This is a genomic window from Rhizobium sp. NRK18, from assembly GCF_024385575.1.
Taxonomy (GTDB): Bacteria; Pseudomonadota; Alphaproteobacteria; order Rhizobiales; family Rhizobiaceae; genus JANFMV01.
This window is the reverse complement of record NZ_JANFMV010000004.1, coordinates 56,004-113,674: the sequence shown is the minus strand read 5'-3', so window position 1 is coordinate 113,674 and position 57,671 is coordinate 56,004. Positions and strand designations below refer to the sequence as shown.

Here is a 57,671-nt window from a genome sequence, read left to right as displayed (position 1 = left end):
GCAGATCAAGCGCACGGCCATGCCCTATGGGCAGGCCATGGCGATGCTCTGTCTGGCGGAGCTTTTGCGCGGTTACGTCTGAGGGCGAACCGGCGGCTGATCGCGGGCGAGGAGGCCCGCGGTCGGTGTCAGAGCGAAAACGGTCCGTCGGCGTGCGGAACACGCCGGGAACTTATTTGAGGAGGAGACAGGAATGGAACTTACACGACGCTCCCTTTTGGGAACCATGGGCGCACTGGCCGCCACCACCGCCCTGCCGGCCGTGCCGGCAATGGCCGCCGACCGGACGATCCGGCACTTCTGGTGGGGCAATCCCAACCGCGACAAACGGACGTTTGCGGTCATCGACGTCTTCCAGAAGCATCATCCGGATATCAAGGTTTCGGGCGAAACCATCGGCTGGGGTGACTACTGGACGAAGATGGCGACCCAGACGGCCGGCGGCAACATGGCCGACCTCGTGCAGATGGATTACCGCTATCTCTTCGAATATGTGCGCCGCGGCGCCCTGAAGCCGCTCGACGAATATGTCGGCAAGACGCTCAATATCGCCGATTTTGATCCCGGTCCTCTCTCGGGCGGTCAGGTCGACGGCAAGCTCTACGCGCTCAACATCGGCTCCAACAGCCAGGTCCTGGTCTACAACAAGAAGGCATTCGAGGATGCCGGTGTCGACGTCGACGTCATCAACTGGACGCGCGACGACCTGCCGAAAGTCTGTGAGAAGATCACGTCTGCTTCCGGCGGCAAGATGAAGGGCTCGGACGACCTTTCGACCGCTGTCGACGTCATGGAAATCTGGGTCCGCCAGAACGGCCGCGAGTTCTACGATGCCGACGGCAATATCGCGGCGACCGAAGAGGACGTCGCGACCTTCTGGCAGTACTGGGCGGAACTGCGCAAGGCCGGCGTTGTCGCCGACAAGGATCGCACCGTCATCCTCAGCCCGCCGCTCGGCGAATCCGGTATCGTCAGCGGCGCGACGGCCATGTCGCAATACTGGTCGAACCAGCTCGTCGGCATTCAGGCGCTGATGAAGGACCCGATCGGCGCCGCCATGATCCCGCACAAGAAGGACGCACCGTACGGCCAGTTCATCAAGCCGTCTATGTTCATGTCGCTGACCCGCGACGCCAAGGATATCGACGCGGCCATCATGTACATGAACGACTGGGTCAATGATCCGGAAACCATCGATATTCTCGGCCTCGAGCGCGGCATTCCCTGCTCGCCGAAGGTGCGCGAGGCGTTGATGCCGAAGCTGACCGAAACGGAAAAGGCGTCCATCGACTACTTCAACGCCATCCAGGACCATGTCGGCAAGCTGCCGCCGCCGCAGCCGAAGGGCGCCGGCGAGGTCTACGATACCTTCATGCGGACCGCCTCCGACGTCGTGCTCGGCAATATCGAGCCGGCCGAAGCCGCCGGGCAGTTCATCCAGGACGCGCAGGACATCGTCGACCGCGCCCGCTGATCCGCATTCAGGGCGGAACCCGAGCCTTCACGGTCCGGGTTCCGCCGGTTGATGAAAAGGCCTCCTCATGAGACGCTTTCTTGCCCGGAACGCTCCCGGCTACATGTTTCTGCTTCCCTGGCTGCTCGGCTTCTTCCTGCTGGCCCTGGGGCCGATCCTTGCTTCGCTCTATCTGTCGTTCACGCGCTACGACATGGTGAGTGCGCCGCGCTGGACCGGGTTCGGCAACTACGTCTACATGTTCACCCGCGACCGCCGCTTCTGGAAAGCGATCGACGTGACCTTCAGCTATGTCGCGATGGCCGTTCCGGCGCGCCTCATCATGGCGCTCGGCGTGGCGATGCTGCTCGACAAGGGTCTGCGCACCATCAGTCTTTACCGGGCGATCTTCTATCTGCCATCGCTGCTCGGCTCGTCGATTGCCATCGCCATCCTCTGGCGCCAGCTGTTTTCGGGCGACGGTGCCGTCAACCAGCTGCTGGCGATGGTCGGCATTCAGGGGCCGTCCTGGATCACCGATCCGAACACCTCGCTCTACACGCTGGTGGTGCTCGCCATGTGGCAGTTCGGCTCGCCGATGCTGATCTTCCTCGCCGGCTTGCGGGCCATTCCGCGCGATCTTTACGAGGCCGCCGAGATCGACGGGACGCCGCGCTGGCGGCAGTTCCTCCGCATCACGCTGCCGCTGCTCGCTCCGGTCATCTTCTTCAATCTCGTGCTGCAGACGATCGACGCCTTCAAGACGTTCTCCAGCGTCTTCATTATCTCGCACGGCAACGGCGCGCCGGCAGACAGCCTGCTCTTCTACACCGTCTATCTGTTCAACGAGGCCTTCAAGTTCTTCCGCATGGGCTATGCCTCGGCACTCGCCTGGGTGCTCCTGATCATCATCGCCGCCTTCACGGCGCTGGCCTTCCTGTCATCGAAATATTGGGTGCATTATGAAAACGACCGCGACTGAACAGGACTTCGCCGGTCAGTTGGAGGAGGCCGCACAGGTCGCCCACGGCCTGAGGCTCAAGCGCGAGAAACAGGACCGGCGCGCGCGCATCCTGAAGCACGTGTTCCTGATCGGCGTCTCCTGCGTCATGCTCTATCCGCTGCTGTGGCTGGTGAGCTCCTCGGTGAAGCCGGAGAACGAGATCTTCACCAGCCTGTCCGTCTGGCCGCAGAAGTTCCAGTTCGACAACTACGTCAAGGGCTGGAACGGACTGCCGATGCCCTTTACCGTGTTCTACAAGAACTCGCTGATCGTCACCGTGCTGTCGGTGATCGGCAACCTGATTTCCTGTTCCTTCGCGGCCTATGCCTTTGCGCGGCTGAGGTTTACGGGCCGCAGCTTTTTCTTCGCGCTGATGATGACGACCCTGATGATCCCGTATCACGTGGTCCTCATCCCGCAGTATGTGGAATTTCTGAAGCTCGGCTGGGTCAACACCTATCTGCCACTGGTAGTACCGAAATTCCTGGCGACTGACGGTTTCTTCGTCTTCCTAATGGTGCAGTTCTTCCGCCAGCTGCCGCGCGAACTCGACGAGGCGGCGATGATCGACGGCTGCTCGCCCTTCAAGATCTACTGGAAGATCATCCTGCCCCTGTCGCTGCCGGCGATGGGCACGGCGGCGATCTTCTCCTTCATCTGGGTTTGGGAGGATTTCCTCGGGCCGCTCATCTACCTCAACGACATCAAGACCTACACCGTGCCGCTGGCTCTGCGCCTCTTCCTCGACGCGGAGGGTGAATCTGTCTTCGGCCAGATGTTTGCCATGTCCGTCCTGTCGCTGGTGCCGGTGGTCATCTTCTTCATCCTTTTCCAGAAACTGATTGTGCGCGGCATCGCCACATCCGGAATGAAATAGGGAATTTCGAGAATGGTAGGATTGACGCTTCGAAACGTCGGCAAGCGCTATGGCGCGCTGAACATTATCCAGAACATGCATCTCGATGTTCACGACGGCGAGTTCCTGGTTCTTGTCGGCCCGTCCGGCTGCGGAAAGTCGACGCTGTTGCGGATGATCGCCGGCCTGGAGGATATCAGCGACGGCACGATCGCCATGGACGGGACGGTGGTCAACGACCTGCCGGCGTCGAAGCGCGAACTGTCGATGGTGTTCCAGAGCTACGCCCTTTACCCGCACATGAACGTGGCGAAGAACCTCGCCTTCGGGCTGCAGAACTTCAAGGTGTCACGCACCGAAGTGGATCGCCGCGTCGCCGATGCGGCCCGCGTCCTGCAGATCGAAAAGCTTCTCGACCGCAAGCCGCGGCAGCTCTCGGGTGGCCAGAAGCAGCGCGTCGCGATCGGCCGTGCGATCGTCCGCGAGCCGAAGCTCTTCCTCTTTGACGAGCCGCTGTCGAACCTCGACGCCGAACTGCGCGTGCAGATGCGCGCCGAGCTTGCCGCCCTTTACGCAAGGCTCGGCACGACGATGATCTACGTTACCCACGACCAGGTGGAGGCGATGACGCTGGCGAGCCGCATCGTCGTCTTGCGCGGCGGCAAGATCGAGCAGGTCGGCACGCCGCACGAGCTTTATACGAGGCCGCAGAACCTGTTCGTCGCCGGCTTCATCGGTTCGCCGAAGATCAACATGATCGAGGCGCGGCTGGAGCGGCGGGACGGGCAGCTGATGGCGATCGCGGACGGATTGGAGCCGTTTGCCATTCCGGATCTCGGCACGACGGACGGCACCATCACGGTCTGCGTGCGTCCGGGCTCCGTGCATGTCGGGCCGGGAACGGTCGAGGCGAAGGGAACGATCCGGCTGGTCGAATATCTCGGCAACGAAACGCTGCTGCATGTCGACCTGTCATCCGGCCAGACGCTTCTCGTCAGCAGCCGCGGACACGCCGAACAGAAGGCGGGCGACGCCATCACCATCGGCTTCGACCTTGCCGACCTTCATTACTTCGACAAGTCGGGTCAACGCATAGAACCCTCCCAAGCATGAAAGCCAGTACCCATGAAAATCGCCATTGTAGGGTGCGGTTCGCGGCACAAGATGTTCCGCGATTCCGTCACCGAGGACTATCCCGACAAGCATGAGATCGTGGCGCTTTGCGACAGCAATGCGCATCGTCTGGGCGAGGCGGCCAAGGCTGTCACCAAGCCGGGCACCAACGGCGTCGCCACCTATCTCGCCGATGATTTCGACCGGCTGATCGCGGAGCAGAAGCCGGACACCATCGTCGTCACGACGCCGGATTTCCTGCATTCCGACTATATCGTCCGGGCCTTCGAGGCCGGCTGCGACGTCATCTGCGAAAAGCCGCTGACCATCGATCTCAATCGCCTGAAGAAGATCATGGACGCGCAGAAGAAAACCGGACGCAAGGTCAAGGTGACATTCAACTACCGCTATTCGCCGGCGCGCACGCAAATCAAGGAGGTTCTGGCCTCCGGTGCGATCGGCACGATCACCGCGGTCGATTTCCGCTGGCATCTCGATCGGGTGCACGGCGCCGACTATTTCCGCCGCTGGCATCGCCAGAAGGAGAATTCCGGCGGTCTTCTGGTGCACAAGTCGACCCACCATTTCGATCTTCTGAACTGGTGGCTCGCCTCCGCCCCGACAGAGGTGCTGGCATCCGGGAGGCGCGTCTTCTATCGGCCGGAGACGGCCGTCGAACTGGGGCTTGCGGGCCACGGCCCGCGCTGTCACGGCTGTCCCGTCGCCGAGAAGTGCGACTTTCGGCTGGATCTCGCCGGCGACGGAAACCTGCGCAGCCTCTATCTCGAGGCCGAAGAGGTAGACGGCTACTTCCGCGACCGCTGCGTCTTCGATGAGGACATCGGCATCGAGGACACGATGCAGGCGCATATCCGCTACGCCTCCGGCGTGACGGCGAACTACACGCTGACAGCCTATTCCCCATGGGAAGGGCTGGAGATCAAGTTCCAGGGCACCAAGGGTGATCTCACCCACCGCCATGTCGAGGTGCACGGCGTTTTCGGCGGCGTGCGCGAGCATGCCGGCAAGGAAGCGATCACCACCGAACTGCATCTCGCCGGCAAGCCGCCGCAGATGCTCGATGTGCCGGCCGGCAAGGGCGACCATGGCGGCGCCGATCCGCTGATGCTCGGCTACATCTTCGATCCGGACGGGATGGAGCCGGACCGCTACAACCGCGCCTCCGACCACGTCGCCGGCGCCTGGTCGATCCTCACGGGGATTGCCGCCAATGCCTCGATAGAGACCGGCTCGCTGGTCAACATTTCCTCCATGCTGCAGGCCCGCGGCATCAAACTCTGACGGTATGACAATGACAAGCAATCTGAAGATCGGAGTGATCGGCATCGATCACAACCACATTTACGGCATGGTGAGCGGCATGCTGGAGGCCGGCGCGACGCTCGTCGCTTGGTCGACCGGATCCGCGACGCCGGAGAAGGTCTGCGGCGCCTTCCGCTCCGCCCATCCGGATGTTCCGCAGGTCGAGGCAGATGCCATTCTGGCAGACGAGAGCATCGGCCTGGTCCTGTGCTCCGGCATCAACAGCGAACGGGCCGGTGCGGCGCTCGCCGCCATGCGCCACGGCAAGGACGTGATGGTCGACAAGCCCGGCTGCACGAGCCTTGAGCAGCTTGCCGAGATCCGCCGCACGGTTGCGGAAACGGGACGTATCTGGAGCGTCTGCTTTTCCGAGCGCTTCCGGGTGGAAAGCTGCACGCTCGTCGACCGGCTGATCGCCGAAGGGCGGATCGGCAAGGTCGTCCAGACGGTGGGCCTCGGTCCGCATCAGCACAATCCGCCGGCGCGGCCGGACTGGTTCTGGGACCGGCAGAAAACGGGTGGCATCCTGACCGACATCTGCGCCCATCAGTTCGACCAGTTCCTGCATTTCACCGGTTCGACAGAGGCACGTGTCGTCGCCGCCCATGTCGGCAACGTGGCCAATCCGGATCGGGCCGGCTTCCAGGACTTCGGCGAAGCGCTCATCGAAGGCAATGGCGGCCGCGGCTATGCCCGCATCGACTGGCTAACGCCGGACGGGCTTCCGGTCTGGGGCGACGGTCGCATCACCATTCTCGGTACCGACGGCTATATCGAGATGCGGAAATATATCGACATCGGCGGCAGCCCAGGCGGCGATCATGTCTTCCTCGTCGACAAGAAGGGCATCGAGCGCTTCGACGCCACCGGCGCCGGCCTTCCCTATTTCGCCCGGCTGGCGGCGGATATCGCAGCGCGGACCGAGACCGCAATGACCCAGGCCCATGCCTTCCTCGCCACCGAACTGGCGCTGACGGCGCAACAGATTGCTGAGAACGGAGCCTCCCAATGACACAGCGTATTCGCGTCGCCGTCGCAGGCGGCGGCATCGGCAAGGCGCACATGGTCGCCTATGCCAAGCTGACCGACCTGTTCGACGTGCGCTATATCTGCGACCTCAACGACCAGAAGGCGCGGGAAGCGGCCGAACTGATACCTGGATGCAGCACGACGCCCGACATCAACGAGGTCCTGGCCGATCCCGAAGTCGATCTCTTCGACAATTGCCTGCCGCCGCATCTGCATGCGCCGATGTCGATTGCCGCGCTTGAGGCCGGCAAGCACGTCATCTGCGAGAAGCCGATCGCCGGGTCCCTGCTTGATGTCGATCGGATGGCCGATGCCGCGGCCCGCTCCGGCCGGCAGGTCTTTCCGGTCTTCCAGTACCGCTACGGGCCTGGGTATCGCGCCGCCCATGAACTGAAAACGCGCGGGCTCCTGGGGAAACCCTATGTCATTTCGCTTGAAACGCATTGGCAGCGCGGGCCGGACTATTACGCCGAGCCCTGGCGCGGAACCTGGAAGGGCGAACTCGGCGGCGCGATCGTCAGCCACGCCTGCCATATCCACAATCTCACCACGCATCTTGCCGGCGATATCACCGAAGTCGCAGCCTTCCTCGACACGCGGGTCAATCCGATCGAGAGCGAGGATTGCGCCGCGATCACCATGCGCACGGCCGACGGCGCGCTGGTGACCTCGTCGCTGACGCTGGGCGCCGCCGGAAACACGTCGCGCTTCCGTGCCTGCTTCGAGCATGTGACGATGACCTCCAGCACGGAGGCATACCGGATCGGCGGCGGCGACTGGCGTTTCGAGGCGACCGATCCGGCGCGTCAGGCCGAGATCGACGCGATTGTCGCCGGCTTTTCGGACGGGCTCGAGCGCTTCTCGGGGATGTTCACCGAAATCCACGCGCGCCTGAACGGAAAGCTGGATATCTTCCTGCCGTCGATGGAGGAGGGGCGCCATTCGATCGAGCTGATGGCGGCGCTCTACGATTCGGCGCGCAACGGCAGGGTCGTTCGCCTGCCGCTTGCCGCGGATCATCCTCTGCATCAGGGCTGGCTGGCAGCCTGAATTCACGCTTGCCGAATATGCTGGAAATTGATGGCCTGTCGTGCGTCCCGCATGGCAGGCCAGCGCTTTTTCGGCGCATGCAGGCGCGGCATCCGGCTTTCCCCATATGTAAGTGAAAAAATTTGAATGAAATTCTGATCGATAAGACGCTCATCCCTTCCTGTCATGTCTTGTTTATACTGGATATATAGATAATATCCGCAACCAAATGAGGAGTTTGGTGCGAGTGTCTTCAATATGAATGAAAATATATTCATTAGGCGTGATGGGGAGGTGACCACAGCGCTTCAGCTCGCCATGGATGTCGCCGCCGCCGCTGGAGATCGCCTTGTGCTGCAGGCGGGCGTGCATCTTTGCGGTGCCCTGCGTCTCCCCTCCGGGCTCGATCTGGTGCTGGGCGAAGGTGCGGTCCTGCGTTTCGTTGCCGATTATGCGGCCTATGCCTCCAACCGGGTGGACGTAATCGCGGAGGATTCCGACACGGCGATGATGGTCGCGCAGGGCGCGTCGTCGATCCGTATCTCCGGACCCGGCGTCATAGAGGCGCCCGGCACCGATTACATCGTCGGTCGGCTGGAGGACATGGGCACCCATGTGCCGGCGGCAAAGCGTCCGCGCGTGCTGGTCATGCAGGGGTGCGAGAATGTCGACCTCGGCGGATTGTCGGTACGCTCGTCGCCGATGTGGACCATTCATCTGATTGACTGCCGCACGGTGCGGATCGAAGGGCTTTCGGTCGACAACGACCGTGAAATGCCGAACACGGACGGCATCGTCATCGACAGCTGTCAGGATGTCGTCATCCGCGATTGCGACATCGCCACCGCCGACGACGGCGTCGTCCTGAAGACGAGCATCGGACCGGACGGCAGGGCGGTCGGCGCATGCCGCAATATTCTGGTCGAGCATTGCCGCATCGAAAGCCGCAGCTGCGCCCTGAAGATCGGCACGGAGAGCCATGGCGATTTCGAGGCGATCACCTTCCGGGACTGCGATATCGTCCGCTCGAACCGGGCGATCGGCATCTTTTCGCGTGACGGCGGCCATGTGCGCGGCATTGTCGGCCAGCGGCTGCGGGTCGAGGCGCACGAGACGCCGGAAGGCTTCTGGGGCTCCGGCGAGGCGATCACCATCAACGTCATCGACCGACGGCCGGGCAAGCCAGCGGGCCGGGTCGAGAACGTCGTCTTCGAGGATATTTCCGGCGCCATGGAAGGGGCCGTCAATCTGGTTGCCGACAGCCGCTCCGGCATAGCCGATGTCCGGCTCGCCCGCATCAATCTGCGGCAGGTACCCGGCCGCTACCGCGGCGAACGCTACGATGTGCGTCCCACCCATTTCGATCTCGCGCCATCCCCGGATGCCGCCGGTCGCGCAAATGCCTGGGTCAAGGACGAGAATGGACAGGTCATCGGTCTGGTCGCCTATCCCGGCGGCATGCCTGGCCTGCTGTCGCAGAACGTCGAAGGGCTGACGCTGGAGGATGTCGAATTCGACAGGCCATCGCCTCTCCCTGAAGGCTGGAACCCGGAGGCCGTCGTCCTGCTGACCGGCCAGCCGGCAGTCTGGTCCTGACCCTATCCTGATTGCGGCTCTGGAGGAGGGGCCATCCCATGAAGCGTATCCGCAAGCTCGATCACCTGCTGTCCCGTCTGCAGGAAAGAATTTTCCTTCCGCTCGGCGTCGACGTTCCGCTTCGCTACCGGCCCGCCGAAGCACGGGAACGGGACAAGGTGGCAGCGTCGGACCGCAGTGACTGGGTTGTCGTCGATCGTGACCTCGTCTGGGGCGAGCCCGACGGCTATTACTGGTTCGGCGGCCATGTGACGCTCCCGGAAGCGGCCGCAGGCAAGCGCATCGTGGTGCGCGTCGAAGCGGCGTTCGGCAGCGTCATGGGGCGCAGCGACCCGCAATGCCTGGTGCGCGTCGATGGTGCAATCCGCCAGGGCGTCGACGGCAATCACCGCGAATTCCTGCTCACGGACAAGGGTGTTGCGGGCGCCAGTTTCGATATCCTCATCGAGGCCGGCACGATCGAAGACCGGCGTCAGCTCGGTTTCGGCTGCGCGCTTCATGTCCACGATGTCGAGGTCGACGATCTCTATTACGATCTGCGCGTGCCGCTCGAGGTGGCTCGTCTGCTCGCCGTCGATGATCCGCGCCGCCATTTCATCCTCAACCATCTCAACGCGGCGATCGATTGTCTCGATCTGCGGCCGGGCAATGAGACGCGCTTCCGGGCGTCGGTTGCAAAAGCGCGCGACGCCGTTCAGGCCATCTATGAAGTGGAGGATTTCGAGGAAAAGCCGACCATCGTTGCAACCGGCCACACCCATATCGATGTCGCCTGGCTCTGGCGCGTGCGCGAAACCCGGCAGAAGATGGCGCGTTCCATGGCGACCGCACTGTCGCTGATGGAGGACTTTCCCGACTACCGCTTCATGTACAACCAGTGCGTCCTCCTGGATTATCTGGCGCAGGACTATCCCGAACTGTTCGGCCGCATCCAGGCGCAGGTGGAGACCGGGCGTTTCGAGATCGAGGGCGCGCTCTGGCTCGAGCCGGACGTGAACATCGCCGGCGGCGAGGCGCTCGTCCGTCATATTCTCTACGGCGTCGATTACCACCGGAAGACCTTCGGTGTGCGTCCGCGGATGATCTGGCTGCCGGATACCTTCGGCTACTCCGCCAGCCTGCCGCAGCTGATGGACAAGTCGGGTCTCGATACCTTCGTCACCCACAAGCTGTCGTGGAACGATACCAACCGCATGCCGAACGAGACGATGTTCTGGCAGGGGATCGACGGCACCCAGGTCGCCGCCTATTTCCTGACGACGCAGCCCTATGATTCCACCAGTCTCGGCACGACCTACTGCCCCAATCTGAAGCCGACCCATGTCATGGGCACCTGGCGCCGGCACGGCCAACAGTCGCTCAACAAGGAGCTGTTCCTGGTCTATGGCCATGGCGATGGCGGCGGCGGTCCGACCCGCGAGATGCTGCAGAACATCCGTCGGATGGAGCGTGGCATTCCGGGCTGCCCGAAGGTCAGCCACGAGACGATGCGGCCGTTCTTCCACCGGCTGCTTGCCCGCATGCAGGCCGAGCCGGAGCGTTTCCCGGTCTGGGTCGGCGAACTCTATGCGGAATTCCACCGCGGCACGCTGACCTCGGTCGCCAAGAACAAGCGCAGCAACCGGCTCGCCGAAATCGCCCTGCGCGAGATCGAGGCGCTCGCCGTCATGGCGCAGACCCATCTAGGCATCGCCTATCCGGCTGCCGAAATCCGCCGGCTCTGGGACATCGTGATGCTCAACCAGTTCCACGATATCCTGCCCGGCTCGTCGATCGGCGCCGTCTATGAGGACAGCGATCGCGACTACGCGGCCTTCTTCGAGGCATCGGAAAAGCTGCGCTCGGACCTTGCCGGGCAACTCGCACCGGCGGGCAAGGCGGCTGTGTTCAACGTCACCGGCCGCGTGCGGGCAGGGCTTGGAACGAGTGCCACGAGCGTTCTGCCGGGACAGGAGCAGACGATCCTGCGGGCCGACGGCACCAGCGCCTATGCGGTGCCGGTCGCCGATCTCCGCCCTCTGGCCTTCACGACGCTGGATGACGCCGTTTGCCCGGTCGATGACATGGGGTTGTCCGTTTCGGAGCGGCATCTGGAAAACGATCGTTTGCGGGTGCGCTTCGATGCGTGCGGCCGCATCGTCTCGCTGTTCGACAAGATGCAGGACCGCGAGATCCTGCGGGACGGCACGCTTGCAAATCGGCTGCAGGCGTTCCGCGACATGCCGGCCCAGTACGATGCCTGGGACATCGATTCCGACTTCGAGGATCAGCTGTTCGAGATCGACGATCTGGTGAGCGTCGCTGTCGTCGAAACGGGGCCGCTGCGGGCCGCAATCCGCTTCGAGTGGCGGTATGAGCATTCGTCCGTCGTTCAGGTCGTGTCGCTTTCTGCCGGCGCGCGCCAGATCGAGGTCGATTGCTTCATCGACTGGCACGAGCACAATACTCTGGTGAAGACCGCGTTTCCTTTGGCGATCAATGCGGAGGCAACGGACGCCGAAATCCAGTTCGGCCATGTGCGGAGGGCAAGCCATCGCAATACCTCCTGGGACAGCGCCCGCTTCGAATGCTCGATGCAGCGCTGGGTCGATGTTGCCGAGCCCGGCTTCGGCGTGGCCTTCCTCAACGATTGCAAATACGGCTACGACGCCAAGGGAACCGACGTGCGGCTGACGCTTCTCCGGTCGCCGACATATCCGTGGCCCGAAGCCGATCAGGGCGAGCACCGGCTGCGCTATGCCGTGTTCGTTCATGACGGCGACAAGCTTGCGGTCCACCGCGCCGCCGAGGACTTCAACCTGCCGCTCCATGTCGATTTTGGGGCAGGGGTGGACGATCGCAGCCTGCGCTCGATGGTCAGTGTCGAAACGCCCGGCGTCACGGTCGAAGCCGTTAAGGCCGCCGAAAGCGGGGAGGGCGTCGTCGTTCGTCTATGGGAAACCGAAGGCGCGCGCCGGACGGCCCAAATCTCCTTCGACCCCGTCATCGCGGGTGTCGAACGGGTGGACCTCTTGGAAGAAGGAGCCGAGGCGATCGCTCTCGGAGCGGGCGGCGTGTCGATCGACTTCAAGCCGTTCGAAATCGTGACGCTGAGATTGCGCGGAGGCGGGGCGTGAGCCCCGGCCCGACGCAAGGTCGCTCCACCCGGGGTGACTTCGCGCCGCTGCACGAGCGCACCCAGCGCAAGATCGGCATCAAGGACGTGTCGCGCGAGGCGGGCGTCTCGCTCAGCACGGTGTCACATGCCTTGAACGGGACCGCGCCGATTTCGAAGGAGGTCCGCAGCCGCGTGCTGGAGGCGGCCAGGCGGCTGGGCTATCTCGCCAAGCGCCGACAGAAGGGGGCGATCGCCTCGCTGACGACGGTCTATCTGGCGGTGCCGTCCAGCAACCTGCCGCACAATGACATCAACCTCGTTTCCTGGACCTTGCTGACGGCCCTGTCGCGCGAATGCGAGCGGCGCGGCATACGCGTCGTCGCCCATAACGGTGCCGCCAGTTTCGACGCTGCCGACATCATTGCCAATGCGCGGGAGGCGAACGCGGAGGGGATCGTTCTCGTCTATGACGACAATCCCCGGCTGCTGGAGGGCTTTGCGGACTGCGACATGGCGGTGGTTCTCCTGAACGGCGAGGACCCCAGCATGCGCATCGACACGGTTACGCCGGGCAATCGCTATGGTGCGCGCCTTGTCACCGAATGGCTGATCGGCAGGGGGCATCGCCGTATCCTGCATCTGACCTGGCGCGGACGCAGTACGATCACCCGCCGCATGGACGGTTTCATCGACGCCTATCTCGAGCGCGGTCTGCCGCCGGATCTCGGAGAGGTTCTCCACGCGGAGGGCTACGAGCCGCATCATGCGCGTGCGGCGCTCGGTCGTTTTCTCTCTGAGCGTGGCGGACTCAGCGGCTTTACCGCGATCTTCTGTGCGGCCGACAATCTGGCGATCGGCGCGTTGAGCGCGTTGCAGGAGCAAGGTTTCAGCGTTCCCGACGACATCGCCGTCGTCGGATTCGACGGCGTTGCGCCTTTCGATCTGACCGTCCCGGCGCTGACGACCGTCCGGGTTCCGCTGGAAGAGCTCGCCGCGCGAACCGTTCAGGTGCTGGAGAATCGGCTATCGGATGCCTCGGCGCACCTGCCCGCCTGCCGCATCGAGCTGGGCTGCGAATTGATCGAGCGGGAAAGCGCCGGACATTGTCCTTTTGTGGATAAATGAAAATATTTTTTAACTTGATTTTGAGTTGTCAATAAAACATCCTCCGGCTCAGCGCCATTTACTGGGGATTGCGGAGGCAAAACCAGCGCATATTGATCAATCTGGGAGGGTTGAATGAAAATTCGTGAAAATATTTGCACAATGTTGGCCAGTGTTTCTCTGGCGGCATGCCTCGCCGGTTCGGCTTTTGCCTTTCAGGAATCGCCGATGCTGACCGAAGAGGTCAAGGCAGGCAAGCTGCCGCCGGTCGACGAGCGTCTGCCCGAGCATCCGACAGTCGTTCAGGCGGTCGAGGTGGGCAAGTATGGCGGCACCTGGCATCGCGGTTTCAAGGGTCCCGGCGACCGCTGGGGTCCGACGAAGCTGATGGAAGAGCGCGTGGTCAAGTGGAACCAGGGCGCCGATGGCAAGCTCAAGCTGGTACCCGGCTATATCTCCTCCTATTCGGTCAGCGACGATTCCCGCGAATTCACCTTCTCCCTGCTGAAGGGCCTGAAGTGGTCTGACGGCGTGCCGGTGACGACGGATGACGTCGAGTTCTGGTACAAGGACGTCTTCCTCAATAAGAACCTGTTGTCGTCGATCGACCAGACACTGGCTCCCGGCGGCAAGCCGATGAAGCTGGAAATCATCGACAAGCAGACGTTCAAGGTCAGCTTCGATCAGCCCTATGTCTACTTCCTCGACATTCTTGCCAAGGATTCGACCGGCGATCCGAGCCTCGACCGTCCGAGCTTCCTGTTTCCCAAGCACTACCTGAAGCAGTTCAACGACCACTATGCGACGCCGGAAGAGCTTGCTGCGGCGACCAAGAAATTCGGCGTCGAGAAATGGCAGGATCTCTGGGGTTCCAAGGGCGCTGCGACGGCATGGTGGCAGAACCCGGACCTGCCGGTCATCACCGCCTGGAAGATCGAAAAGCCGGCCCCGGCCGATGTCGTCACCATGGTGCGCAACCCCTATTATTACGCGGTCGACCAGGCCGGTAATCAGCTTCCCTATATCGACCGGATCTCGCACCGCCTGTTCAGCGAGCAGGAGGCCTTCAACCTCATGATCGTCCAGGGCCAGATCGACATGCAGATGCGCTATGTCGAGCCCCAGGACTTCACCTTCTACAAGGAGAACGAGGCGAAGGGCGACTACAAGGTTCACCGCTGGACGCAGGCGCAGACCTGGTCCCTCGTTCCCAACCTGACGGTCAAGGACGAGGAACTGCGCAAGCTGTTCGAAAACGCCGACTTCCGTGAAGCGCTGAGCATTGGTATCGACCGCGATACGGTCAACGAGTTGGTGTTCTCCGGCCTTGCCGAAGCGCGTCAGGCGGCTCCGGTCACCGGCTCGCCGAACTTCGATCCGGATCTGGAAACCCACTGGGCCGAATATGATCCGGACAAGGCGAACGAGCTTCTGGACAAGATCGGGCTGACCAAGCGCGACAGCGACGGTTATCGTCTGCGTCCGGACGGCAAGCGCCTGTCGATCGTCGTCGAGATGCAGCATGCCAACGGTCCGAAGACCATGGAAATCGTCGCCGACAACTACAAGGATATCGGCATCGAACTGCTGCCGCGCATGATCGACCGTACCCAGTGGGATGCGGATCGCGACAACAACGAGTTCCAGATGCAGTGGTATCCCTTCGACCGCCTGTCGGTGGTCGCCGCCGATCCACGCATCATGATGGGCAGCGACGGCTATGCCCAGCAGTACTATGTCTGGTACTCGACCAAGGGTGCTTCGGGCATGGAGCCGCCGGCCGATCATCCGATCCGCAAGATCTTCGCCGATTGGGATGCGGCTTCGAGCGCGAGCAAGCGCGCAGACGCGGACGCCTCGCTCAACGATCTCATCAAGACCTTCGTCACCGAGGGCTATGTGATCGGCGTGGTCGGGGAATCTCCGGCGATTTCGGTTGTCAAGAACGACTTCCACAATTTCCGCGATGACCTGATCGAGGACGATATCACGCGCGGCATCGGCCTCGGCCAGACACAGCAGATGTGGATGGGCAAGTAAGCCTGCGACTGATCAGCAAAGCCGATCCGCGATCCCCTGGGGGCCGCGGATCGGCATCTTCCGCATTTGGCGGACGGGTTGTCTGAAAGCTCTGGCTATCCCGAAAAGCGAGGCGGCAAATCGCCGTCCATTGGAATTAATGCCGCCCGAAAAGCGGAGGAGAAGTGATGCTGGGTTACATTTTGCGGCGCCTGTTATGGGCCATTCCCACGCTGGCATTCGTTTCGTTCATCTCTTTCGTCATCATCCAGCTGCCGCCGGGCGATTTCGTCACCGCCTATGTGGCCCAGCTGCGCAACGGCGGCGAATATGTCACCGAAGTGCAGGAGGCGATCATGCGCCAGCAATACGGGCTCAACGACCCGTTGCTGGTGCAATATTGGCGCTGGATCTCCAACATCATCTTCCACGGCGACTTCGGCCGTTCGCTGGAATGGAACGCACCGGTGAGCGCCCTGATCTGGGACCGGCTCAGCCTGACGCTGATCCTCTCAAGCCTCAGCCTCGTCTTCACCTGGATCATCGCCATTCCGGTCGGCGTCTATTCCGCCACACGGCAATATTCGGCCTTCGATTATATCTTCACCGTGTTCGGCTTCCTCGGAAAGGGCATACCCGACTTCCTGCTGGCGCTGATCCTGATGTGGGTCGCCTTCGTCTGGATGCATATCGACGTCGGCGGTCTCATCTCGCCGCAGTTCGAAAACCAGCCCTGGGATATCGCCAAGTTCGTCAACATGCTCTCGCACATCTGGATCCCGCTCGTCGTTCTGGCGACCGGGGGCGCGGCCGGGCTGATCCGCGTCATGCGCGCCAACATGCTCGACGAACTACGCAAGCCCTATGTCGAAACCGCCTATGCTCAGGGCTTCGGCGAGCGCACGGTCGTCTGGCGCTATCCTGTGCGGGTCGCCCTCAACCCGTTCATCTCCACCGTCGGCTGGGCCCTGCCGGCACTCTTTTCCGGCGACGTGATCACCGCCGTGGTTCTGAACCTGCCGACCACCGGCCCGATCCTCCTGCAGGCGCTGAAGATGCAGGACATGTATCTGGCCGGCAGCTTCATCCTGATCCTCAGCGTCTTCACCGTCATCGGCACGGTGCTGTCCGACATTCTCCTTGCGCTTTCCGATCCGCGCATCCGGTTCTCGTGAGGCCATCATGACCGACGTTCAATCGCTCGCCGACCACGGCACGCTTCCCGCCGCTCCGCCGCTCGCCCCGAAGGCGGCCGCGAAGGAGGAAAATCTCTATACCGCCAAACCGCGCCAGCTGATCTGGTGGCGCTTCCGCAAGCACAAGCTGGCGGTCGTTTCCCTGTGGTTCATGATCATCCTGAGCGCGCTGGCGGTGTTTGCCGATTTCGTTGCGCCCTATCAGCCGTTTTCGCTGAGCAAGCTCAACACCTTCGCGCCGCCGAGCGTCGTGCGCCTCTTCCATGAGGGCGAGCTGCAGCGGCCGTTCATCTATGCCTTGAAGCGCACGCGTGACCTGGAGACCGCACGGGTGATCTACAAGGAGGACCAGTCGAAGGTCCTTCCCATCGAGTTCTTCGTGAAGGGTGAGGAGTACAGCTTCCTCGGCCTGTTCGATGCCGACATCCATCTCTTCGGCGTCAATGACCGCAAGCAGAAGATCAATCTGCTGGGAACGGATTCGCTTGGCCGCGACCTGTTCACGCGGCTGATCTACGGCGCCCGCGTCACGCTTTCGGCCGGCCTGATCGGTGTCGCCTTCTCCTTCGTGCTCGGCCTGACGCTCGGTGCCATATCCGGCTATTACGGCGGCTGGCTCGATGCGATGATCCAGCGCCTGATGGAGTTCATACGCTCGATCCCGACGATCCCGTTGTGGATGGGCCTTGCCGCAGCGCTGCCGATCGCCTGGGATCCGCTGTTCGTCTACGTCCTGATCACGATCATCCTGTCGCTGATCGGCTGGACTCATCTCGCCCGCGTCGTGCGTGGCCGGTTCTTCTCACTGAAGACGGAAGACTATGTGCTGGCCGCGCGTCTCTCGGGCGCATCAGAATTCCGCATCGTCACGCGGCACATGCTGCCGGCCATGACGAGCTACATCATCGCCGCGCTGACGCTCGCGGTGCCGGAAATGATCCTCGGCGAAACCGCGCTGAGCTTCCTCGGCCTCGGCCTCCGTCCGCCGGTCGTCAGCTGGGGCGTGCTGCTGCAGGACGCGCAGAACCTGCGCAGCATCTCGCTCGCACCCTGGCTGTTGTCGCCCGGCATTGCCGTGGTCCTCGTCGTTCTCGCATTCAACTTCATCGGTGACGGATTGCGCGATGCCGCCGATCCGTACGGCCAGTGAAGGGAGCAATAGCCATGTCCAATCCGAAACTCCCGCTCGCCCCGATGCCGCCGGAACGGTTGATCGAACTCGACAATGTCGGCGTGCATTTTCCCACCCGCGAAGGCCTCGTGAAGGCCGTCAACGGCGTGACTTATCACGTCAATCGCGGCGAGGTGCTGGGCATCGTCGGCGAAAGCGGTTCCGGCAAGTCGGTGACCGCCCGCTCCATCATGCGGCTGCAGCCGAAGAATGCGATCGATGCCAGCGGCACGATCCGCTTCCGCCGGTCGAACGGCGATGAAATCCTGATTTCGGCGGAAGGCCGGCAGTCGCGGACGATGCGGGAATTGCGCGGTGGCGAGATCGGCATGGTCTTCCAGGAGCCGATGACGGCGCTCTCTCCGGTCCACACGATCGGCACGCAGATCGCCCGCACAGTCATGCTCCACCGCAAGGTGTCGAAGGCGCAGGCGCGGGAACGCGCCATCGAGCTACTGACCCGCGTGCAGATGCCGCGTCCGCAGGACATCGTCGATCGGTACCCGCATCACCTGTCGGGGGGCATGCGGCAGCGCGCCATGATCGCACTGGCGCTCGCCTGCGACCCCGTTCTGTTGATCGCCGACGAGCCGACAACCGCGCTCGACGTCACCACCGAGGCGCAGATCCTCGAACTGTTGAAGTCGCTCCAGCAGGAGCTCAACATGGCGATCGTCTTCATCACCCACAATTTCGGGGTGGTGGCCGATATCGCTGACCGGGTGGCTGTCATGTATCTCGGCCGCGTGGTCGAGACCGGAACGGTCGACGAGATCTTCTACGAGCCCAAGCACCCCTATACCCAGGCACTGCTGCAATCGATCCCGCGGCTCGGCAAAAGCCAGGGGCGGCGCTTGCGCACCATCTCCGGCATGGTGCCGGACCCCTACAATGTTCCGCCCGGCTGTTCCTTCCACCCGCGCTGTCTGCATGCGGTCGACGGCATCTGCAATGTCGAGACGCCGCCGGACATCGCCTTTCCGGACGGCCAGCGCGCGCGGTGCCATTTCGCCGGCAAGATCGCAGTCGAGGAGGCCGCCCAATGAACGCCCCCACCACCACGCCGACCATGGACGACAGCACGCTGATTTCCGTCCGCGCGGCGAAGAAGTATTTCCCCGTCACGCAAGGCTGGTTCAACCGCGAGGTCGGCACCGTCAAGGCCGTCGACGACATCAGCTTCGATATCCGCAAGGGCGAGACCTTCGGCCTCGTCGGCGAAAGCGGCTCCGGCAAATCGTCGATCGCCCGGCTGATTTTGAGAGCCTATGACCTGACGGGTGGCGAGATCCTGTTTCGCCGCAACAGCGGCGAGGTGGTCGACATCACCCGGCTCGGCGATCGCGAGATGCGCGAGATCCGCCGCGAAATGCAGATGATCTTTCAGGATCCCTATTCCTCGCTCAATCCGCGCATGACGCTGCTCGACCTCGTCGGCGAACCGCTGGTCATCCACGGCGCCGGCACCGCGGCAGAGATCAAGGACCGCGTGCAGGAGCTCTTGGGGCTCGTCGGCCTGCGCCCCGAATATGTGATGCGCTATCCGCACGCCTTTTCCGGTGGCCAGCGCCAGCGCATCGGCATTGCCCGCGCGCTCGCGCTCAATCCGAGCTTCATCGCCGCCGACGAGGCCGTTTCGGCCCTCGACGTGTCGGTTGCCGCGCAGAACATCAACCTGATGCAGGACCTGCAGGAGAAGTTGGGGCTCACCTACCTCTTCATCACTCACGATCTCGGCATGGTCGAGCATATCTCCGACCGCGTCGGCGTCATGTATCTCGGCCGGCTGATGGAAGTCGGTTCGACCGAGGATATGTTCGCCAAGCCGATGCATCCTTATACCGAGGCCTTGCTTGCCGCCGTGCCGCAGCCCGATCCGCGCGGCAACCGGACGCGCAAGCGGGTGCCGCTGAAAGGCGAGATCTCCGACGCGATGAACATTCCGACCGGCTGCCCCTTCCATCCGCGCTGCGCCTATGCGGACGACAAGTGCCGCGGCGAAGTGCCGGAACTGCGCGCCATGCCGAACGGCCGTCAGGTCCGCTGTCACCACGCCGAGAGCCTCGATCTCGTCGGGGTTGCCGAGGTATGACAACTACGGATTTTGTCGGAGCGCCGCTCGCCGATCTCACCGGTCTGGCAAGCGATGCCGATTACGCGCTGGCTCGCCAGTATGCGCCAATTCTGCTGCTGGATGAGAATGAGCCCTATGCGGCGCTGGCGGCAGGCTACACGGTCTATCGCGGCGAGGCGCAGTCGGTCTCCTCTAAGTTCCGCATGGTGCCAGACGGCGCCTGCGTGATCGAATATGCCGTCTGGTATGACTGGGACATCCAGCATCTCTACGATCTCGAACACGTCTGGGTTCATGTCGGCCATGACGGCGCTGTGACCAGGGTCGAGGCGTCGCGTCATGGGTCGCGGCGCAGCATGGTCCGGCCGGACGGCTCGCTGCCCGTGAGGGGAGGGCGTCCCGAGCTTTATAGCGAACCCGGCAAACATGCCCACTGGGCCGACGGCGCCGAGATGCGCGCGAAATCGGGCGTGCTGATTGAGGCCATGTGCGGTGCGATGGCCGGCGAATACGGCATTCATCTCTCCAACCGTTTTTCCGATCGCGGTCTCTTGTCGGCGACCGCCCTGGAGCGGCGTCTGGCCCGGCTGAAGATGAAGCGCGATGCCTTCCGCCCGACATGGATCTTCAGCCGCAGCAGCGATGACGGCGACGGCATGGTGCTGGTGCCCTGGCCGGTTCTCGAAGGCTGGATCCCGAAGCGGGTGACCGCGATCGCTGCGTCGCTCAAAGGGACGATCCCGCATCTCGCCGCAGTGTTTCTCGATTGCGGCGATACGCTTGCCGACGAAGCGACGGAAGAAAAGATCGGCGGCAGCGAGGTAGTGGTGAAGGCGGACCTCATTCCCGGCGCCGGCGAGGTCGTCCATCAGCTTGCCGACAGCGGCTATCGCCTGGCGCTGGTTGCCGACGGTCCCCGGGCAACTTTCGAAAACATCCTGAAGACCCACGGCCTGTGGGACCTCTTCGAAGCGCATGTCATCTCCGGCGACATTGGCGAGTTGAAGCCGTCGGCGAAGATGTTCGCCGCCGCCTGCGACGTCCTGCGTCTCGACGAGGCCGACAGGGCGCGCACCGTCATGGTCGGCAACAATCTCGAACGCGACATACTGGGCGCCAACCGCTTCGGCCTGATCAGCATCTTCCTTGCCTGGTCGAAACGCCGCAGCCACCGCCATCGACTGCGTCGCGAGCGGCCACTCCTGACGATCTCGCATATCTGGAAACTGCCGGATCTCCTGGAGCGGATCGAGCTCAGCCTGCCAATGGGTGACCGATAGGTCAGGAAACGGGCCGCGTCGGTATCGGCACATAGGCCCATGCCGCTCCGTCTTTCGCATCGTCACTTGTACGGGGTGATGATGTTGTCTTCGAGGATGCGGATGGCGTCCTCGCCCTTCATGCTGCGCCGCCAGAGGCTTTCGGTCATCGACGCGTGAAGGGAGACCGCTTCGGGCGCCGAGGAGACCGAGGCGACGCCGATGCGGACGTTCGGGAAGGCGCCGAGCCTGAACGGGCTGACGGCCAGCGTGCGATGCGTGCCGGAGCGGAACAGCTGGAAACTCGAGCCGGGGATCGAATCGACGACGAGGCCGATCTGAGTGCCGATCGGTTGGTCGCGCAGCATGCGGACGATGTTTTCCACCTCATTGAGCGCAACGCGCCGGCGCTTGGCGATGTCGATGTTGGAGAGGCCGTAGGCGCCGACGAAGCCGACGCGGACGAACTGCTCCAGCTCGGCGGCGGAGATCAGGCTCAGGACGGCGGGCTTGCGGTGGCGATAGGTCTCCTTGCGCTGCTGCAGGATGCCGATCAGCGTCTTGATTTCGCCGAGCGACTTTTCGCGGAAGGGCGCGTCGAGGGGAACGCTTTCTTCCAGCACTTCCTTCAGGAACTCGTCGTAGAGATCGGTGGTAAGGAGATAGGAGACCGGGCCGAACAGGACCTGAATCTGGTCGACCTGTTCTTCGAGCTGCCGCATCCGTTCGAAGAAGCCGACCGCATTCGGAATGTATTCCGTTCCGATGCCGAGAAGATTGGGCAGGGTGACGCCGAGCTTGTCCGCGATCATGACGAGCGTGTCGACCTTCGGCGTGGCGCCGGCCTCGTAGCGATAGATCGCCGCCCGGGATATGCCGATCTGGTTGGCCAGGTCTTCCGGCGTCAGCCCCGCGCCGATCCTGAAAGCCTTCAGGCGTTGCCCGATTTCGCGGATCGAGTTTTCGGCATCGCTCATTAATTTCCCCCATGCCAGACCTGGCGCTTGCAACCAGGCAAATTTTGGTAAAAATACACGAAGCGGCGATGAAAGAAAGACAATTCTCATTTTTGAGAAAAGTATTGACTTTGAGATTTCCCCGTCCTTAGATGGCTTTTTTCCGACATAAAAAGTTCAGCAAAGGGGACTGTCGCATGTTCAAGATTTCATCCTTTACCTCCATGCTCGCCGCCTCGGCGGTGGCCGCGGCATTGCTCGCGCCCGCAGCTCACGCCGCCCAGTTCGTGGCCAAGATCGGCCACCTGGAATCGGCCGCCCAGAGCCGTAACGTCGCCCTGGAAAAGGTGGCGGAACTGGTAAAGGAGCGCACCGGCGGAGAGGTTGAGTTCCAGATCTATCCGGCAGGCCAGCTCGGCACCCAGCGCGAAATGACCGAAGGCGTGCAGCTCGGCACGCTCGAAGCCACCATTTCTCCGGCGGCATTCCTCGGCGGCTTCAATCCGGCCATCTCCATTCTCGACATTCCCTATCTGCTGCCCGATGACGACACCAAGTCCGTGGACCTGACCAATGGTCCGTTCGGCAAGGCCCTTTGCGACAGCTTCTCGAGCAAGGGCGTGACCTGCATCGGCCTGTGGCCGAACGGCAAGAAGAACTTCACCTCCAACAAGCCGATCGGCACGCCGGAAGACTTCGCCGGCCAGAAGTTCCGCGTGATGGATTCGAAGATCCTCGTCGACCAGTTCAAGTCGCTTGGCGCACAGGCCAACCCGATCCCGTTCGGTGAACTCTACACCTCGCTGCAGACCGGCGTCGTCGACGGTGAGGAAAATCCGTTGGATACGATCAAGAACATGAAGTTCTACGAGGTCCAGAAGTATCTGCTGGTCTCGAACCACGGCGCGATGGAAGACGTCATCCTCTTCAACCCGACGTTCTGGTCGAGCCTGCCGGAGAAGGACCAGAAGATCATCACCGACGCCTTCCAGGAAGTCATTCCCGAACTGGTCGCCCACAAGAAGGCTGCCGTCACGGCCGCGCTTGAGACCATCAAGGAAGCCGGCGTGGATGTGAAGGTCGCCTCCGACGAGGAAAAGGCCAAGCTGCGCGAGATCATGTATCCGGCCGCCAAGGACGCCTATGTCGCCCAGACCGGCGAAGAAGGCCAGAAGCTGATCGACCTCTATGAGGCCGAGTACAAGAAGGTTGCCGGCCAGTAAGCCTGCCGCCTGACCGGGCGCTCAACCGGGCGCCCGGCAGCACACGTCAGATCCGACGTGACCTCTGCCACCAGATCCCGCTAAGATCCTCCACCGCATGTGACGGTTGAGATGGAGATTTCCCATGAGCATTGCCGATGTGCTTCGCCGAATCGAACGCACGGTCATCGTGACCATTTTCATCGTGATGGTCTGTCTCTATTTCGGAAGCGTTCTCCTGCGGGAGTTCGGCGGGACGGCCGCTTCCGACTTCGGCTGGCTGGAAGAGCTGGTGTCGCTTCTCAACCTCTATCTCGTCTTCCTGACGGCCGGTCTGGCGCTTGAGCGCGGACGCCAGGTCAGCGTCAACTCCTGGCGCGACGCGATCGCGGCGAAGACCGGGCTGCCGTTGCGCAAGATCATCGACTTCACCGGCTTCGTGATGTCCATCTACCTGGTCTGGCTGGGCTGGAAGATGTGCACTTTCGTGCTCGCCATGGGACAGCGCAATCCCACCCTCGAAATCTCCACCGCATGGCTTTACGGCGCACCCACTGTGGGGTTCGGCCTGCTTGCCCTGCGGTTTCTCTTGAGCGGCCTCGGCCGGTTCGACCGCTTCAGCGCCACTGCCGGGGAACACTGATCCATGCTGACCCTTCTGCTTATCGCCTTGCTTGCCGTGGTGCTTCTCGTCTGCGGCTTTGAGATGTTCCTGGTGCTGGCGATCCCGGCCATGCTGGTCAAGTTCGCCTTCTATCCGACGTTGCCGGATCCGGTCGTCGTCCAGCGTCTGGTCGGCGGCATCGACCACGAGACGCTGCTTGCCATCCCGTTCTTCATCTTCGCCGCCGAGCTGATGGGCGACGGCCAGATCGCCAGCCGGCTGACCGGCCTGATCGGCGCCTTTCTCGGCCATCTGCGCGGCGGCTTCGGCTACACGACCATCGGCGGTTCCATGGCTTTCGGCTCGGTCTCGGGCTCGGCGCCGGCAACCGTTGCCGCCATGGCGAACATGGTCTACCCGGAAATGCGCAAGGCGGGCTTCAGCGAGCGCTTCACGCTGGGCCTCATCGTATCGAGTGCTGAAACCGCACTGCTCATTCCGCCATCCATCACCTTCATCGTTTACGGCTGGATGACCGGCACGTCGATCGCCAAGCTGTTCATCGGCGGCCTGTCGGTCGGCGTCGTGCTGGCGCTTGCCTTCACCGTTCTGGTGGCGATCGAAAGCCGCCGTTCCGGCATCGCGCCCGGCCCGAAACTGTCGTGGAAGGAGCGACTGATCGCCGTCCGCCGCGCTGGCTGGGCGCTCGGCATGCCGATCATCATTCTCGGGGGCATCTATAGCGGTGTCTTCACGCCGACCGAAGCGGCCGCCGCCAGCGTCGTCTACGCGGTGCTGATCGAGGGGCTGGTGTTCCGTACGCTGACCTTCACCAAGCTCTTCCGCCTGACGGAACGCGCGGCGATCTCCACCTCGATCATCTTCATCCTGCTCGCGGTCGGCAGCATCCTGTCCTACTTCATCACGTTGGCGCAGATTCCTGCGGCGATCACCACTTTCCTCGCCGAAAGCCATGCCGGGCCGATCACGTTCCTCATCGCCGTCAACGTGCTGTTCCTGATTGCCGGCATGTTCATCGATCCGAATTCGGCGCTGCTGATCCTCATCCCGCCGTTGTTCCCGGCGGCGACCGCGCTCGGCATCGATCCGGTGCATCTCGGCATGATCGTCACGCTGAACATCAGTCTCGGCATGATCACGCCACCCTTCGGGCTCGATATTTTCGTGGCCGCCTCGACCTTGTCGAAACCGGTCACGACGATCGTCTCGGGGGTCTGGCCGTTCATCATCGCCAACCTCGTGGCGCTTCTGATCGTTACCTATGTTCCGCAGATTTCGCTCTTCCTGCCGACGCTGTTGATGCGCTGACCTTCGGGTCGGCGCATCGCAATACGGATACAGTTGTCACATTATTCTCAATAATGAGAATCTTATTGACGAGTGAGAATTACGTCGTTATCCTCTGTTTTTAACTCCTAAAGCAGGGAGCCGACGATGACAGATCCGACAGAGACAGCGCCTTTGAAGCGACGACGCTAGGCGCGGCCAAGCTCACCATTTCCATCAAATCTCAGTTCACGAGACCGCCCCGACCGGGGTGGCGGATAGGCTTTCTGTTTCCATCATGTTGAAAACCAATCACGAATTGTCGTCCCGTCCCGCATTCCCGCTGCATCAGCGGACCTGCGAAGTGAAGGTCAATGATCCGGTCAACAGCCAGTATCGGTACCTGGTCGTCTCCGCGCCCGACGAGCTGCTGGATTGCGAGCCTGGCCAGTTCTTTCATCTCCTCTGCGAGCCGGAGGGCGACGACCAGCCGTTCTTCCGCCGTCCGATGAGCATTTACGGTTTCGACCGGGATCGCGGCGAACTCTCCTTTCTCTACAAGGTCACCGGCGCCGGAACACGGTCGCTCGCAAGCCTTCGGGCCGGAGATGGCCTCGACGTTGTCGGTCCGCTCGGCGTCGGCTTCACGCTGCCCGAGGACATGACGCATCCACTGCTCGTCGCCCGCGGCGTCGGGCTGGCCACACTCGCCCCTCTTGCCCGTGCGTTCCGGCAGCGCGGGGTCAAGACGACGGCAATCTGCAGCGCCCGCTCGGCCGACCTGCTGATGTCGGTCGAACTCTTCGAGGCGCTGGGCGTCCGGGTCATCCCCGTCACGGATGCGGATGGAAACTCCGGCACGGGGGCCATCGAGGCTTTGATCGAACGCCTCGTCGCGGAAGAGAAAGTCGACGGCCTCTACACCTGCGGCTCGAAACGCCTGACGACACTGCTTAAGCGCGTGAGTAGCTCGCACGGCATCTTCGGCGAGGTGGCGCTGGAGCAGCACATGGCCTGCGGCGTCGGCGTCTGCCAGGCCTGCGTCCTGCCGTTCTCGCGCGACGGCAGGACGCAGGATCTGCGTGTCTGTCGCGACGGACCGGTATTCAATCTTACGGAGGTATTGTGATGGCTGACCTGAGGACACGCATCGGCTCGCTGGAACTGCAGAACCCGATCATGCCGGCGTCCGGCACGTTCGGCATCGAAATGGCCGACATCTTCGACTTCGACCTTCTCGGCGCGCTGGTATTGAAAACGGTCACGCCGCATATGCGCGCCGGCAATCCGGTCCCGCGGGTCTGCGAGCTGCCGAACGGCATGCTGAATTCCATCGGTATCCCGTCGAAGGGCGGCGACTATCTCGTCGATCGGATCATCCCGCAGTTCTCGGCGTTCAAGCCGCCGCTGGTCGTCAGCATTTCGGCCAATTCCGCCGAGGACTTTGCAAAGTTTGCCAGCCGCATCAGCGTCGCCGGCGTCGATGCGATCGAAGCCAATATTTCCTGCCCCAACATTGAAGACGACGGCCATGCCTTTGCCATGAGCACGACGGCCACCCACAAGGTGATCGCGGCCATGCGCAAGGCGACCGACCTGCCGATCTGGGCGAAGCTGTCGCCCAATGTCGGCGCACCGGCGGACATCGCCCGGGCCGCGGAAGACGCGGGGGCCGATGCACTTGTCGCGACCAACACCATGCTCGGCATGGCGATCGACGTGAAGAGCGGTAAGTTCAAGCTCGGCAATGTCATGGGCGGACTGTCCGGGCCGGCGCTCAAGCCGATTTCGCTGCGCGTCACCTATCAATGCGTGCGGGCCGTCTCGATCCCGGTGATCGGCTGCGGCGGCATTTCGACGGTCGACGACGTGCTCGAATACCTGATGGCCGGGGCGGCCGCCGTTCAGGTCGGAACCGCCAGCTTCATCCATCCCATGGCCATGCCGGACCTCATTCGCGGCCTCGACGAGCGGCTCGATGCGGAAGGTTGGGAGACTGTCTCACGCGTCAACGGCATGCTGGCGCAGCGCCGGGAAGCCGCCAATGTTCTGGAGTATGCATGATGGGCATTTTGAAGGAGATCGATACCGCGGCAGTCCTTGACGAGGACAAGGCCTTCGCCGAAATGCTGCTCGACACCGTCGCCACCATGAGCGCGGATGTGGAGGGTGTCAGCCGTCCGGCCTTCTCCGACAAGGAGACGGAGACGCTCGAATATCTGCGCGAGACCGCGCTTGAGGCCGGTCTGGTCGCACACTACGACATCGGCCGCAATCTCATGGTCTCGCTGCCGGAAGATGAGGGCGCCGAACAGTTCGCGCTGATCGGCTCGCATGTCGACAGCGTGCCGCGGGGCGGCAATTTCGATGGTCTCGCCGGCGTCGTCGCCGGGCTTGTCTGCCTTACCCGCGCCCGCCGCGAAGGCCAGCGGTTTGCGCGTCCGGTGAAGGTGATCGCCATGCGCGGCGAAGAGAGCGCCTGGTTCGGGCCTTGCTATATCGGCTCGAAGGCCCTGCTCGGACGACTCTCGGCTTCCGAGCTTGCGGCGAAACACCGGAAGGACGGCCGAAGCCTGGAGGCGCACATGCAGGCGACCGGCCTCGACATGGGCAAGGTCCGGGACGGCACGCCGTTGATCGATACCGCGTCGATCCTCGAATATCTGGAACTGCACATCGAACAGGGTCCGGTTCTCGTCAAGCAGGACAAGCCCGTGGCGATCGTCACCGGCATTCGCGGCAACTTCCGCTACAAGCGTATTCGCTGCACCGGCGAAAGCGGCCATTCCGGCGCCGTGCCGCGCGCCTATCGCCACGATCCGGTTCTCGCCATGGCGGAGCTGATGAGCCATATCGACGAAAGCTGGAAGAAGATCTGCGACGAGGGCGGCGACCTGGTCGTCACCAGCGGGGTCGTCTCCACCAACGAGGCGACGCATGCGCTGTCTCGTATCCCGGAGACGGTGGAGTTCAGCCTCGATGTCCGCAGCCAGAGCAAGACGGTGCTGGAACGCTTTCACAAGCTGATGCTGGCGGAAATCGGACAGATCGAGAAGGCGCGGGAGGTGCGTTTCGATCTCGGTGACGCCATGTGGACGGAGCCGGCCGATTGCTCGCCGCGCGTCACGGCGGCCATGGCAGGGGTTGCGGACAGCGCCGGCATCCCCTACGTGCTGATGCCTTCAGGGGGAGGTCATGACGCGGCCGTATTCGCACAGAGCGGCGTGCCGGCCGGCATGATCTTCATCCGCAACCGCAACGGTTCGCACAACCCGCAAGAGGCCATGGAAGTGGACGACCTTCTGCTTGCGACGGATGTGGCCTATCGATATCTTTGCCAGCCTGCAGCAAGCCAGACGTCCCAAACTGGCGGAAGGAAAGAAGTCTCGATGTTTCAGCAGCTCATTCAAGTCATCCCGGAACGGGGCCATTCCGTCGACGGTTTCCGCATCGTTGCGAACAAGGCCTTCCAGATGGCAGCCGAAGATTCCGCCAATGCCGTCGGCTATTTCCTGCTGGCCGTCGAAGCGGATCGCTGGGCCACCGAGCATTACGAGCAGGCCATTCTCGGCTCCGAAGGCGAAAAGGAATTCGAGCGGCTGTCGGCTTTCGCAGCTGCCCTCGACAAGGCCTATGCCTCAGGCGATGCGAACGCCAAGCTCGAAGCGGTTTCCGACCTCGCCCGTCAACTGGCCGCCGGCTGACGCCGCACTTCGCAGCATGCTGGCTCGGCGCCGGATCTCGTGCCGTGTCGACCCTTCCTGATGATTTCGATCGCATATGCGCCGATCCGCCATTGCAAGGACCGCGGTCCTGCCTGCAAAGTGCGGACGGCGTTTTGCGTTTCGGGCCGCGGGAGAGCGTGGCGGTCCGGGCGCATGAGGACACGGCGAGGAGACATGCATGACCCCTTTCATATTCAACACGACGTCGCAGATCGTCTTCAGGCCCGGTGCATCGGCGGAGATTGGCGATCTCGTGCGCAAGACGTTTGGCGAGCGCGTTCTCTTCGTCACCGATCCGGGCCTGAGGGCGCTTGGCCTGTGTGATCCGGCGCTGGGGTCGCTTGCCGCTTCCGGAATGGTCGTTTCCACATTCGATGCCGTGGAGGCCGACCCGTCGCTCGCCACCGTCGAGGCGGCCGTCGACATGGCAAGGGGAGCAGGGGTCACGGGCGTGATCGGTTTCGGCGGCGGTTCGTCGCTCGACGTCGCCAAGCTGGTTGCGCTGCTGTGCGGGTCTGGTGAGGATATCGACGGCGCCTGGGGCGTCGGCAATGCTAAGGGGCCGCGCCTGCCGCTGGTTCTGGTGCCGACGACGGCGGGAACGGGGTCCGAGGTCACCCCGGTCTCGATCATCACCGTCGGCGGTGACGAGAAGCGTGGCGTCTCCTCGCCGGTCATCCTGCCCGACATCGCCATCCTCGATGCCGACCTGACGCTCGGCCTGCCGGCACACATCACCGCCGCGACAGGCGTCGACGCCATGGTGCATGCGATCGAGGCCTATGCGTCACGGAACGCCAACAACAATCCACTGTCGAAAATGCTGGCCCGCGAGGCGCTCAGGCTGCTGGGCGCGAATATCGAGAAGGCGGTCTTCGACGGCGGGAACCGCGAGGCGAGGGGGGCGATGCTGCTGGGCTCGATGCTGGCGGGCCAGGCGTTTGCCAATTCCCCCGTGGCCGCCGTGCACGCATTGGCTTATCCGATCGGCGGCATTTTTCATGTTCCCCACGGTCTTTCCAACGCGCTGGTATTGCCGCATGTGCTGCGCTTCAATGCGCCGGAAGCCGCGTCTCTCTATGCGGAAATTGCCGCGGACGTCTTTCCCGATCTCGTCCTGGAACAGGGAAGCCAGGGAAGGTGCGCGGCCTTCATCGACCGGCTTGCGGCCCTGTCCGCCAAACTCGGCCTGCCGTCGCACCTGCGCGAGGTCGGCATCGGTGAGGATCAATTGCCGATCATGGCGCGTGACGCGATGAAGCAGACACGCCTGCTCGTCAACAATCCGCGCGACGTCGGCGAAAGCGACGCTCTGGCGATCTACAGGTCCGCCTGGTAGGATCCGTCCCGCATTTCTGCTGCGCTGATAGGCCAACGGGCCGGCTGGTGACAGCCGGCCCGTCAAGGTCGCACAGCGGCGACCTTCCCCTATTCGGCCTGGACGCGCGGCACCAGGGCGCGCATGATCGCCCGCATTTCCAGCGTGCCAACCGGTTCGCCGTTGCGCATGACGCGGTAGCGCTTGTCGAGCGCGCCCTCGGCTTCGCCGATCACGCTTTCCAGATTGCTGTCGTGGTCGATGTCGCCGGAGAACTCGCCGTCGATCGCGCCCTTGCTCATGACCGAACGGACCCGCAGCACGCGGGCGCGGTTGATGTCGGCGACGAAGTCCTCGATGTAGGGATCGTTCGGATTGAGCAGGATGTGCTGCGGCTCGCCCTGCTGCACCACCCTGCCGTCCTTCAGGATGACCAGATGGTCGGCAAGCTTCAGCGCCTCGTCGAGGTCGTGGGTGATGAAGACGACGGTCTTGTGCAACTCGTCCTGCAGTTCCAGGAGGAGGTTCTGCATGTCCGTGCGGATCAGCGGATCGAGGGCAGAGAACGCTTCGTCCATCAGCATGATTTCCGAATTGGACGCCAGTGCGCGAGCAATACCGACGCGCTGCTGCATGCCGCCGGAGAGCTGATGCGGATACTGGTTGCCGTAGCCGCCGAGACCCACCCGGCTCAGCCATTTCTTGGCCTCCGCCTCGTATTCGTCACGGCTGATACCGCGGGTGGCGAGCGCCATGGCGGCGTTCTCCATGACCGTGCGGTGCGGCAGCAGAGCAAACTTTTGGAACACCATCGACATGTGCTTGCGGCGGAGATCACGGAGCCGGGATTCGTTCCAGGTCAGGATATCCTCGCCGTCGAACAGCACCTCGCCGGCCGTCGGCTCGATCAGGCGGTTGAGGTGGCGGATGAGCGTCGATTTACCGGATCCTGACAGGCCCATGATGACCGTGATCTTGCCGCTGCGGATGTCGACATTGATGTCGTTCAGTCCCAGCACGTGATTGGTCTGCTTCAGGAGTTCGGCCTTGCCGATGCCGTCTCTGACCTGATCCATCACGCCTTGCGGGTTTTCGCCGAAGATCTTGTAGAGATGGCGGATCGAGACCTTGACGTCGTTGGTCTTGTTCATCGTTGCGTCGTTCGTTTCCATGCTCATCTCCTCAGCGCTGTGCCTGGCTGGCGTCGATGCGGGCGAGCGCGGCCTTGGTGACGCGGTCGAGCGCGATCGCCAGGACGACGATGCCGAAGCCGGCGATCAGGCCGACGCCGAGTTCCAGATTGCGGATGCCCCTGAGAACGAGGACGCCGAGACCCGGTGCCGAGACCAGCGATGCGATGACCACCATGGCGAGGCTCATCATGATCGTCTGGTTGACGCCGGCCATGATGTTGGGCAGCGCCAGCGGGATCTGCACGCCGAAGAGCTTCTGCCTCGACGTCATGCCGAAGGCGTCGGCCGCCTCGATCACGTCACGGTCGACCAGCCGGATGCCGAGGTCGGTCAACCGGACCACCGGCACGATGGCATAGAGAATGATCGCGATGCCGTAGAGCTTCGGTTCAGTCACCGAGAACAGGAAGATCAGCGGGATGAGATAGACGAAAGGCGGCAGGGTCTGCAGCATGTCGAGTATGGGTATGACGACGCGTTGCAGCCGGTCGCTGCGCGACATGGCGATACCTATCGGCACGCCGATGATCACGCAGACGAAGGCGCAGACGAAGATGATCGCCAGCGTCTGCATGGCCTCGTTGTATTGGTCGACGAAGGCCAGCAGGCCGATGATGACTGCGACAAGGCCGACGATCTTCCACGAACGCGTGACGAGCCAGGTGATGGCGAAGAACACCGGCATGATGATCCACCACGGCGTATGCGTCATCACCCAGAGCATGTCCTCCAGCGCCCAGCTCAGCGGCTGGGTCAGCGGATCGACGACCACGCGAAGGATGTCGCGGATGTCGAGAAAGCCTGCTTCCAGGCCCTGGGTGAGGTCGCGTGACTGCGGGATGGCCTTGCAGGCGTCGTGCAACGCATTGAGCGAGGGAAAGGGCGTGTTCCAGAGCGATTCCGTCGTGCCGCCGCCTTTCGTCTTCGCCAGAAGATCCGCCATCGACATCGGGGCTTTTTCCGCCCCGCCGTCACACCATGCCCTCAGACCGAGCGCGTTGAAAAGACCGTCATATGTTGCCATTCATCCTCTCGGGCCGATCCGGCCCGCCTTGTCCTCTTTGAAGGGGTTTTACAAAACACAACGAACGGGGCCGTGGCCGACCCCGTTCGAAAAGGGCGCAAGATCGCGCCGCCAGATCATCACTGGCTGAGCAGCTTGCTCAGGTTTTCCTTGGCCGAATCGTTGATCCAGCCGGACCAGACGTCCGGGTTTTCGGTGATGAAGTGAACGGCGACCTCTTCGGCCGACGCCTTGTTCTCGTCCTGCCAGGCGAGCAGCGAGCTCATGGCGGAGGTCTTGAACGTCATCTTGCGGAAGAATTCGGTTTCCGCCGGGTGCGTCTTGGTGAAATCCTTCGTCGCCGAGGTCAGGATCGGCGCGGCCGGGAAGTCGGAGACCTTCGGATCCGGGGCGTCGGCGTTCTGCAGGTTGGCGAAGGCTTCCTCATTGTAGTCGCCGAGCTTGACGCGGGTCATGTCGTACTTGCCCATCGGCACGGTCGGACCCCAGTAGTAGCCGAACCACGGCTTCTCGTCGGTGACGGCCGAACCCATCGAGGATGCCAGCGTTTCGCCGGAGCCGTGATTGAAGACCTTGATGCCAGAGGATTCGAGGTCGAGAGCGCGCACCAGATTGTCGGAAACAACGCGGCAGCCCCAGCCGTCCGGGCAGTTGTTGAAGCGATTGCCGACCCAGTCGGGGTGCTTCATGACGCCTTCGATGGTCGTCAGCTCGGGGTGTTCCTTGGCGAGGTAGGTCGGGATCCACCAGCCTTCGACGCCGCCCGGATCCAGAACGCTGGCGAGCCGAACCATGGTGCCGTTCTTCTCGAGCTTCTTGTAGGCGTCGCCGGCCGAATTCAGCCACAGGTTGGTCACCACGTCCGGTTCGCCGTTTTCGGCAACGGAGGTGATCGCGGGGATCGTGTCGGACTTCACCAGGCTGACCTTGCAGCCATAGCCCTGTTCCAGGAGGAACTTGGCGATGTTGGTGGTGACTTCGGCTGCGGCCCAATTCATCTGCGCGATGGAAATCTCGCCGCACTTTTGAGCGTCGCCGTCCTGGGCGCTTGCTGCGGCCGGCATCGCGAAGATGGCGGTCAGTGCAGATGAGATGAGTAATAGCTTGCGCATGGGTGTTCTCCTTTTCAGGGACTTTCGGGAATTGGAAGACCTGCTCAACCGGTCAGACGCAGCGATGCCGCGAAATCAGATGGTCGTGCGGCAAACGTATATCTGCTCGCTTTTTCGGTTTTATGTCAGGCATGGGCGCTCTGCTAACACGTCATGACCGATAGTGCAAACTTATCTGCCACATTTCTATGTATTTAGGATCCGCTGGCGCGGGAACTATACTGAAATATTGATCGATATTGCTATTTATTCATATTTGTTTGGTTCGCATTTATATAGATAAAATCAAGTATGCCGCAATTATGTTTACTTGATATTTCTTGAGTAAAAATTTCTGATAGGCGGGGAGTCGGCTGCTGACCTCCGGAGAGATAGCTTTCGCCGAAATATGGAAACGATACCACATTTTGATTGACGGCCGGGGCGTTTAGCAAATATGAATGTGGAACCGTTACCACATGAGGAATTTTCCAGATGAAACAAGCGCGCTTGAACCGACTTTTCGGCACCTCAGGAAACTGCTTCGACGTTGCCATCGATCACGGCATGTTCAACGAAAAGACGTTTCTTGCCGGCATCGAGAATATGGAGAAGGCAATCCGGATCATCGCCGACGCCAATCCCGACGCCATTCAGTTGCCGCCGGGCACCGCGAAGATCCTGCAGTCGATCCCGGGCAAGGCCCGCCCGGCGCTGGTGCTGCGCACCGACATCGCCAACATCTACGGCAATCCGCTGCCGTCGGCGCTGTTTTCGGAGGTCATCGACCGGCCGGTCGAGCAGGGCGTCGTGCTGGATGCGGCCTGCGTCGTCGTCAACCTGCTGATGCTGCCCGACCAGCCGGAGGTCTATCGTGCCTGCGTGCGCAACGTGAACCTCCTGAAGCGCGAATGCGAGATCTACGGCATGCCGCTGATGGTCGAGCCGCTGGTCATGCAGGACAATTCCAAGGGCGCCTACATGGTCGACGGCGCGATCGATAAGATCATGCCGCTGGTGCGTCAGGCGGCCGAACTCGGCGCCGACATCATCAAGGCGGACCCCTGCGACAATGTCGAGGAGTATCACCGCGTCATCGAGATCGCCCAAGGGCTTCCGGTGCTGGTGCGCGGCGGCGGACGGGTCTCCGACAACGAGATTTTGACCCGCACGAAGACGCTGATGGAGCAGGGCGCGCGCGGCATCGTCTATGGCCGCAACGTCATCCAGCATCCCAATCCGCGCGCCATGACCAGCGCGCTGATGGCGATCGTCCACGAGCAGGCGTCCGTCGAGGCCGCATCGGCCCATCTGGCATAAAGGAGACGGCCCGTGAGCACATCCCGCAAGACAATCCGTTTCGGCATCATCGGCTGCGGCCTGATGGGCCGGGAATTCGCCAGCGCCGCGGCGCGCTGGATCCATCTCGCCGACGCCAGGGCGGTGCCGCAGATCGTCGCCGTGTGCGACACGAATGTCGCGCTGATGGAATGGTTCTCCGACAACGTGCCGGGCCTTGGCCAGACGACGACGGACTTCCGGGAGCTGCTCGCCAATCCGGATGTCGATGCCGTCTATTGCGCTGTGCCGCACAGCCTGCATGCCGACATGTATCCGGAGATCATCCGGGCCGGCAAACATCTCCTCGGCGAAAAGCCGTTCGGCATGGACCGCAACCAGAACCTGGCGATCCAGGCGGCCCTTGCCGAGCATCCGGAGGTTTTCGTCCGCTGCTCGTCGGAGATGCCGTTCTTCCCGGGCGCCCAGAAGGTGATCGACCTCATTCGCAGCGGTGATCTCGGCGACATCATCGAAGTCGAAGCCGGCTTCCTGCATTCCTCTGACATCGACCCCGGCAAGGTCATCAACTGGAAGCGGATGGAGCACGTCAACGGCGCCTATGGCTGCATGGGCGACCTCGGCATGCATGTGCTGCACGTGCCGCTTCGCCTCGGCTGGCGGCCGTCGAGCGTGCATGCACAGCTGACGAAGATCGTGCGCGAGCGGCCGGACGGCAAAGGCGGCATGCTGCCTTGCACGACCTGGGACAATGCGACGATCTCGGCGCGCGTCGAGGCCGACGGCAAGGATTTCCCGATGGTGCTGAAGACCTGGCGCATCGCGCCCGGTGAATCCAACACCTGGTACATCCGCGTCCTAGGCATGCGCAAGAGCGCCTTCTTCACCACCAAGTCGCCGCGCCAGTGGCAGTGGATGGATTACACGCCGGGCGGTCTGCAGGCCTGGTGCACGGAAGACCTCGGCTACAATTCCGTCTTCCCGACGCTGACCGGCAAGATCTTCGAGTTCGGCTTCACCGATGCCATCCAGCAGATGTGGGCAGCCTTCATCGACGAGCTCTGCGGCGGCAATGCCAATGGCTTCGGCTGCGCCACCCCTCAGGAAGCGGCCGATCACCATGCGGTGCTGACGGCGGCGCTTCAATCCGGGCGCGAGAACCGCGTCGTTGCCGTGGAGTATGGCGCGCCATGAAGCGATCCGAGATCAACCGTGCGCTCAAGGGCGCCCTCGACCTTGTGAAGACCCATGGCTGGCATTTGCCGGCCTGGGAGGGATGGTCGGACGAGGACCGACGGCGGGATCCGGTTACGGCCGGCTTTCTCGTCGATCATCAGATGGGCTGGGACGTCACCGATTTCGGCCTCGGTAATTTCTCCTCCTGCGGGCTCACGCTGTTCTGCCTGCGCAATGGCCGCGCCGGCGAGCCGGGCGAGCGCACCTATGCCGAAAAGCTGCTCTTCGTCGGCGAGGGCCAGCTGACCCCGGCTCACCGCCACAAGCAGAAGACGGAAGACATCATCAACCGCGGCGGCGGCATCCTTGTCATGGAATGTGCGCCTTCGGACGAGGCCGGCCGGGCGGTCGACGCGCCGGTAACCGTGCTCGTTGACGGCACACCGCATCACCGCGACGCCTGGCAGCCGATCGACCTTCTGCCCGGCCAGAGCATCACTCTGGAGCGCGGCATCTATCACCGCTTCTACGCCAAGCCGGGCCACGGGCCGGTGCTCGGCGGCGAGGTCAGCGAAGTCAACGACGACAACACCGACAACTACTTCCTGGAGGAGGTTGGACGTTTCGCGGCGATCGAGGAAGACGAGGCGCCTCTGCGGCGCTTGTGGAACGAGGAGCTGTCGCGTGTCGAACGAGGCGCCTGAGACGAAGAGGGGCATCGCCTGTGCCGGAAACTGGATCGTCGATGTGGTGCACACCGCATCGCATTGGCCGGACAAGGGCGATCTTGTGCGGCTCTCCGGCCGGCAGATCGGCGTCGGCGGCGGTGCGGCGAACGTTCTGACCAATCTTTCCTCCTTCGCCGCTCCGTTCCCGCTGGCGGCGATCGGCGCGATCGGTCCCGACCCGCATGGCGACCTCATCCGCGCCCACTGCGAAAAGCTGGGCGCCGACACATCCGCACTTCGCACCGTTTCCGCTGCCCTGACGGCCTATGACGAGGTCATCAGCGTGCCGGGCGACAGCCGGACCTTTTTCTATCACGGCGGCGCAAACGACCTGTTCGAAGCCGAAGACGTCCCGGTCGAAGGCCTCGCCGCCAAGGGCTACCGCATTTTCTACATCGGCTACCTGATGCTGCTCGGCCGGCTCGATCGGCTGGAGCAGGACGGCAGGACCGGCGCGTCGCGCCTGCTGGAACGTGTGCGCGCCTCCGGCATGATCACCTGCGTCGACCTCGTTTCCGATGCCAGCCCGGAGTTCGCGGCGATCGTCGCGCCGTCGCTGCCGCATTGCGACTATCTGATCGTCAACGAGATCGAGGCCGGGCGGGCCGCCGGCATCGGTGTCCGCTCTGCCAACGGTGCTCTTATGCGCGACCGTCTGGCGGAGACCGCCGGAAGCTTGATCAGGGCCGGCGTCAAGCGGGCCGTCGTGGTGCATGCGCCCGAGGGTGCGCTGTGGACGCCTGTCGAAGGTGAGCCGATCTGGATCCCGTCGAAGCCGGTCAACCCCGCGGACATCGTCAGTCCGGTTGGCGCCGGCGACGCCTTCTGCGCCGCCGTCGTCTACGGCATTCACGAGGGCTGGCCGATCCGGAAGACCTTGAATGCCGCGCACCTTGCGGCTGTCGCCTGCCTCGGCGGCGCGACCGCCACCGACGGAATTCCCACCATGGGGACATTGCTGCAGCGGCTTGAAGCGGGCGATGATACGAAGAATTGAAGCAGGGAGGATCGAGAATGAAGGCACTGTTTCTGGAGGATGTGGGCAAACTGACCCTGCGCGACGTGGACAAGCCGGCACCGGGGGAGGGCGAGCTTCTGGTCCGCGTCGAGGCCTGCGGCATCTGCGGCACCGACCGGCATCTCTTCCTCGGCGAGTTTCCCTCGAAGCCGCCGGTCACGCTCGGGCATGAATTCGCCGGCATCATCGAAGCGGTGGGGGCGGGCGTGACCGGGTTTCGGCCGGGAATGCGGGTGACGGGCGATCCGAACATCGCCTGCGGCCGCTGCTCCGCCTGCCATCAGGGCCGCGTCAATCTCTGCCATAATCTGCAGGCGATCGGCATCCACCGCAATGGCGGTTTTGCCGATTATGTGATCGTCCCGGAAAAGCAGGCGTTCGAGCTGCCGCTCTCCTTGCCGCCGCTGCATGGCGCCTTCTGCGAGCCGCTGGCCTGCTGCCTGCACGGCGTCGATCTCGCAAGGATTGAGGCCTGCGCTTCGGCGATCGTCATCGGCGGCGGCGTGATCGGTCTGCTGGTGGTGCAGCTGGCGCGGCTTGCCGGCGCGACGAAGGTGGTGCTCATCACCCGCAGCGAGGCAAAGCGCAGGCTCGCCGAGACGCTCGGTGCCACGGCGACGATCGACCCGACGGAAGGTGATGTGATTGCCAATATCGTTTCGGACGGCGGTCTCCTGCCGGGTGGCGCCGATGTCGTGTTCGAATGCGCGGGCCTGAAGGAAACCGTCGAGCAGGCGCCGAGGCTCACCCGCAAGGGCGGCATGACCGTCATCCTCGGTGTCTTGCCAAGCGGCGAAAAGGTCGAGATCGAGCCCTTCGACATCCTCTTCCGCGAGGTCAGCATCGTCACGTCCTTCCTCAATCCCTTCACGCACCGCCGCGCGGCCGACCTGATTGCGTCTGGCACCGTCGTCGTCGAGCCGCTGATCAGCCGCCGGATCGGCCTCGATGACGCCGTGGGCGCGATTTCGAGCCCGCCGGCCGGCGGCGAGATCCGCACGCTGGTCGTGCCTGATCATTCGAAGACAGGGAGCGTCGCATGATGGCCGATGAGCAGGTATCCGGTCCCGTGGCCGGCAAGGTCGCGATCGTTACCGGTGGCGCGAGCGGCATCGGGCGGGCGGTCTGCGAGCGCTTCGCGAGAGATGGCGCAAGGGTGGTGGTCGCCGATCTCGATCAGGGCGCCTGCGATGGTGTTGCAAGCGAAATCGGCTCGCAGGCGATCGGCGTGGCGCTCGACGTCACCCGGCAGGAGAGCATCGATGCCGTCGTCGCCCGCACTGTCGAATGGGCGGACGGTATCGACATTCTCGTCAATGCGGCAGGCATCTACGAGGTCCAGTCGATTCTGGACATGTCGCGCGAGCGCACCGCGAAAGTCTTCGCCGTCAATGTCGACGGCCTGATCTTCATGACCCAGGCCGTCGCGCGCCGCATGGTCGAGCAGGGACGCGGCGGGCGCATCATCAACTTCTCCTCGCAGGCCGGACGGCGCGGCGAGGGCCCGGCGGTCGCCTACTGCGCCACCAAGGCCGCGGTCATCAGCATCACCCAGAGCTGTGCGCTCGATCTGATCCGCCACGGCATCAACGTCAACGCGATCGCGCCGGGCGTCGTCGACACGCCGATGTGGGACGTGGTCGATGCCAAGCTCGGTGCGCTGGAAGGTCTTCCCGCCGGCGCGGTCAAGGCGCGCGTCGCCGCCGCGGTTCCGGCCGGCCGCTTCGGCGCGCCCGCCGAGCAGGCGGCAATGGCGGCGTTCCTCGCCGGTCCCGACGCCGCCTACATCGTCGCCCAGTGCTACAATGTCGACGGCGGCAATGTCATGAGCTGAGGGGGACGAAGGTGTGGTTTTGGTGGATTGCACTTGACGGAGCGGGCCGTCGTTCCGCTATAGCGGGAGTGAGGTCACAGGAGAGCCGATGGCAAGCATCAAGACCATAGCCAAGCTGGCGGGTACGTCGGTCACTTCGGTTTCGCGCGTGCTGAACAACAACGGCTATGTCTCCGCCGAAGTCCGCCAGAAGGTCGAGGAGGCCATGAAGGCGGCCAACTACCGGCCGAGCAGCGGCGCACGCGTTCTGCGCAGCGGTCGCAGCCAGCTGGTCGGCGTTCTCCTGCCGACGCTCGACGTACAGTTCTTCGGCATTCTCGCCCACACGATGGAACAGGCGCTGTTCGACCTCGGCTACCAGACCTTCATCTGCAGCACGGCCGAAAGCGGCGAGCACGAGAGGCGCTACATCGCCATGCTGCTCTCGCAGCGCGTCGACGGCGTCATCGTCGCCAGTGCGCTCGAGGAATTCGAGCACTTTGCCGAGTTCAAGGCGCACAATGTCCCGATCGTCGCCCTCGACCGTGACCTGAACGGTCTCGAAAGCGAAAAGGTCGCGGTCGACCACGAGCTTGGCGGACGAATGATGGCCGAGCACCTGATCGGGCTTGGCCACAAGCGCATCGCCGTCATCGGCGCGCCGGCCCACAGCCAGCCGATCCGCCGCCGTGTCGCCGGGATCACGGATGCCCTTGAGAAGGCCGGCCTGAAGCCGCTGGCGATCGAACTCGGCGACACCCACAATTTCAACGAGGCCTATCGGCTGGCCAATCTGGTTCTGGGCCGATCCGAGCGGCCGACCGCGATCATCGGGACCACGGATATCGCCGCGATCGGCGCCATCCATGCCGCGCATGACGCCGGCCTTTCCATCCCGGGCGACATCTCGATCATCGGCTTCGACGACATCCCCTCGGCGGCCTTCGTCCTGCCGCGGCTTACCACCGTCGTGCAGCCGATCCGCGATCTCGGCCGCAGCGCGGTCGCGCGTCTGCACCGGCTGATGTCGGGCGACGAGACGATCGTCGATCCCGGCGTTCCTCCCTTGCGGCTGGCGCTGCGGGAGACGACCGCCCCGCCGCGGTGACTGTCGGCGCGCGGCGTATCCGTCAGGCGGTCATGCCGGCGCTCGGCGATACCGTCTCGCTTTTCATGGCGTCGGCAAGCACCCTGTAGATCAGATCGTCCGATGATTGCGCGACGTTGAAGCGCAGGAAGCTGCTTGCGGAGCGTGACAGGCTGAAGGCGTTGCCGGGGGCGAGCACGATGCCTTGCGCCAGGGCGTAGCGCGCGATGGCGGAAGCGTCTGCGCCATCCGGCAGCCTGCACCAGACGAACATGCCGGCGGACGGCTCCAGCCAAGGCGAAACTCCGAGCGTCGCCAGCCGGCGGATCGTTTCCATCATGGCGCGCGACAGCCGCGTGCGCAGTGTCTCCATGTGCTTGCGATAGCTGCCGTCCTTCAGCACGGCGAGCACCAGCTCCGCCGACAGGTGGCCGCCGCCGAACGATGTGGCGATCTTCAGGTCGGTCAGTCCGTCGATCCAGTCGGAAGGGGCGGCGATATAGCCGCAGCGTACCGAAGCCGACAGCGTCTTCGAAAAGCTGCCGATATGGACGACGCGGTTGAGGCCGTCGAAAGCGGCCAGCCGAGGCGCGCGCTGGTGTTCGAAGTCCGCAAAGATGTCATCCTCGACGATGGTCGTGCCGAATTGCTCGGCAAGCTTCAGCAGCCGATGGGCGGTGACCGGCGAAAGCGTCGCGCCGGTGGGATTGTGAAGCGCGGAATTGGTGATGTAGAGGCGCGGCCGATGCTCGGCGAGCGCCTGTTCGAAAAGGGCCACGTCCGGTCCGGTCGGCGTGTAGGGAACGCTGACGATGGTCGCGCGATGTGCGCGCAAGAGGGCATGGAAGTTGAAGTAGCACGGGTCGTCGACCAGCACCGTGTCGCCCGGCTCCAGCAGCAGCCGGCAGAGGAGATCGATCGCCTGCGTGCCGGATTCCGTCAGCATGATCTGGTCGGGCGAGGCCTCTATGCCGTATTCGCCCATCCGCCTTGCCAGCAATTGCCGGAGGGCCGAAAGGCCGAGCGGTGTGCCGTAGTCGGTCAGCGTCGCGTCGTCGGCGCGGGCGAGTGCGCGCAGCGACCGGCGCAAGCCCGCTTCCGGCATCCAGTCGGGCGGCAGCCAGCCGCAGCCGGGCTTCAATATGTCCGCGCCGGCTTCCAGCGATTGGCGCGATACCCACAGCGGGTCGATCTGGCGGTCAAGGCGCGGGCCGATATCGGCGAGCGACAGTGGCGCCAGCGGGCTGCAGACATAGAAGCCGGAGCCGGGCCGCGCGCGGATGATCCCGTCGGCGGCCAACCGCTCATAGGCTTCGACCACCGTCGAGGTGGAGACGCCCATCGCCTTTGCGAAGGCGCGGACGGAGGGCAGCTTCGCGCCCGGCGTCAGCGTGCGCGCCGAAATCCGCTGGTGGATCGTGGCCATGACGCCGTCGATCAACGTTTCACCCTTCGCTAGGCCGATCGGCATCTCGTCCATCTGTATTGCCCCATGTGCCAGTACAGTTTTTCAAAATTGTACTGCATTGCATCTGGTCGCGCCAGATGCGGCCGACGATAAGGCGACGAACAACGGAGTGCAGTGATGGACAGGACGGCAAGCGGCTGGGTCAACGGATTTTTCGGCATGCTCATCTTCAGCGGCTCGCTGCCGGCAACGCGGGTGGCGGTGATGGATTTCGACCCGGTCTTCCTCACCACGGCGCGTGCTGTCATCGCCGGGTTGCTGGCGGCGGCGCTGCTGCTCGTCCTGAAGGAGAAGCGTCCTGCCCGCGGCGATCTCCTCTCTCTGGCCATTGTGGCATTCGGTGTGGTCGTCGGCTTTCCGCTGCTGACGGCGCTGGCGCTGCGCCACATCACCTCGGCGCATTCGCTCGTCTTCATCGGTCTGCTGCCACTCGCCACCGCGACCTTCGGCGTATTGCGCGCCGGTGAGCGGCCACGTCCGGCCTTCTGGATCATCTCCTGCATCGGCAGCGCCATCGTCGCGGGCTTTGCCCTGTCGCAGGGTGTCGCCGTATCGCCCGTCGGCGATCTCTTGATGCTCGCCGCCATCGTCGTCTGCGGTCTCGGCTATGCGGAGGGCGCGGCGCTGTCGCGCAAGCTCGGCGGCTGGCAGGTGATCTCCTGGGCGCTGGTGCTCGCGCTGCCGTTCATGCTGTTGCTGTCGCTGACCCATCTGCCAACATCGCTTGCCGCCATCGGCGGACAGGCTTGGATCGCGCTCGGCTATGTCTCGCTCTTCAGCATGCTGATCGGCTTCATCTTCTGGTATCGCGGCCTGTCGCAGGGCGGCATCGCCGCCGTCGGGCAGCTGCAATTGCTGCAACCCTTTTTCGGGCTCGCGCTGGCCGCCGGCCTGCTGCACGAGACCATCAGCCCGCTGATGATCGTCGTCACGATCGCGGTGGTGCTGTGCGTTGCCGGCGCGCGCAAGGTCGCGCGCTAGAGGCCGAAGGCCCGCTTCAGGGCGCCGTGGTCGAGGGCCGAGACGTGATGGCCGTGCTTGCCGGTCATCGGCTCTGCGGCGACCATCGCGTTGAGGACGGCTTCCTCGACGGCTTCGACTGCGGCCAGATAGAATGGGTCCAGATCGTCGTTCGACAGGGCGTCTATCCTGAGGCGCGGCGGCTCGGGGAGCTGGCCGGGATCGTTGGCGGTCGAAAACGCCACGAAGATATCGCCGGAATTATTGCCGGACGGGGTGCCGCCGCGGCCGATGCCGATGGCGGCGCGCCGCGCGAGGCGATCGAGCTGGCTCGGCATCAGCGGCGCATCGGTCGCCAGGATGACGATGATGGAGCCCCGCTCGCGTGAGAAGACGCAATTGTCCGGCATGTCCTTGCCGACCGGCTTGCCGCAGACGGTCAGCCATGGTCGGAGCCCGTGATTGGCCTGGACGAGCGCGCCAACGGTAAACGTGCCGTCGCGATGCGCGACGAGCCGCGAGGACGTGCCGGTTCCACCCTTGAATTCGTAGGCGATCATGCCCGTGCCGCCACCGACCGAGCCTTCCGCGACCGGGCCGTCAGATGCGCTGTCGATTGCCGCGCGCACATGCTCCTCGCGGACGTGAAAGCCGGCAATGTCGTTCAGGTAGCCGTCATAGGTCTCGGCGGCGATCGGCAGCACCCAGATGTCCTCGCCGACCTTGTCCGGAAACGTCTCGGCCATGTAGCGTGCCGTTGCGTGATGGGCGATGCCGACGGACAGCGAGTTGGTGATGGTGATCGGACCGGTGAACCAGCCGGCTTCCTTCAGCCAGTGGATGCCGGTCATCTCGCCATTGCCGTTCATCGAGAAGGCGCCGCCCCAGATCGGGTTGAGCAGCTTGTCCGGCGTTCTCGGCAGAATGGCGGTGACGCCGGTGCGCACCGGCTTCGGACCGTCGTCATGAATGAGCGTGGTCAGGCCCACGGTTACGCCGCTAACATCGGTGATCGCGTTGTTGGGTCCGGTCGCGCCGGAGAGCGGCAATCCAAGGCCGCGGGCGCGGGGACGTCCCGTCGGACCGAAATGGGCGGCGAAGGCCGGAGTGCCTGCTTTTTCATGCGTCATTGCCGTATTTCCGATCATTATTCCAGCAACTGCCCATATGATAGGCAGTGAACATTTTTTTAACAATGTTATTTGACTAACTTTGCAAAAGAATGCAAACATATTCTCACAGCGGCAAAACAATTGCCCTCGGAAGAATGACGGGAACCTGATCGCAGCATGAAGACCGACATCCACAAAGAGCAGGGACAGGAAATAAGCGGCACGCCGGTCGTCGAGGCGATGAACGTGTCGAAGCGGTTCCGTTCGGCCGAGGGCACGTTCGTGCGTGCGCTCGATACGGTCAGCCTGCCGGTTCGCCGCGGCCGGTTCACCACGCTGCTGGGGCCTTCGGGCTGTGGCAAGACGACCCTGCTGCGCACCATCGGCGGTTTTGAAGAGCCGGATGAGGGTTCGATCCTCATCGACGGTGCCGACATGACCTTCAAGCCGCCCTATGAGCGCCCGGTCAACACGGTGTTCCAGCAATACGCCCTGTTCCCGCATCTGACGATCGCCGGCAATGTCGCCTACGGGCTGGAGATTGCCGGCGTGGCCAAGGCCGAAATCCGCCGCCGTGTTGAAGAGGCGCTGCAGCTCGTCCGGCTGGAGGGGTTCGGCGACCGCCGCATTGGCCAGCTCTCCGGCGGCCAGCAGCAGCGCGTGGCGCTGGCCCGGTCGCTGGTCCTGAAGCCCAAAATCCTGCTTCTCGACGAGCCGCTGGCAGCACTCGACCGCAAGCTGCGCAAGGAAATGCAGATCGAACTGAAGAACCTGCAGCACGAGATCGGCATCGCCTTCCTATGCGTCACCCATGACCAGGAAGAAGCGCTGTCGATGAGCGACACGGTTGTCGTCATGAATGCCGGCCGCGTCGAGCAGACCGGCAGCCCGCGAGAGATCTACGACCGCCCGGCGAGCCGCTTCGTCGCCCAGTTCGTCGGCGAAGCCTCGGTCCTGCCCTGCAAGGCGGGCGAGGCCGAAGGATCGGGCCGCCGGCTGGTGCTTTCCGGTGGCGAGACGCTCGTCACCGCGGATGCGGATGTTCCTGACAGCGACAACCTTTCGGCCATCATCCGGCCGGAGCGGCTGAGCCTTGCGAAAGACGGCAACACATTGCCGACCATCGCCGCGACGGTGCGCGACAGCACTTATCTCGGCGACAAGATCCGGATCGAGGTCGTGATTGCGGCGAACGAGACGATGGTGGCCCTGATCGACGGCCAGAGCGAACCGCCCGCACCGGGCTCGAAGGTGACGCTCGCCTACGATCCGGCGCATGTCCGCGTGGTATCCGCATGACGGCCGCGCCCGCCAACCGCAGACGGAAGAGCGCCGGCGGTGTGATGGCGCTGCTGACGCCCGGCTTCCTGCTGGTCCTCGCACTTTTCGTCGTGCCGCTTTCGCTCGTCGTCATCTACAGTTTCCTGACACGCGGCACCTATGGCGGGGTCATCTGGACCGTCGATTTCGACTCCTATGCACGCATCGCCGGCCTGCCGAACGAGGACCAGTTGCGCGACTGGGATTTCGTCTACATCTTCATCTTCCTGAAGACGGCGCTGATTGCCGGGCTCACGGCCCTCCTGGCGCTCCTGATCGGCTATCCGGCCGCCTGGTTCATCGCCCGCCAGCCGGAAAAGCGACGTTTCGCGCTGCTGCTGCTCGTCACCATTCCGTTCTTCGTCAATGCGCTGGTGCGCGTCTACGCCTGGATGCTGATCCTGCGCGCCGACGGCCTGTTCAACAACATCCTGATGAGCCTCGGCCTGATTTCCGAGCCGCTGCAGCTCATCTACACCCCGGGCGCCATCATCCTCGCGATGGTCTACCAGTATCTGCCCTTCATGGTCCTGCCGCTGTTTGCCTCGGTGGAAAAGCTCGACTACCGGCTGGTGGAGGCCTCGCTCGATCTCGGCGCGACCCGCTTTGCCACATTCCGCCGCGTCGTCATTCCCATGACCTGGCCGGGGATCGCCGCCGGTCTGGTGCTGGTGTTCATTCCGGCCTTCGGCAACTTCATCGCCCCGACGCTGATCGGCGGCGCCAAGAGCCTGCAGGTCGGCACGCTTCTCGTCCAGGCCTTCCTGTCGGCCCGCGACTGGCCCTTCGGTTCGGCCGTGGCGACCGTGCTGAGCATCATCGTGCTCGCCGCACTCGTCTACATGGTGCGCACCGAGAAGACCGCCGGAAACCTGGAGGAACGCCCATGACCGCGCGCCACAGCTGGAGCCGGCGGGGCAGGCAGGCATTGAAGGCCCATCTCTGGCTCTTCTTCCTGTTCCTCTACCTGCCGATCGCCATCCTCGTCGTCTACTCGTTCAACGCCAACGACGTGTCGATGATGACGTGGTCCGGCTTCACCTTCGACTGGTACCTGCGGGTGTTCGAAAACCTCGGCCTGATCTCGCGTGACATGCCGGAAATCGCCTCCGGCAACGCGCAGCTCTATTCCGATCCCAACCTCGCCATTTCGGTCATCAACACGCTGATCGTCGGCTTCACCGCCTCGACGATTGCGACCGTCATCGGAACGCTGACGGCGATCGGGCTCGACCGCGCCCGCTTCTTCGGCAAAAACGCCTACCGGGCGCTGGTCATGCTGCCGATCGTCATTCCGGACATCGTGCTCGGCATCGCCACACTGATCTTCATGTCGTCGATCGGCATTCCGCTCGGCCGCTTCTCGGTGATTGCCGCCCACACGCTGTTTCTCGCCTCCTACGTGACCGTTGTCGTCGGCGCGCGGCTGGCCGGCATGGACCGCAAGCTGGAGGAGGCTTCCGCCGATCTCGGCGCCCATCCGCTCGCCACCTTCCGGCGCGTCACGCTGCCGCTTCTGATGCCGGCGATCATCGGCAGCTATCTTCTGGCGCTCGTCATCTCCTTCGACGATCTGGTGATCGCCTTCTTCACCTCCGGCGTCGGCTCAACCACGCTGCCCGTCTATCTGTTCAGCGCCATCAAGAGAAACGTCTCGCCGGAAATCAACGCGGTCTCGGTGCTGATCGTCGTCGTGTCGATGAGCGTGGTCGTGCTGGCGCTTCGGCTGCGCCGCGATCCGCTGGTCAAATAGGAATTTTCGAACCCAACCAAGCAAAACAGGGGAATACGATGCTCAAGAAACTGCGACTGGCAGGCCTGATTTCGGTCTGCATGGTAACCCTCTCCGCCAGCGGTGCTTTTGCCGCGGGCAAGCTGGCCCTCTACAACTGGTCCATCTACATCGACCCGGAAATCCTCACCGACTTCACCAAGGAAACCGGCATCGACGTCACCCTCGACAACTACGGCAACAACGAGGAACTGCTGGCCAAGATCCAGGCCGGCGCCACCGGCTACGACATCGTCTTCCCGTCCGTCCACATGCAGGACATCATGACCCAACTCGATCTCCTGCAGCCGGTCGGCCTGCAGGACCTCAAGGGTCACGAGAACATCGACGACAAGTATTTCAAGGCCAAGACCGATCCCGACCACCAGAACTGCATGCCCTACAACTGGGGTTCGACCGGTCTTCTGGTCAACAAGGCGATGACGAACGGCATCGAGGTCAACAGCTGGAAGGTCGTCTTCGATCCGCCGGAAGCGCTGAAGGGCAAGATCGCCATGCTCGACGATGTGCGCGAAACCATCGGCGCGGCGCTGATCTACAACGGCTATTCGATCAACTCGACCGATCCGAAGGAGCTGGCGGCCGCCCGCGACACGATCAAGAAGGCCAAGCCCTACTGGGCGGCGATGCTGACCGACGGCGTCGGCGACAAGGTCGTCAATGGCGACTTCGCCATCGGCCACTGGTGGTCGGGCTCGGCCGCCCAGACGGTCGACACCGCGCCGGACAAGGTCGAATTCGTGCTGCCGAAGGAAGGCGTCAACGGCTTCCAGGAAGACATGTGCCTGCTGAAGTCGGCCCCGGACGTCAAGGAAGCCAAGGCCTTCTTCGAATACATGCTGCGCCCGGAAGTCGCCGCCAAGAACGCCAACTGGCTGCGCGGCGGTACGCCCAACAAGGCCGCCCTGCCGCTGATCGATGCGGCCCTGAAGAACAATCCGGCGCTCTATCCGGATGACGCAACCTTCAAGACCTTCCAGCTGGTCCAGGACCTTGGCGACAAGATCCGCCTGTGGGATACCGTCTGGACCCAGGTGAAGGCCGAGTAAAGCGAGACCCGCATATGAAGATTGCGCTCCTGCAGATGCAACCCGCCTCCGGCGCGCCGGAGCGCAATCTTGAAACGATCGAGAAGGCGGCCCGTTCAGCGGCCGCCTTCGGCGCCGACATGCTGGTGACGCCGGAACTTTCCCTGAGCGGCTATGCGCTCGGTGCCGATTTTGCCGAAATCGCCGAACCGCTCGACGGGGCGATGATCGGCAGATTGCGGCAGATCGCCGAGACCGTTGGTATCGCGATCGTCGCCGGCTTTCCGGAGCGTGACGGCGAGCATGTCTTCAACAGCGCCGCGTTTGTCTGTGCCGACGGCACGGTGCAGTGTTACCGCAAGTGTCATCTCTACGGCGAGGCCGAGAAGGCCGCCTTCCAGCCCTCCGACACCAAGCCGGCGGTCTTCGAATTCAACAGCTTTCGCGTCGGCATGCTGATCTGCTTCGATGTCGAGTTCCCGGAAATGACGCGTGGACTGGCGCTCGCCGGCGCCGAACTCGTGATCGTCCCGACTGCGCTGCCGAGCACGGCGGATTCACCCACCATATCGCAGCACATGATCCCGACCCGGGCGCTGGAGAACCATGTCTTCATGGTCTATGCGGACCTCTGCGGCACGGAGCGGCATCTGACCTATTTTGGCGGCTCGGTGATCGCCGGCCCGGACGGACGCGAACTGGCGCGCGCGGGCCGCAATGAAGCCCTGCTGATGGCCGAGATCGAGCATGCTGTCCTCGAAAGCGCGCGGGCGGAAAATCCCTATCTCGCCGAACGCCGGCCCGAGCTTTACCGCTAGGCGGCTTAGCTTCCTACTTGCGGTCGAAATCGCCGAAGCGGTCCTGCAGGGCTTCGATCCGTCTGGTGCGCTCCGCCACCGCGTCGCCGCCGGCAATCACCACCGAGGTCATGAGGAAATCGAGAAGGGCGGCCAGCGACATGAAGCTGTCCCAGGTGCGCGCCGTCGCCGGCGGCAGGATCAGGGCGCGGTGGCGTTCTGGGTCCAGCCAGTCGCAATGCTGGTCGGTGATGACGAGCATGCGATGGCCGGCATTTGCCGCCTCGCTGGCGAGGATGCGCGACTTCGAGGCAAAGCGGCGGGCGTCGATCAGTATCAGGAGCGTGTCGTCCGCCGGATGGCCGAGCAGTTCCACATAGGTGCCGTTCAGCCCGTCCATGTAGCGCACGCCGTCGCGGGCGTAGGAAAGCTGCTCGGCGAAATAGCGGGCGATGCCGCCGATGTTCTGGTAGCTGGCAATGAAGATTTCGCGGGCGCCGAGGATCATGTCGACGGCCGATATCCAGCGCTCCTGGTTCGACATCTCGTAGAGCCGGTGCAGCGTCTCGACCTGTTCCTGCATCAGTTCGGCCATCAGCCGGCCGGCCTTCAGGTCCTCGCGCAGCGTCTCGATGCGGTCCGTCAACTGCCAGGCCGAGGACACCGCGCCGCTGCGCAATTCGCTCTTCAACCCGTCGACACCCTGGAAGCCGAGGCGGCGCAGGAAGCGGCCGACCGTCATCGGGCTCAGGTCCATCTTGGTGGCGATGGACGCTGCCGTCTCGAAGGGAATGTCGGCCAGATTATCGAGGAAAAAGCGCGCCAGCCGGCGCTCCGCCGGCGTGCCGTCCGCCGCATAGGCTTTCAGTTGATCAAGGAAGGCCGAGATGGAGAATCTCCTCAAAGACAGTCTGTCGCCCGACACTATAACAAAGCGGATGGCTTGCAAATTTACGCTGGGTTCGCAAGCCCGGCCACTGTCATCAATTCTTCATCCATCCGTCAACGAACCGTCGCTTCGCCACTATAATTGCAAGATGTAATATCACTGCAATTTTAGTTGCAAAGGATCATTCCATGAAGAAACTCTCCGCACTCCTGCTGGCCGGCGCCGTCTCGGTCATGGCCCAGGCCGCTTTTGCCGCAGATACGACCGTCGAATTCTGGCACAGCTTCAAGAGCACGGCCTCCAACGGCAAGGCGATTGGCGAAATCATCGCCAACTTCGAAAAAGCCAATCCCGATATCCACATCGATTCCCAGTTCATCGGCAATTACGACGACATCGTCGCCAAACTCCAGGCCGCCATTCCGGCGCGCCGTGCGCCTGACGCGGTGATCATGGAGGTCACCCGCTACGGTCTCTTCGCCGATCGGGGCGTTCTCGACGACCTCACCAACCAGCTGGCGAATGACCCGCTCTCCGCCGACCTGTTCGGCTTCGCCCGCGAGGTCGGCGTCTATGACGGCAAGAACTATATCGTCCCCTTCAACTCCTCGACCCCGGTGCTCTACGTCAACACGGACATCTTCAAGAAGGCCGGTTTTGCCGAATTGCCGCCGCTGAAGACCTTCGACGATATCAGCGCGGCTGCCCGCCAGATCACCGAGAAACTGGGTGGCGATGGTGTCATGGGTATGACAGCGCCCGGCCAGTTCTCCCGCTGGGGTCTGGTCATGTCGAACGACAGCGACCTGATCGATTCCAAGACTGGCGACATCCTGATCGACAGCCCGAACACGATCGAGGCCTATGAATGGATGGCGTCGCTGGTCAAGGACAAGCTTGCGTCCGCCGACGGCGTGACCGACGAGAAGAACGACAAGCAGGTCTTCCTGTCCGGCCATGCCGGCATGATGATGAACTCGACCGGCGATTACGGTGACGTCAAGAAGGGTCTCGGCGACAATGTCGTCGTGCTGCCAATGCCCTGCAACAAGGTCTGCGCGGTTCCGATCGGCGGCGCCGGCATCGGTATCCTGTCTTCTGCAGACCCGAAGGTGAAGGACGCCGCCTACAAGTTCATGTCCTTCGCCGCCTCTCCGGAATCGAATGCGATCTGGTTTGCGGCAACCGGCTACATGCCGATCAACAAGAAGACCATGAACCAGCCGCTGGCCGCCGAGGCGCTTGCCAAGGAACAGGGCATCGACGTCGCCATCAAGCAGCTCGACTTCGCTCGCGGTCGTCCGCGCCCGCCGGTCGTCACCTGGATGCGCACCAACGAATACGACGTCTGGCAGGCCATCGCACTCGGCACGAAGGACGCGAAGTCCGCTCTGACGGATTTTGCCGCCCGGACGCGCGAGGAAGCTGCCCGCCTCGCCAAGTAACCCGTAAAACCAGGGTTTGAAGACCCGCGCGCCAGCCGCGCGGGTCTCTCCACTGCAAGCCCGCCATTGTCGACCATGGACAAGGGCACAGGAAGTTGCTCATGCCGCGAAAGCTGACGCCCTATCTCTTCGTTCTGCCGCTGATGGCCTTCATCGCGGTGTTCACTTACATCCCGATCGTCACCAGCGTCGACCTGAGCTTCCGGCAATGGGATTTCATGTCGCCGGACAAGCCCTTCGTGGGCTTCGACAATTATCGTGTCCTGCTGAAGTCGGATGCCTTCTGGAACTCGTTCGAGGTGACGGCGATCTTCGCCTTCATCTCCGTTCCGATCCGGCTAGCCTTGGCACTGGTTCTGGCGAGCGCCCTGTCGCGCGAAACCTTTGCCCGCCGCATCCTGCGCGGTGCCCTGTTCCTGCCCTATGTCACCTCGACGGTCTCCATCGCCGTCGTGTTTTCGTGGGTGTTCTCCACCGATTACGGGATGATGAACGGTCTTCTCGGCCTGTTCGGCATCGACAAGGTCGGCTGGATGCAGCGGCCGGATCTGGCGCTTGGCGTGCTGATCTTCATCAACACCTGGCGGCAGCTCGGCTACGACGTGGTGATCTACATCGCCGGCCTGCAGGCGATCCCGCAAGAGCTCTACGATGCCGCCGCCGTCGATGGCGGCCGGAAACTCCATGTGTTTCGCCGCGTGACGTTTCCACTGGTCATGCCAACCACCTATTTCCTGCTGGTGATCTCGGTCATCGACGCCTTCCAGCTGTTCACGCTGGTCGACGTGATGACGCAAGGGGGACCGGCCGGTGCGACCGACCTCCTCGTCAATCGCCTCTACCAGATCGGTTTCACGCTGTTCGACATCGGGCAAGGCTCGGCGCTCGCCGTCCTGCTGTTCATCCTGCTGGTCGGCCTTGCCATCTTCAAGGCGCGCGTTCTCGGACGGAGAATTCACTATGAAGACTGACAATCGCTTCCTGAGTGGCCTTGCACTGCTCGGCGGGCTGCTGTTCCTCGCCCCGGTTCTCTACGCGATCTGGATGTCGTTCCAGACCTCCACCGCGTTTTATACGGGCCGCTTCGATTTCACCTTCGGCAATTATCAGGCGGCTATAGGCCAGTATCATTTTGCCCGCTATCTGCTGAACAGCATTATCGTCGCCGGCGCCGTGACGGTGATCAGCATCACGGTCTCCACCATGGCTGCCTATGCCTTCGCCCGCTACGATTTTCCCGGCAACGACCTGCTGTTCGCCGCTACCGTGGCGACGCTGATGATCCCGAGCCATATCAGCCTCATCCCGAACTACCTGACGCTGGCGGATGCCGGCCTGCTCGACACCTATGCGGGCCTGATCCTGCCGGCGATATCGAACGGTTTTGCCGCATTCTTCCTCCGTCAGTATATCCGCGGCATTCCGCGGGCGCTGGACGAGGCAGCCTACATGGACGGCGCGAGGCCATTGACCGTGCTCTGGCGGGTGATCGTGCCGATCGCGAAGCCGGCGATCTTCTCCATGGGCCTCTATGTCTTCATCACCGAATGGAACAACTACATCTGGCCGCTGATCGCCACCAGCGACGAGAACCTCTTCACCCTGCAGATCGGCCTCGCCAAGCTCTACCGGCTGAACCCGGGCGAAGGCCTGATCAACTGGCCGCTGGTGATGGCCGCTTCGACCATTTCCATGCTGCCGGTCATTCTCGGCTTCGTGCTGGTCGAACGCCATCTGGTGCGGGGCATCACCATGGGCGCTCTCAAATAATCGACACAGGACTGGAAAACACAACGTGACACGCATTGCATCTCATCGTGGCGGAACGCTCGAATTCGGCGACAGCACCTGGGCGGGCTTTGCCGCGACGGCGGCGATGGCGGTCGAGGAGGTCGAGTTCGACCTGCATCCGACCGCCGACGGCCGCATCATCGTCCACCATGACGCGACGCTCGACCGGACGACGGATACCGCCGGCATCATCGCCGACATGACGGCAGAGGAGGTGCGCCGGGCAATCGTCGATCACAGTGGAGAGGGCTTCCGCCATCCGCTGTTCTTGGAGGAACTCTGCGACATCTTCCAAGGCAGCACGGTCGCCTTCCGCTGCGAGATCAAGCCCGGCCACGACGGACGTCTTTATCAAGGCTTCGTGCCGAAAGCGGTGGCGGCGCTTGAGGCTGCGGACCGGCTCTCGACGACCACATTCTCTTCGTTTCTTCTCGATACGCTCAAGGACCTGTCCGCGGCAACGGACCGGCCAAGCCTCTGGCTGGTCGCACCGGCGGTCCTGAAGCTGGTCGGCGCTGCCGGCGTCATGGACCTTGCCCGCCTCCGCGGCATCCCCGAGATCGGCGTTCATATCGACACCGCCGACCGGACACTGCAGGCGATGGCAGAGGAGGCGGGCCTCGCCTTCGGCTGCTGGGCCGCCCATACGCGTCCGCAGATTGGGAAGGCGCTCGACCTCGGCGTCAAGGTGTTCACCACCGACAGGCCGACGCTCGCGCTCGACATCCGCAATGCCCGCAACGACAGCGACACGACCAGGAGATGAGGTCATGAGCCGCATTACCCTCAAGGATATCCGCAAGGCCTACGGCCATGGCCCGGCCGTCCTGCACGGCGTCTCGATGGATATCGAACCCGGCGAGTTCATCGTCATCGTCGGTCCGTCCGGCTGCGGAAAGTCAACGCTGTTGCGGCTGATTGCCGGTCTCGAAGCCTGCCCTGACGGCGATATCATCATCAACGGCAAGCGCGCCAACACGGTCTCGCCGCAGGACCGCGACATCGCCATGATCTTCCAGAACTACGCGCTCTACCCGCACATGACGGTTCGCGAGAACATCGCCTTCGGGCTGGAGCTGCGCGGCATGGGGCGCAAGGAACGCAACGTCAGGGCAGAGACGGTCGCGCGCACTCTTGAGCTTGGAGACTATCTCGACCGCAAGCCTGCAGCCCTTTCCGGCGGGCAGCGGCAGCGGGTGGCGATGGGCCGGGCGATCGCGCGCGAGACCTCCACCTTCCTGATGGACGAGCCGCTGTCGAACCTCGACAATGCCCTGCGTGTCACCATGCGCCGCGAGATCAAGGAACTGCACCAGTCGCTGAAGGCGACGATCATCTACGTCACGCACGACCAGACCGAGGCGTTGTCGCTCGCCGACCGGATCGCCGTCATGAAGGGTGGGTATCTGCAGCAGTTCGATACGCCGGAGGCGATCTACGACCGGCCGGCCAACCGTTTCGTCGCCTCCTTCATTGGGGCGCCGGAAATGAACTTCTTCGAAGCCTCGCGCCTGCCCGAAGCCGGCATTCCGGATACGCTTACGGTCGGGTTGCGCTCCGACGCGTTGCGGCTCGTCAGTCAGAGGCCGGAGGGTGCTGCACTTCCCGCGACCATCACCTTGAGCGAGATGATCGGTTCGGATGTCGTGCTGCATTGCGAAACACCGGCAGGACGGGTTACCCTGACCGAGCATCGCAGTACACTTCCGGCGGACCTTTCCAACTGCTGGATCGCATGCGATATGAACGCCGCGCACTTCTTCGACAGCCAGAGGGGCGATCGGGTCGAATTTTCGACGGTCGTGCAGTGAGGCCGGATCGATAATGGACAAGACAGACGATTCCCCCATGCACCTGCGCGACCTGGTGGCGCTGAATGCCGAACGACTGACCGACGCCGATACGCGGCTCCTGGACGTCTTGATGGAAAATCCCCTGCGGGCCGCGCTTGAAAACGGCCGTGAGATTTCCAGCCGCGCCGGCCTGCACCCGTCATCCGCCGTTCGTCTGGCTCGGCGTCTGGGGTTCGAAGGCTATCCCGAGTTCCGGACCTTTCTGCAGAACAGCGTCGTGGACGAGGGCGAGGATTTCGACAACGGCGCGGCGCGCGTTGCCGCCCGCCTCCTTCGCGCCGATGAGGGGCAACTGGTGTCCTCCGTCATCGAAAGCGAGATCGCCGCGCTGGAGAATGCGCGAAAGGCGGTCAATGACGGTCAGATCCGCAAGTTCTCGGAAACCCTGCGCGACTGTCGGCGAGTGTTCGTCGTCGGCGTCGGCCACTTCGGCGCGCTCGCCCATCTCGTCAATCTCAGGCTCAACCGGTCGGGTTACGACGCCGTCGATCTGACGGCGACGCCGAACCTGATGCGCGAGACGCTGATGACCATGACCAGCCGCGATGTCCTCTGGCTCTTCGCCTTTCGCAGTCCGCCGCCACTGCTCCACGACATTCGCTCTGTTGCGGCAAGCCGTGGCGGAACAATGCTCGCAATCACCGATATTGCCGGCGGCCGCTTCTCGCCGCAGCCCGAGCACCACATCACCGTTTCGCGCGGCTCCCTCGGCCAGTCGCAATCACTCGTCGTGCCGATGACAATCGCCAACACGGTGATCCTTGACCTTGCGGCAATCGACAATGGCCGGTCATTGAAGGCGATCGAGCAGTTCGACCGGTTCCGGGAAGAGGGCCCGCCCTTCAGCTGGAGCTGAGCAGGGCGGACGGACCGCCAGTCAGCCCTGTGCCTGCGCCAGAATCTCGCGCAGGTTTGGCATCGGAACACTGCCGTTTTCATCGATCCACTCGATGAAGGCGCCGATGCGGCGTCTGGCTTTTTCGGCGTGGTTTCCGGCGATATCGGCAAGGCGATGGTCGAGGAAGGGGTTTTCGAAGCGCTCGCGGGTGATGCGGATGTAGTCCGCGGCTTCGTCGCCCATGCCGACGCTTGCAAAGCCGGGCAGCACTTCCTCACGCCAGATCTGGTCGAGCCGCTGGCCGTCGCTGCCGGCAATCGCGTCGCGCACCAGGGCATCCGGCTTTGAACCGGCCTGCCGCCAGAGTTCGGCGAGCACGGTGTGGCCGAGATTGAGGATATGGAGCTTCAGCCGCTCGAAGGGAAGCAGGTCCTCCGTCAGCACGACGGACGGGTGCCGGCAGGGCAGAATGAGACCGTCCTTCCGCTCGATCGCCCAGAGGCCATAGGGTTCGCATACGGCACCGACGGGCTGGATCGCTTCGGAAACGATGCGGTCGACAAGGCTGTTGGCGAAGTGGCAGTCCCGATCGAAGTGGGCGAGGAAGGCGGACGGGAATTTCCAGTCGACGGCCAGTTGCCGGACGATGTCCTGCAGCCGGTCGCCGTTGTTCTGGATGAGTTCGCAAGGGTAGAGGGAGACGGCCGCGTCGGGACGCTCCTCGAAGCGCTCGAGGAGCAGGACGGCAAGCTTGGCGGGAAAGCTTAAAGGAGGGCGAGTGCGATCGGCGACCGTTTCGGCGGTGTCGCGTGCGTCCAGCTCGTAGCCCCTGTCGCCGGTATTGGAGATCACGATGTCGGCCGCGACGAACGCGCGCCTGACCGAGACCCAGTCGGTTGCGGCGGACAGTCCGCCCAGGACGGCGCGCCCGGTCTTGACCTCGTCGCTCGGTCTGCCGTCGATCATGCCCCGTACACGCACCGGATAGCCTTCACCCTCCGACAAAGCAACGATGCGCGCCAGGCTCTCGGCATTTCCGGTCGTCTGCACGACGGTGATGCCGCCGGGGGCTTCTCCGTTTTCCAGTGCTTCGGAGATGAAGAGATCGGCATGCGCAAGCAGAAATCTGCTCGTGCCGAACTGGAGGATCGGGGTCGATCCGGCATGTATGTCATTCATGGAAATTCAGGCTCCCTCGCCAACGCCGGCTATCGCTCCGCATCCCGGAACCGGCGCTGCTGAGCCTTGATGGCGGAGGATGACCGCGTAGTCAACGCCATCGCCGTTCATCCTCCGCATCTTTCGGTCATTCATCGGCATCGGCGGGGATATGGCTGTCGGCGCCGATGAGCGTCAGGCGATTGCTGCAGCCGCGCACACCCTTGACGGAGAGGGCCGTGCGCTCGGCGAGCATCCGCAAGCCTTCCGTTTCGGCGCTGCCTTCCAGGGTCACGACGCCGTCATGAACGGTCACCGTGACGAGGGACGTATCGATCCGCTCATGGTTTTCGAAGATGGAATTGACGGTATCTTCC

At 63.2% G+C, this 57,671-nt stretch carries 52 protein-coding genes (2 of these 52 cut by a window edge); 43 read left to right on the top strand and 9 right to left on the bottom strand.

Annotated features, from left to right (window positions below):
- From NN662_RS19795 to NN662_RS19715, 17 genes are all read left to right on the top strand, one after another.
- Positions 1–82: the final stretch of a glycoside hydrolase family 105 protein gene (locus NN662_RS19795; RefSeq protein ID WP_261932139.1), read on the top strand. It extends 1,037 nt beyond the left edge of the window; the window shows 82 of its 1,119 coding nt (coding positions 1,038–1,119); its start codon lies beyond the left edge, outside the window; it ends in the stop codon at positions 80–82.
- Between the two features lie 111 nt (positions 83–193).
- Positions 194–1,474: an ABC transporter substrate-binding protein gene (locus tag NN662_RS19790; RefSeq protein WP_261932138.1), complete on the top strand. Its 1,281-nt coding sequence runs from the start codon at positions 194–196 to the stop codon at positions 1,472–1,474.
- 67 nt (positions 1,475–1,541) lie between these two features.
- A complete protein-coding gene (locus NN662_RS19785; RefSeq protein WP_261932137.1) occupies positions 1,542–2,435 on the top strand; it encodes a carbohydrate ABC transporter permease in 894 nt (297 codons plus the stop codon).
- A 127-nt stretch (positions 2,436–2,562) separates the two neighbouring features.
- Complete coding sequence (locus tag NN662_RS19780) at positions 2,563–3,333, top strand: carbohydrate ABC transporter permease (protein WP_261932344.1); 771 nt, start codon at positions 2,563–2,565, stop codon at positions 3,331–3,333.
- Positions 3,334–3,345: 12 nt separating this feature from the next.
- Positions 3,346–4,425, top strand: a complete 1,080-nt coding sequence (locus NN662_RS19775; protein ID WP_261932136.1) for an ABC transporter ATP-binding protein — start codon at positions 3,346–3,348, stop codon at positions 4,423–4,425.
- Between the two features lie 12 nt (positions 4,426–4,437).
- Complete coding sequence (locus tag NN662_RS19770) at positions 4,438–5,727, top strand: Gfo/Idh/MocA family protein (RefSeq protein WP_261932135.1); 1,290 nt, start codon at positions 4,438–4,440, stop codon at positions 5,725–5,727.
- Positions 5,728–5,737: 10 nt separating this feature from the next.
- The gene (locus NN662_RS19765) at positions 5,738–6,760 is read left to right on the top strand and encodes a Gfo/Idh/MocA family protein (protein WP_261932134.1); all 1,023 of its coding nucleotides are present in this window, start codon (positions 5,738–5,740) and stop codon (positions 6,758–6,760) included.
- Positions 6,757–7,827: a Gfo/Idh/MocA family protein gene (locus NN662_RS19760; RefSeq protein ID WP_261932133.1), complete on the top strand. Its 1,071-nt coding sequence runs from the start codon at positions 6,757–6,759 to the stop codon at positions 7,825–7,827. Before NN662_RS19765 ends, NN662_RS19760 begins: the two co-directional genes overlap by 4 nt.
- 237 nt (positions 7,828–8,064) lie before the next feature.
- Entirely contained in the window at positions 8,065–9,402 is a 1,338-nt protein-coding gene (locus NN662_RS19755; RefSeq protein ID WP_261932132.1) for a glycoside hydrolase family 28 protein, read from the top strand.
- Positions 9,403–9,440: 38 nt separating this feature from the next.
- The gene (locus NN662_RS19750; RefSeq protein ID WP_261932131.1) at positions 9,441–12,518 is read left to right on the top strand and encodes an alpha-mannosidase; all 3,078 of its coding nucleotides are present in this window, start codon (positions 9,441–9,443) and stop codon (positions 12,516–12,518) included.
- Entirely contained in the window at positions 12,515–13,624 is a 1,110-nt protein-coding gene (locus NN662_RS19745; RefSeq protein ID WP_261932130.1) for a LacI family DNA-binding transcriptional regulator, read from the top strand. Before NN662_RS19750 ends, NN662_RS19745 begins: the two co-directional genes overlap by 4 nt.
- 207 nt (positions 13,625–13,831) lie before the next feature.
- Complete coding sequence (locus NN662_RS19740; protein ID WP_261932129.1) at positions 13,832–15,643, top strand: ABC transporter substrate-binding protein; 1,812 nt, start codon at positions 13,832–13,834, stop codon at positions 15,641–15,643.
- Between the two features lie 167 nt (positions 15,644–15,810).
- Positions 15,811–16,797, top strand: a complete 987-nt coding sequence (locus NN662_RS19735; RefSeq protein ID WP_261932128.1) for an ABC transporter permease — start codon at positions 15,811–15,813, stop codon at positions 16,795–16,797.
- 7 nt (positions 16,798–16,804) lie between these two features.
- A complete protein-coding gene (locus NN662_RS19730) occupies positions 16,805–17,968 on the top strand; it encodes an ABC transporter permease (RefSeq protein WP_261932127.1) in 1,164 nt (387 codons plus the stop codon).
- Positions 17,969–17,982: 14 nt separating this feature from the next.
- Complete coding sequence (locus NN662_RS19725) at positions 17,983–19,035, top strand: ABC transporter ATP-binding protein (RefSeq protein WP_261932126.1); 1,053 nt, start codon at positions 17,983–17,985, stop codon at positions 19,033–19,035.
- Complete coding sequence (locus NN662_RS19720) at positions 19,032–20,081, top strand: ABC transporter ATP-binding protein (protein WP_410010993.1); 1,050 nt, start codon at positions 19,032–19,034, stop codon at positions 20,079–20,081. Before NN662_RS19725 ends, NN662_RS19720 begins: the two co-directional genes overlap by 4 nt.
- Positions 20,078–21,343 carry an HAD family hydrolase gene (locus NN662_RS19715; RefSeq protein WP_261932125.1) on the top strand — a complete coding sequence of 422 codons (1,266 nt, stop codon included), beginning with the start codon at positions 20,078–20,080 and terminating at the stop codon, positions 21,341–21,343. Before NN662_RS19720 ends, NN662_RS19715 begins: the two co-directional genes overlap by 4 nt.
- A 62-nt stretch (positions 21,344–21,405) precedes the next feature.
- On the opposite strand, the gene NN662_RS19710 is transcribed toward NN662_RS19715, so the two are convergent.
- Positions 21,406–22,299 (bottom strand): helix-turn-helix domain-containing protein, encoded by an 894-nt coding sequence (locus NN662_RS19710; RefSeq protein ID WP_261932124.1) that lies wholly within the window; start codon positions 22,297–22,299, stop codon positions 21,406–21,408.
- A 176-nt stretch (positions 22,300–22,475) separates the two neighbouring features.
- On the opposite strand from NN662_RS19710, the gene NN662_RS19705 reads away from it, so the two are divergent.
- The 7 genes from NN662_RS19705 (at position 22,476) to NN662_RS19675 (ending at position 30,435) form a co-directional block, all read left to right on the top strand.
- Positions 22,476–23,501: a TRAP transporter substrate-binding protein gene (locus tag NN662_RS19705; protein ID WP_261932123.1), complete on the top strand. Its 1,026-nt coding sequence runs from the start codon at positions 22,476–22,478 to the stop codon at positions 23,499–23,501.
- Positions 23,502–23,625: 124 nt separating this feature from the next.
- Entirely contained in the window at positions 23,626–24,123 is a 498-nt protein-coding gene (locus NN662_RS19700; protein ID WP_261932122.1) for a TRAP transporter small permease, read from the top strand.
- A 3-nt stretch (positions 24,124–24,126) separates the two neighbouring features.
- Positions 24,127–25,413 carry a TRAP transporter large permease gene (locus NN662_RS19695; protein ID WP_261932121.1) on the top strand — a complete coding sequence of 429 codons (1,287 nt, stop codon included), beginning with the start codon at positions 24,127–24,129 and terminating at the stop codon, positions 25,411–25,413.
- A 256-nt stretch (positions 25,414–25,669) separates the two neighbouring features.
- Positions 25,670–26,500 carry a dihydroorotate dehydrogenase electron transfer subunit gene (locus NN662_RS19690; RefSeq protein ID WP_261932120.1) on the top strand — a complete coding sequence of 277 codons (831 nt, stop codon included), beginning with the start codon at positions 25,670–25,672 and terminating at the stop codon, positions 26,498–26,500.
- Entirely contained in the window at positions 26,500–27,435 is a 936-nt protein-coding gene (locus NN662_RS19685; RefSeq protein ID WP_261932119.1) for a dihydroorotate dehydrogenase, read from the top strand. Before NN662_RS19690 ends, NN662_RS19685 begins: the two co-directional genes overlap by 1 nt.
- A complete protein-coding gene (locus NN662_RS19680; protein ID WP_261932118.1) occupies positions 27,432–29,075 on the top strand; it encodes a hydantoinase/carbamoylase family amidase in 1,644 nt (547 codons plus the stop codon). Before NN662_RS19685 ends, NN662_RS19680 begins: the two co-directional genes overlap by 4 nt.
- 199 nt (positions 29,076–29,274) lie before the next feature.
- Positions 29,275–30,435: an iron-containing alcohol dehydrogenase gene (locus NN662_RS19675; protein WP_261932117.1), complete on the top strand. Its 1,161-nt coding sequence runs from the start codon at positions 29,275–29,277 to the stop codon at positions 30,433–30,435.
- A gap of 89 nt (positions 30,436–30,524) precedes the next feature.
- Here NN662_RS19675 and NN662_RS19670 read toward each other — a convergent pair whose 3' ends face one another.
- From NN662_RS19670 to NN662_RS19660, 3 genes are all read right to left on the bottom strand, one after another.
- Positions 30,525–31,586, bottom strand: a complete 1,062-nt coding sequence (locus NN662_RS19670; RefSeq protein WP_261932116.1) for a glycine betaine/L-proline ABC transporter ATP-binding protein — start codon at positions 31,584–31,586, stop codon at positions 30,525–30,527.
- Positions 31,587–31,596: 10 nt separating this feature from the next.
- On the bottom strand, positions 31,597–32,631 hold the full coding sequence (locus tag NN662_RS19665; RefSeq protein WP_261932115.1) for an ABC transporter permease: 1,035 nt from the start codon (positions 32,629–32,631) through the stop codon (positions 31,597–31,599).
- A gap of 119 nt (positions 32,632–32,750) precedes the next feature.
- Positions 32,751–33,743, bottom strand: coding sequence for an ABC transporter substrate-binding protein (locus NN662_RS19660; protein WP_261932114.1), 993 nt, complete (start codon positions 33,741–33,743; stop codon positions 32,751–32,753).
- A gap of 474 nt (positions 33,744–34,217) precedes the next feature.
- On the opposite strand from NN662_RS19660, the gene NN662_RS19655 reads away from it, so the two are divergent.
- From NN662_RS19655 to NN662_RS19625, 7 genes are all read left to right on the top strand, one after another.
- Positions 34,218–35,042, top strand: coding sequence for a class I fructose-bisphosphate aldolase (locus tag NN662_RS19655; protein WP_261932113.1), 825 nt, complete (start codon positions 34,218–34,220; stop codon positions 35,040–35,042).
- A 12-nt stretch (positions 35,043–35,054) separates the two neighbouring features.
- Positions 35,055–36,215 (top strand): Gfo/Idh/MocA family protein, encoded by a 1,161-nt coding sequence (locus NN662_RS19650; RefSeq protein WP_261932112.1) that lies wholly within the window; start codon positions 35,055–35,057, stop codon positions 36,213–36,215.
- Positions 36,212–36,901, top strand: a complete 690-nt coding sequence (locus NN662_RS19645) for a D-lyxose/D-mannose family sugar isomerase (protein ID WP_261932111.1) — start codon at positions 36,212–36,214, stop codon at positions 36,899–36,901. The genes NN662_RS19650 and NN662_RS19645 overlap by 4 nt, the downstream gene beginning before the upstream one ends.
- The gene (locus tag NN662_RS19640) at positions 36,882–37,922 is read left to right on the top strand and encodes a carbohydrate kinase family protein (protein WP_261932110.1); all 1,041 of its coding nucleotides are present in this window, start codon (positions 36,882–36,884) and stop codon (positions 37,920–37,922) included. Before NN662_RS19645 ends, NN662_RS19640 begins: the two co-directional genes overlap by 20 nt.
- 17 nt (positions 37,923–37,939) lie before the next feature.
- Positions 37,940–38,986 carry a zinc-dependent alcohol dehydrogenase family protein gene (locus NN662_RS19635; protein WP_261932109.1) on the top strand — a complete coding sequence of 349 codons (1,047 nt, stop codon included), beginning with the start codon at positions 37,940–37,942 and terminating at the stop codon, positions 38,984–38,986.
- Positions 38,986–39,777, top strand: coding sequence for an L-iditol 2-dehydrogenase (locus NN662_RS19630; protein ID WP_261932342.1), 792 nt, complete (start codon positions 38,986–38,988; stop codon positions 39,775–39,777). Before NN662_RS19635 ends, NN662_RS19630 begins: the two co-directional genes overlap by 1 nt.
- A gap of 88 nt (positions 39,778–39,865) precedes the next feature.
- Positions 39,866–40,864 carry a LacI family DNA-binding transcriptional regulator gene (locus NN662_RS19625; RefSeq protein WP_261932108.1) on the top strand — a complete coding sequence of 333 codons (999 nt, stop codon included), beginning with the start codon at positions 39,866–39,868 and terminating at the stop codon, positions 40,862–40,864.
- A gap of 22 nt (positions 40,865–40,886) precedes the next feature.
- Here the strand turns inward: NN662_RS19625 and NN662_RS19620 are convergent, their stop codons facing one another.
- Complete coding sequence (locus NN662_RS19620; RefSeq protein WP_261932107.1) at positions 40,887–42,323, bottom strand: PLP-dependent aminotransferase family protein; 1,437 nt, start codon at positions 42,321–42,323, stop codon at positions 40,887–40,889.
- Between the two features lie 105 nt (positions 42,324–42,428).
- Here NN662_RS19620 and NN662_RS19615 point away from each other — a divergent pair, with 105 nt between their 5' ends.
- On the top strand, positions 42,429–43,292 hold the full coding sequence (locus NN662_RS19615; protein WP_261932106.1) for a DMT family transporter: 864 nt from the start codon (positions 42,429–42,431) through the stop codon (positions 43,290–43,292).
- Here the strand turns inward: NN662_RS19615 and NN662_RS19610 are convergent.
- On the bottom strand, positions 43,289–44,401 hold the full coding sequence (locus tag NN662_RS19610; protein WP_261932105.1) for a P1 family peptidase: 1,113 nt from the start codon (positions 44,399–44,401) through the stop codon (positions 43,289–43,291). The genes NN662_RS19615 and NN662_RS19610 overlap by 4 nt on opposite strands.
- Before the next feature lie 159 nt (positions 44,402–44,560).
- Between NN662_RS19610 and NN662_RS19605 the strand changes: the two genes are divergently transcribed.
- The 5 genes from NN662_RS19605 to NN662_RS19585 are packed head-to-tail and all read left to right on the top strand — an operon-like array spanning position 44,561 to position 49,341.
- Entirely contained in the window at positions 44,561–45,682 is a 1,122-nt protein-coding gene (locus tag NN662_RS19605) for an ABC transporter ATP-binding protein (RefSeq protein WP_410010992.1), read from the top strand.
- Positions 45,679–46,593, top strand: a complete 915-nt coding sequence (locus NN662_RS19600; protein WP_261932104.1) for an ABC transporter permease — start codon at positions 45,679–45,681, stop codon at positions 46,591–46,593. Before NN662_RS19605 ends, NN662_RS19600 begins: the two co-directional genes overlap by 4 nt.
- Positions 46,590–47,456 carry an ABC transporter permease gene (locus NN662_RS19595; RefSeq protein WP_261932103.1) on the top strand — a complete coding sequence of 289 codons (867 nt, stop codon included), beginning with the start codon at positions 46,590–46,592 and terminating at the stop codon, positions 47,454–47,456. The genes NN662_RS19600 and NN662_RS19595 overlap by 4 nt, the downstream gene beginning before the upstream one ends.
- A gap of 38 nt (positions 47,457–47,494) precedes the next feature.
- Positions 47,495–48,544, top strand: coding sequence for a PotD/PotF family extracellular solute-binding protein (locus NN662_RS19590; RefSeq protein WP_261932102.1), 1,050 nt, complete (start codon positions 47,495–47,497; stop codon positions 48,542–48,544).
- Positions 48,545–48,558: 14 nt separating this feature from the next.
- Positions 48,559–49,341, top strand: a complete 783-nt coding sequence (locus tag NN662_RS19585) for a carbon-nitrogen hydrolase family protein (protein WP_261932101.1) — start codon at positions 48,559–48,561, stop codon at positions 49,339–49,341.
- Between the two features lie 13 nt (positions 49,342–49,354).
- On the opposite strand, the gene NN662_RS19580 is transcribed toward NN662_RS19585, so the two are convergent.
- The gene (locus NN662_RS19580) at positions 49,355–50,224 is read right to left on the bottom strand and encodes a MurR/RpiR family transcriptional regulator (RefSeq protein ID WP_261932100.1); all 870 of its coding nucleotides are present in this window, start codon (positions 50,222–50,224) and stop codon (positions 49,355–49,357) included.
- 173 nt (positions 50,225–50,397) lie between these two features.
- On the opposite strand from NN662_RS19580, the gene NN662_RS19575 reads away from it, so the two are divergent.
- From NN662_RS19575 to NN662_RS19550, 6 genes are all read left to right on the top strand, one after another.
- Complete coding sequence (locus NN662_RS19575; protein WP_261932099.1) at positions 50,398–51,654, top strand: ABC transporter substrate-binding protein; 1,257 nt, start codon at positions 50,398–50,400, stop codon at positions 51,652–51,654.
- A gap of 101 nt (positions 51,655–51,755) precedes the next feature.
- Positions 51,756–52,625, top strand: a complete 870-nt coding sequence (locus tag NN662_RS19570; protein ID WP_261932098.1) for a carbohydrate ABC transporter permease — start codon at positions 51,756–51,758, stop codon at positions 52,623–52,625.
- Entirely contained in the window at positions 52,615–53,424 is an 810-nt protein-coding gene (locus NN662_RS19565) for a carbohydrate ABC transporter permease (RefSeq protein ID WP_261932097.1), read from the top strand. The genes NN662_RS19570 and NN662_RS19565 overlap by 11 nt, the downstream gene beginning before the upstream one ends.
- Positions 53,425–53,449: 25 nt before the next feature.
- Positions 53,450–54,211 carry a glycerophosphodiester phosphodiesterase family protein gene (locus tag NN662_RS19560; protein ID WP_261932096.1) on the top strand — a complete coding sequence of 254 codons (762 nt, stop codon included), beginning with the start codon at positions 53,450–53,452 and terminating at the stop codon, positions 54,209–54,211.
- A gap of 4 nt (positions 54,212–54,215) precedes the next feature.
- A complete protein-coding gene (locus NN662_RS19555; protein WP_261932095.1) occupies positions 54,216–55,256 on the top strand; it encodes an ABC transporter ATP-binding protein in 1,041 nt (346 codons plus the stop codon).
- A 13-nt stretch (positions 55,257–55,269) separates the two neighbouring features.
- Entirely contained in the window at positions 55,270–56,154 is an 885-nt protein-coding gene (locus tag NN662_RS19550) for a MurR/RpiR family transcriptional regulator (RefSeq protein ID WP_261932094.1), read from the top strand.
- Between the two features lie 21 nt (positions 56,155–56,175).
- Here the strand turns inward: NN662_RS19550 and NN662_RS19545 are convergent, their stop codons facing one another.
- Both NN662_RS19545 and NN662_RS19540 read right to left on the bottom strand, forming a co-directional pair.
- Entirely contained in the window at positions 56,176–57,315 is a 1,140-nt protein-coding gene (locus NN662_RS19545; RefSeq protein ID WP_261932093.1) for a mannitol dehydrogenase family protein, read from the bottom strand.
- 127 nt (positions 57,316–57,442) lie between these two features.
- Positions 57,443–57,671, bottom strand: partial view of a BON domain-containing protein gene (locus tag NN662_RS19540; protein ID WP_261932092.1) — the end only. Its footprint extends 275 nt past the window's final position; only the last 229 of its 504 coding nucleotides appear in the window; the start codon falls outside the window, past its right edge; the stop codon is at positions 57,443–57,445.

What these genes read in the sequence shown, in the direction of transcription:
- NN662_RS19615 (WP_261932106.1), top strand. Translation starts at nt 42,429, where the DNA reads ATGGACAGGACGGCAAGCGGCTGGGTCAACGGATTTTTCGGCATGCTC.
- NN662_RS19780 (WP_261932344.1), top strand. Translation starts at nt 2,563, where the DNA reads ATGCTCTATCCGCTGCTGTGGCTGGTGAGCTCCTCGGTGAAGCCGGAG.
- NN662_RS19630 (WP_261932342.1), top strand. Translation starts at nt 38,986, where the DNA reads ATGGCCGATGAGCAGGTATCCGGTCCCGTGGCCGGCAAGGTCGCGATC.
- NN662_RS19705 (WP_261932123.1), top strand. Translation starts at nt 22,476, where the DNA reads ATGTTCAAGATTTCATCCTTTACCTCCATGCTCGCCGCCTCGGCGGTG.
- NN662_RS19570 (WP_261932098.1), top strand. Translation starts at nt 51,756, where the DNA reads ATGCCGCGAAAGCTGACGCCCTATCTCTTCGTTCTGCCGCTGATGGCC.
- NN662_RS19645 (WP_261932111.1), top strand. Translation starts at nt 36,212, where the DNA reads ATGAAGCGATCCGAGATCAACCGTGCGCTCAAGGGCGCCCTCGACCTT.
- NN662_RS19565 (WP_261932097.1), top strand. Translation starts at nt 52,615, where the DNA reads ATGAAGACTGACAATCGCTTCCTGAGTGGCCTTGCACTGCTCGGCGGG.
- NN662_RS19770 (WP_261932135.1), top strand. Translation starts at nt 4,438, where the DNA reads ATGAAAATCGCCATTGTAGGGTGCGGTTCGCGGCACAAGATGTTCCGC.
- NN662_RS19545 (WP_261932093.1), bottom strand. Translation starts at nt 57,315, where the DNA reads ATGAATGACATACATGCCGGATCGACCCCGATCCTCCAGTTCGGCACG.
- NN662_RS19725 (WP_261932126.1), top strand. Translation starts at nt 17,983, where the DNA reads ATGTCCAATCCGAAACTCCCGCTCGCCCCGATGCCGCCGGAACGGTTG.
- NN662_RS19675 (WP_261932117.1), top strand. Translation starts at nt 29,275, where the DNA reads ATGACCCCTTTCATATTCAACACGACGTCGCAGATCGTCTTCAGGCCC.
- NN662_RS19635 (WP_261932109.1), top strand. Translation starts at nt 37,940, where the DNA reads ATGAAGGCACTGTTTCTGGAGGATGTGGGCAAACTGACCCTGCGCGAC.
- NN662_RS19730 (WP_261932127.1), top strand. Translation starts at nt 16,805, where the DNA reads ATGACCGACGTTCAATCGCTCGCCGACCACGGCACGCTTCCCGCCGCT.
- NN662_RS19760 (WP_261932133.1), top strand. Translation starts at nt 6,757, where the DNA reads ATGACACAGCGTATTCGCGTCGCCGTCGCAGGCGGCGGCATCGGCAAG.
- NN662_RS19680 (WP_261932118.1), top strand. Translation starts at nt 27,432, where the DNA reads ATGATGGGCATTTTGAAGGAGATCGATACCGCGGCAGTCCTTGACGAG.
- NN662_RS19765 (WP_261932134.1), top strand. Translation starts at nt 5,738, where the DNA reads ATGACAAGCAATCTGAAGATCGGAGTGATCGGCATCGATCACAACCAC.
- NN662_RS19575 (WP_261932099.1), top strand. Translation starts at nt 50,398, where the DNA reads ATGAAGAAACTCTCCGCACTCCTGCTGGCCGGCGCCGTCTCGGTCATG.
- NN662_RS19600 (WP_261932104.1), top strand. Translation starts at nt 45,679, where the DNA reads ATGACGGCCGCGCCCGCCAACCGCAGACGGAAGAGCGCCGGCGGTGTG.
- NN662_RS19740 (WP_261932129.1), top strand. Translation starts at nt 13,832, where the DNA reads ATGCTGACCGAAGAGGTCAAGGCAGGCAAGCTGCCGCCGGTCGACGAG.
- NN662_RS19755 (WP_261932132.1), top strand. Translation starts at nt 8,065, where the DNA reads ATGAATGAAAATATATTCATTAGGCGTGATGGGGAGGTGACCACAGCG.
- NN662_RS19685 (WP_261932119.1), top strand. Translation starts at nt 26,500, where the DNA reads ATGGCTGACCTGAGGACACGCATCGGCTCGCTGGAACTGCAGAACCCG.
- NN662_RS19605 (WP_410010992.1), top strand. Translation starts at nt 44,561, where the DNA reads ATGAAGACCGACATCCACAAAGAGCAGGGACAGGAAATAAGCGGCACG.
- NN662_RS19555 (WP_261932095.1), top strand. Translation starts at nt 54,216, where the DNA reads ATGAGCCGCATTACCCTCAAGGATATCCGCAAGGCCTACGGCCATGGC.
- NN662_RS19655 (WP_261932113.1), top strand. Translation starts at nt 34,218, where the DNA reads ATGAAACAAGCGCGCTTGAACCGACTTTTCGGCACCTCAGGAAACTGC.
- NN662_RS19665 (WP_261932115.1), bottom strand. Translation starts at nt 32,631, where the DNA reads ATGGCAACATATGACGGTCTTTTCAACGCGCTCGGTCTGAGGGCATGG.
- NN662_RS19700 (WP_261932122.1), top strand. Translation starts at nt 23,626, where the DNA reads ATGAGCATTGCCGATGTGCTTCGCCGAATCGAACGCACGGTCATCGTG.
- NN662_RS19710 (WP_261932124.1), bottom strand. Translation starts at nt 22,299, where the DNA reads ATGAGCGATGCCGAAAACTCGATCCGCGAAATCGGGCAACGCCTGAAG.
- NN662_RS19595 (WP_261932103.1), top strand. Translation starts at nt 46,590, where the DNA reads ATGACCGCGCGCCACAGCTGGAGCCGGCGGGGCAGGCAGGCATTGAAG.
- NN662_RS19610 (WP_261932105.1), bottom strand. Translation starts at nt 44,401, where the DNA reads ATGACGCATGAAAAAGCAGGCACTCCGGCCTTCGCCGCCCATTTCGGT.
- NN662_RS19660 (WP_261932114.1), bottom strand. Translation starts at nt 33,743, where the DNA reads ATGCGCAAGCTATTACTCATCTCATCTGCACTGACCGCCATCTTCGCG.
- NN662_RS19620 (WP_261932107.1), bottom strand. Translation starts at nt 42,323, where the DNA reads ATGGACGAGATGCCGATCGGCCTAGCGAAGGGTGAAACGTTGATCGAC.
- NN662_RS19775 (WP_261932136.1), top strand. Translation starts at nt 3,346, where the DNA reads ATGGTAGGATTGACGCTTCGAAACGTCGGCAAGCGCTATGGCGCGCTG.
- NN662_RS19550 (WP_261932094.1), top strand. Translation starts at nt 55,270, where the DNA reads ATGGACAAGACAGACGATTCCCCCATGCACCTGCGCGACCTGGTGGCG.
- NN662_RS19585 (WP_261932101.1), top strand. Translation starts at nt 48,559, where the DNA reads ATGAAGATTGCGCTCCTGCAGATGCAACCCGCCTCCGGCGCGCCGGAG.
- NN662_RS19590 (WP_261932102.1), top strand. Translation starts at nt 47,495, where the DNA reads ATGCTCAAGAAACTGCGACTGGCAGGCCTGATTTCGGTCTGCATGGTA.
- NN662_RS19690 (WP_261932120.1), top strand. Translation starts at nt 25,670, where the DNA reads ATGTTGAAAACCAATCACGAATTGTCGTCCCGTCCCGCATTCCCGCTG.
- NN662_RS19715 (WP_261932125.1), top strand. Translation starts at nt 20,078, where the DNA reads ATGACAACTACGGATTTTGTCGGAGCGCCGCTCGCCGATCTCACCGGT.
- NN662_RS19670 (WP_261932116.1), bottom strand. Translation starts at nt 31,586, where the DNA reads ATGGAAACGAACGACGCAACGATGAACAAGACCAACGACGTCAAGGTC.
- NN662_RS19625 (WP_261932108.1), top strand. Translation starts at nt 39,866, where the DNA reads ATGGCAAGCATCAAGACCATAGCCAAGCTGGCGGGTACGTCGGTCACT.
- NN662_RS19785 (WP_261932137.1), top strand. Translation starts at nt 1,542, where the DNA reads ATGAGACGCTTTCTTGCCCGGAACGCTCCCGGCTACATGTTTCTGCTT.
- NN662_RS19720 (WP_410010993.1), top strand. Translation starts at nt 19,032, where the DNA reads ATGAACGCCCCCACCACCACGCCGACCATGGACGACAGCACGCTGATT.
- NN662_RS19695 (WP_261932121.1), top strand. Translation starts at nt 24,127, where the DNA reads ATGCTGACCCTTCTGCTTATCGCCTTGCTTGCCGTGGTGCTTCTCGTC.
- NN662_RS19750 (WP_261932131.1), top strand. Translation starts at nt 9,441, where the DNA reads ATGAAGCGTATCCGCAAGCTCGATCACCTGCTGTCCCGTCTGCAGGAA.
- NN662_RS19735 (WP_261932128.1), top strand. Translation starts at nt 15,811, where the DNA reads ATGCTGGGTTACATTTTGCGGCGCCTGTTATGGGCCATTCCCACGCTG.
- NN662_RS19790 (WP_261932138.1), top strand. Translation starts at nt 194, where the DNA reads ATGGAACTTACACGACGCTCCCTTTTGGGAACCATGGGCGCACTGGCC.